This window comes from Nocardioides sp. (assembly GCF_041393715.1).
Taxonomy (GTDB): domain Bacteria; phylum Actinomycetota; class Actinomycetes; order Propionibacteriales; family Nocardioidaceae; genus Nocardioides.
The window spans coordinates 170390-226004 of sequence record NZ_JAWKJQ010000004.1 but is presented as its reverse complement, the minus strand read 5'-3'; the positions used below and the strand labels follow the sequence as shown (position 1 = coordinate 226004).

Sequence of the window (55615 nt, the reverse complement as noted above, 5' to 3'; positions counted from 1 at the left end):
GGAGGACGTCGCGCAGGCGGTGCAGGTGTCGGCTTACTCGCTGACGTCGCTCGCCGTGGCCTGCCGGCCGTTGCTCTCCCGCGGCAGCTCGGTCGTGGGCCTCACCTTCGACGCGACGGTCGCGTGGCCGGCGTACGACTGGATGGGGGTGGCGAAGGCCGGGCTCGAGTCGTGCGCGCGCTATCTGGCCCGAGACCTCGGGCCCGACGGGATCCGGGTCAACCTGGTGTCGGCGGGGCCGCTGAAGACGTTGGCCGCCAAGGCGATCCCGGGCTTCGAGGAGCTGGAGACGATGTGGTCGACCCGGTCCCCGCTGGGTTGGGACGAGAGCGACCAGACGCCGACGGCCCAGGCCGTGGTGGCGCTGCTCTCCGACTTCTTCCCGGCGACGACCGGCGAGATCGTGCACGTGGACGGCGGGTTCCACGCCATGGGCGCCTGACCGGAATGACCCGTTCGGGGCGCTGACACCGGTCTCCCGGGGATGAGACAGTGAGCCCCGTGACCGAGCCCTCGCCACGTCGACTGGTGCTGATGCGCCATGCGCGCGCCGGCTATGCCGACACCACGGACTTCGACCGTCCGCTGGCCGAGTCGGGGACCGCGGACGCCCGCGAGACCGGCCGGTGGCTGGCGGACCTCGGCATCACCCCGCAGGCCGCCCTGGTGTCGGCGGCGGTGCGCGCCGCGCACACCTTCGTGGCGGTCGCCGCGGGGGCAGGCTGGGGCCTGGAGCCGCGGCTCGACCGGGGGCTCTACCTCGCCGACGAGCAGACCGCGCTCGACCTGGTGCGGCTGGCCGAGCCGGGGGTCGCGTCTCTGGTGGTGGTGGGCCACAACCCCACCATCGCCACGCTGGCGCACCTGCTCGACGACGGGGAGGGCGACCCGATGGCCCTGGTGGCGATGGCCGGTGGCTTCTCGCCCTCGTCGGTGGCGGTCTTCGACGTGGGTGTCGGCTGGGCCGAGCTCGACTACGGCGGCGCCCGGCTGACGGCGTACCGCAGCGGGCCGCGCTGAGCGGAGGGACCGACGTCGGACCGTGCGTCAGACGGGGGGAGCGGGCGTGGTGTAGCCCGCCGCCGCGTCGGCCGCCTCGATCTCCTCGCGCGTGATGCCGAGCAGATAGAGGATCGTGTCGAGGTAGGGCACGTTGACGGCGGTGTCGGCGGCGTCCTGCACCACCGGCTTGGCGTTGTAGGCGATGCCGAGACCGGCGGCGTTGAGCATGTCGAGATCGTTGGCGCCGTCGCCGATGGCGACCACCGCCTCGGGTCCCACTCCCACCTTCGTGGCGAACTCACGCAGGGCCGCGGCCTTGCCGGCCCGGTCGACCACCTCGCCGACGATGCGACCGGTGAGCCGGCCGTCGACGATCTCGAGCTCGTTGGCGCGGGAGTAGTGGATGCCCAGGTCGGTGGCCAGGCGCTCGGTGATCTGGCTGAAGCCGCCGGACACCAGCGCGAACCGGTAGCCCAGCCGCCGCAGCGTGCGGACCAGCGTGCGGGCGCCCGGGGTGAGCACGATGGCGTCGTAGACCCGGTCCAGCGCGTCGGCGTCGAGCCCCTCCAGGGCCGCGACCCGCTGGTGCAGGGACTCCTCGAAGTCGACCTCGCCACGCATCGCCCGCGAGGTGACCTCGGCGACCTCCTGCTCCCGGCCCGCCTCGGCCGCGAGCATCTCGATCACCTCACCCTGGATCAGGGTCGAGTCGACGTCCATCACGATCAGCCGCAGCCCGCGGCGCAGCAGTCCGGCCGGCTGGACGGCGATGTCGACGCCCTGGCGTGCGGCCTCGGCGGCCAGCAGCTCGCGGAGGCGCTCGGGCTCGGCCCCCGAGACGTGCAGGTCGATCGCGGTGACCGGGTAGCGAGCCATCCGCTCGATCCGGTCGATGTTGGCCCCGCTGTCCGCGATCCGGCCCGCCACCGCCGAGAACGCCGACGCCTTGAGCGGGGCACCGATCACGGTGACGTGCGCCCGGCCCGCCCGGCGGGACCGGTTGTCGCCGGTGCCGCGCTCGATCTCGACGTGCATGCCGAGTGCCTCGGCGGTGGACGACACCGCGTCGCGCAGCCGCTTCCACTCGCGGGGAGCGGTGACCAGGACGCCGAGGATCAGCCGGCCGCGGAGCACGATCTGCTCGATGTCGAGCACCTGGACCCCGGCGCGGGCGAGGGTGTCGAAGACGGCCGAGGTCACGCCGGGCCGGTCCTGACCGGAGAGGGTGAGCAACAGCGTGCTGGTGTCGGCGGGGGGTCCGGCGGCGTTCATCCCCACCGAGGCTATCCCGGCCGGCCTCCGCGGCGTGACGCCGCCCGCAGGACGGTCGCCGGCGCGCCCGTCGCGGTCGCAAGGTAAAGAAATCCGCGTTCGGCCACGGGCGCGCGGCCGCCGAACGATGCTGGTGACATGGCTCCTCAGCAGGCACGTGTAGTGCTCGTCGCGATCGCTGGCATGCTCGCCTTCGCGGCGCTGTTCGCGTCGCCCCTCTCGGCCAACGCCGAGGGCAACGGCTTCGGCGTCGGCGTCGTCGCCAAGCGCTGACAGCGCGTCGCCCCGCGCCCCCCTCGGGACCCGCCCGGGGCTCGATAGGGTGACTCCATGCCGCCCGTCCTCGAGTTCGCCGACGTCACCGTCCGGCGGGGCGAGGCGACCTTGCTCGACGCCGTCACCTGGACCGTCGAGGAGGACGAACGCTGGGTGGTGCTCGGCCCCAACGGCGCCGGCAAGACCACGCTGCTGCAGGTCGCGGCGGCACAGCTGCACCCCTCCGCGGGTCTGGCCGCGGTCCTCGACGAGGTGCTCGGCACGGTCGACGTCTTCGACCTCCGGCCGCGCATCGGCGTCACCAGCGCGGCGCTCGCCGACCGGCTGCCGCGCCAGGAGAAGGTCCGCGACGTCGTCGTGTCGGCGTCGTACGCCGTCGTCGGGCGCTGGACCGAGGAGTACCACCAGCTCGACCACGACCGGGCGCAGGAGCTGCTCGTGGAGCTGGGCGTGGCCGGCCTCGCGGACCGCACGTTCGGCACGCTCAGCGAAGGGGAGCGCAAGCGGGTCCAGATCGCTCGGGCGCTGATGACCGACCCCGAGCTGCTGCTGCTCGACGAGCCCGCGGCCGGCCTCGACCTGGGTGGCCGCGAGGACCTCGTCTCGACGCTGTCCCGGCTCGCTCTCGACCCCGATGCGCCCGCCACCGTCCTGGTCTCCCACCACGTCGAGGAGATCCCGCCGGGGTTCAGTCATGCGTTGCTGCTCCGTGAGGGGAGGGTGGTGGCCGCCGGGCTCCTCGACCACGTGCTCACGGCCGAGAACCTCTCGGCGACCTTCGGCATGCCGCTGCTCCTCACCCGGGCCGACGGGCGGTGGGCGGCCCGTCGGGAGGTGCGGCACCGTGCCGGCGCCGGGGCCGCCCCCGCGGGCTAGGCTGGCGGCATGGACTGGCTGCGCGACCACACGTGGGAGGCATGGCTGGGCGCGTCGATCCTGCTCGGGGTCGCCGAGATCATCGGCTTCGACCTGATCCTGCTGATGCTCGCGCTCGGGGCGCTGGCCGGCATGGTCGCTGCCCTGGTGGGCCTGCCCGTGGTGGCGCAGGTGCTGGTCGCCTCCGGTGCGTCGGTCGCCGCCCTGGCGCTGGTCCGCCCGTCGATCGTGCGCCGGCTGCACGGGGGTCCCGACCTCAAGGTGGGCCACGTCAAGCTGGTCGGTCAGCAGGGGCTGGTCACCGAGACCGTCAGCTCGATGGCACCCGGCCGGATCAAGCTGTCCGGTGAGGTGTGGAGCGCGGTGCCCTACGACGAGCGGCTGACCATCGAGCCCGGCTCGACCGTCGAGGTGCTGGAGATCCGCGGCGCCACGGCCTACGTCCACCCGGTCGCCGCGCTCGAGCCCTAGAGTCGACCCGAAGCCGCTCACCCCCGGCCCCTGGAAGGAGCCTCTGTCATGCCGCAGCTCGCCGGCCTGATCATCCTCGCTCTGATCGTCCTGTTCGTGATCGTGCTGCTCGGCCGCACCGTGCGCATCGTCCCGCAGGCGCGCGCAGGGATCGTCGAGCGGTTCGGGAAGTACAAGCAGACGCTGCCCGCCGGCCTCAACATCGTGGTGCCGTTCATCGACCGGGTGCGCTACCTCATCGACCTGCGTGAGCAGGTCGTCAGCTTCCCGCCGCAGCCGGTGATCACCGAGGACAACCTGGTGGTCTCGATCGACACGGTCATCTACTTCCAGGTGACCGACCCCGTGGCGGCGACCTACGAGATCGCCAACTACATCCAGGCCGTGGAGCAGCTGACCATGACCACGCTCCGCAACATCGTGGGTGGCATGGACCTCGAGCAGACGCTGACCAGCCGCGAGGAGATCAACAGCGGGCTGCGTGGCGTCCTCGACGAGGCGACCGGCAAGTGGGGCATCCGCGTCAACCGGGTGGAGATCAAGGGCATCGACCCGCCGCCGTCCATCAAGGACGCGATGGAGAAGCAGATGCGCGCCGACCGCGACAAGCGGGCGCTGATCCTGTCGGCGGAGGGCCAGCGCCAGTCGGCGATCCTGACCGCGGAGGGCAACAAGCAGTCCTCCATCCTCAACGCCGAAGGTGAGCGTGAGTCGCAGATCCTGCGTGCCCAGGCCGACCGCGAGGCGGCGATCCTGCGCGCCCAGGGTGAGGGACAGGCGATCCAGACGGTGTTCCAGGCCATCCACGACGGGCAGCCCGACCAGTCGCTGCTGGCCTACCAGTACCTCCAGATGCTGCCGCGGATCGCCGAGGGTGACGCCAACAAGGTGTGGATCGTGCCGTCGGAGATCGGCAAGGCGATGGAGGGCCTCGGCTCGACCCTCACCAGGATGCAGGGGATCCCGCAGGAGAGCGGCGGCCCCCGCGTCCGGGTCGACATGGGCCCGAGCGAGCCGCAGCTGCCGCAGGGCACGTCGTCGGACGACGCCGAGCTGAGCAGCACCCACGCCGACGTGGCGGCGGCGATCGCGGAGGCCCAGAGTGCGGCCAACCCCGGCGCCTCTCGTACGCCGGCTCCGGACACTCCGCAGGCGCCGCCGGCACCCGACACGGCCTGGCCGACCGGGGACCCGCTGAGCGGTCCCTTCCCCGACGGTCCCGCCGACTCCTCCGGGCAGCCTCCGCAGCCGCCCGCCGGCTGACCGCCCGCCCTGAGCCCGACCTGCTGACCCGGTGTCCGTCGTCGAGGCGGCCGCGATCCTGCTGGCCGGTGTCGGTGCCGGGACGATCAACACCGTGGTCGGCTCCGGGACCCTGATCACCTTCCCGACGCTGCTCGCGTTCGGCATCCCGCCCGTCACGGCCAACGTCTCCAACAACGTGGGTCTGGTGCCGGGAGCCCTGTCCGGCACCCTCGCGGGCCGACGGGAGCTGGCCGGCCAGCGACGCCTGGTGCGGGCGTTGGCGCCGGCCTCGCTGGTCGGCGGGGCGCTGGGCGCGGTGCTGTTGCTGGTGCTGCCGGCGTCGGCCTTCGCGGCCATCGTGCCGGCCCTGATCGTCCTCGGCGTGGTGCTGGTGGTCGTCCAGCCCCGGCTCTCCGCCTGGGTGGCCCGACGCCACGAGGCGGTGGGAGGGCTGCCGCCCACCGGCGCGTGGTGGGTGGCGCCGTCGGTGCTGCTGGCGGGCGTCTACGGCGGCTACTTCGGGGCCGCCCAGGGCGTGCTGCTAATGGCGGTCCTCGGCAACGGCGTCGCCGACTCGCTCAACCGGCTCAACGCCACCAAGAACCTGCTGTCCACGGTCGTCAACGGGGTGGCCGCCGCGGTCTTCATCCTGCTCGAGCCGATCGACTGGACCGTGGCCGGGCTGATCGCGGCCGGGTCGGTCGTCGGCGGGCAGGTCGGCGCCCGGATCGGGCGCCGCCTGCCTCAACCGGTCCTGCGCGGCGTCATCGTCGTGGTCGGCACCGTCGCCGTCCTGGCGCTGCTCACGACATGAGCCCGGGAGTGGTGCGGGTCAGCCGACCTTCCAGACCCGGGTCTCGCCGGCGAAGTGGTCGTGCCACGCCTGCCGGTTGACGGTGTCGTTGTTGATGCCGACGGCGATCATGATGACGGCGACCAGGCTCGCCAGGCCGCCGATCAGGCCACCCAGGATCGGGATCACCCCGAGGATCCCGAAGCCCATGAAGATGTTGCGGCGGATCGCCTGCTCCATCGTCGGGTTCTGGCCGTCCGGACCCGTCGTCTTGAGCTTCATCAGCATCTTGCCCACGGTCTGGCCCCGGCTCGACTCCATGTAGCCGAAGTAGCCGAGGTAGATCACGGTGGTGAGCACGGCGGAGACCAGGCCCGCGGCGTAGGACGCCCCGGTGCCGTAGCCACCGAACCCGACGCTGGTGCCCATCAGCACGCCGACGATCAGTGCGCTGACGATGATGCCGTTGACGACAGCCAAGAGCACGCCGTCGATCAGCCGGGCGAGGAACCGGTCGAGAAGCTCACCGGGTCGGGGCACGCCCGGGGCCGGGGGAGGCGGCGGAGGCGGTGCCTGTCCGTAGTCGCTGGGTGGTTGTTCGCTCATGCTCGCTCCTTCACAGTGGCCTGCTCGACGTACGCCGAGAGCCATCGGTCCAGCTCGTCGTAGACGCGCGCCCGGGGCTCGGGGCGGGAGAGCACCACATCGTGGATCGCTCCCTCCACCGAGACCACCGTGACGTGCGCTCCGACCTGCGTCGCCCACCGACGCATCTGGTTCACGTCGAGGACGATATCGGTGGTCCACACCTCGTCGTCCATGGCCTTGGGCCTTCCGGTGCGTCCCGAGGTCAGCACCAGCACCGGGCCCGAGAGCGACAGGCCCCGGTGCAGCCGGCCGTGCGCCCTCCGGATGGCCCGCAGCCAGCCGACATAGATCGGCCAGGACTCCAGGGGCTTCCAGTCGAGGTCGTAGTCCCACTCGCCCTCGAAGGACCGGTGCAGCGCGTGGCCGTACCACGGGTTGACGCTGCGTGGGATCTCCCGGCGCGGCTGGTAGCCACCGAGCTGCCGGACCACGTTGCTGCCCAGCCGCAGCCAGAACGGGCCGTGCATGTCGACCCACGGCGAGTTGAGCACGGTGCCGGCCAGCGGGAGGTCGCGGTCGTCGGCCCACAGCGAGCCGATCAGGCCGCCGGTCGAGTGGGCGCTGAGCATCACCCGGTCGTGTCCGTCGCGGGCGGTGATGGCCTCCCAGGCGAGGTCGAGCTCCTCGAAGTAGGCCGAGACGTCCTCGATGTAGCCGGGTGTCTGGTGGTCGCGCAGGGAGCGGCCGTACTTGCGCAGGTCGAGCGCGTAGAAGTCCCAGCCGCGGTCGGCCCACCACTGCGCGAACTCGGTCTGGAAGAAGTAGTCACAGAAGCCGTGGACGTAGAGCACCGCCCCACCGGTCGGCTCGGTGGCCCGCAGCCGGACCAGGTTGGCCTCGACGGCGCCCTCGTCGTCGGGCCGGAGCACGAACGTCTCGACGGTGTACGGCGGCCCCAGGACGTCGGTCTCCTCCACGGGAACGATTGTCGCAGCCACCGGTGAGCGGTCAGCGGGCGCGCTGGGTGGCGGCCGCGACGAGCCCGTGGAACAGGGCCAGCTCGACGCTCTTCTCGGGGTGCCACTGGACCGCGACGCAGAAGCGGTCGCCCGGTGCCTCCATGGCCTCGACGGTCCCGTCGGCGGCCCGGGCCACCGCCGTGAAGCCGGGGTGGTCGCCGACGGACTGGTGGTGGTGGCACGGCACCGAGACCCGGTCGCCCAGCATCGCGGCGACCCGCGAGCCGCCGTCGACGTGGACGACCGTGTCGCCGAAGACCCCGGGGGCGGGGCTGTGGCCGGTGTGCCCGACGAGGTCGGGGGTGTGCTGGTCCAGGGCCCCACCGGCCTCCACCGCCATCAGCTGCATGCCGCGACAGATGCCGAGCACCGGCAGGCCGCACTCGTCGGCCGCGCCCAGCAGTGCGGCCTCCCAGGCGTCGCGGTCCGGGCGCCAGCCGGTGGTCCGCTCGTGGGCCGGCTGGTCGTAGCGGGCGGGGTCGACGTCGGCGCCGCCCGAGACCACCAGCCCGTCGAGACGGGCGACCACGGCTCGGGCGTGGTCGGCGGAGCTCGTCGCCGGAGGCAGCAGGACGGGCACGCCGCCGGCGGCCACCACGGAGTCGGCGTACTCGTGGTGGAGCAGGTCGGCGCGTTGCGACCAGACGCCCCAGGTGGCCTCCTCGCGGTAGGTGGTCAGCCCGATGACCGGCGGCGCGGACGGCGACGAGAACGGGGGAGCGCTCACAGCGGGGTGACGTAGGCGCCGGAGATGCCGCCGTCGACCAGGAAGGTGCTGGCGGTCATGAAGCTGGACTCGTCGGAGGCCAGGAAGAGCACCGCGTTGGCCATCTCGTCGGGCTCCCCGAAGCGGCCCATCGGCACGTGCACCAGCCGTCGGGCAGCCCGCTCGGCGTCCTTGGCGAACAGCTCCTGGAGCAACGGTGTGTTGACCGGCCCGGGGCACAGGGCATTGACCCGGACGCCCTGCCGGGCGAACTGCACGCCGAGCTCGCGGCTCATCGAGAGCACCCCGCCCTTGGAGGCGGAGTAGGAGATCTGCGACGTCGCGGCGCCCATCACCGCCACGAACGAGGCGGTGTTGATGATCGATCCCGACCCCTGCTCGAGCATGTAGGGCAGGGCCGCCTTGCAGCAGAGATAGACCGAGGTCAGGTTGACCTCCTGCACCATCCGCCAGGCCTCCAGGTCGGTGTCGAGGATCGAGTCGTCCTGCGGTGGGGAGATGCCGGCGTTGTTGAAGGCGATGTCGACCGACCCGTAGACGTCCTTGGCTGTCCGGAAGAGGGTGTCGACCTCGTCGGGCGAGGTCACGTCGACGTGACAGTACGTCGTCCGGTCACCGAGCTCCGCCACGATCTCCGCCCCGCGAGCGTCGTCGATGTCACCCAGCACCACGCGGGCGCCCTCCTCGACGAAGCGGCGGACGGTGGCCAGACCGATGCCGGAGCAGGCCCCGGTGATGACGGCGACCTTGCCGTCGAGACGACCAGCCATGGGGTTCCTTTCAGGGTGTGTGCCCGGGTGGGCGGAGCTCAGTGAGCGATGAACACATTCTTTTCCTCGGTGAACGCCTGCGGGGCGTCGGGGCCGAGCTCCCGGCCCAGGCCGGACTGCTTGTAGCCGCCGAACGGCGTCCAGTAGCGCACCGAGGAGTGGCTGTTGACCGAGAGGTTGCCGGCCTCCACGCCACGCGCGACGCGCAGGCCCCGGGCCAGGTCGTCGGTGAAGATCGACCCGGACAGGCCGTAGTCGGAGTCGTTGGCCAGCGCGATCGCCTCCTCCTCGTCGTCGAACGGCATCACCGCGACGACCGGGCCGAAGACCTCCTCCCGCCAGATCCGCTCGTCGGTGCTGCGCGCCTCGACGACCGTGGGTGGGTGCCAGTAGCCCGGGCCGGTCGGGCAGCTGCCGGTGAAGGCGACGATCGCCTCCTGGACGTATCCCTGCACCGAGGCGCGGTGGTCGAGCGAGATCAGCGGTCCCATCTCGCTGTCCTCCTGCTCGGGGTCGACCACCCGGAAGGCCTTCACGGCCTGCTCGAACCTGCCGAGGAACTCGTCGTAGACCCGCCGCTCCACCAGGATCCGCGACCGGGAGCAGCAGTCCTGGCCGGCGTTGTCGAAGACCCCGCCGGGAGCCTGGGCCGCGGCCCGCTGCACGTCGGTGTCGCCGAAGACGATGTTGGCGCTCTTGCCGCCCAGTTCGAGGGTCACCCGCTTCACCTGGTCGGCGCAGCCGGCCATGATCTGCTTGCCGACCTCGGTGGAGCCGGTGAAGGTCACCTTGCGGACCAGCGGATGGGTGACGAAGCGCTGTCCGACGACCGAGCCCTTCCCGGGGAGCACGGTCAGGACGCCCTCGGGGAGGCCGGCCTCGAGAGCCAGCTCGCCGATACGGATCGCCGTCAGCGGGGTCAGCTCGGCGGGCTTCAGCACCACGGTGTTGCCGGCGGCCAGCGCGGGCGAGAACCCCCACGCGGCGATCGGCATCGGGAAGTTCCAGGGGACGATCACCGACACGACGCCGAGGGGCTCGTGGAACGTCACGTCGAGCCCGCCGGGGACCGGGATCTGCCGCCCGAACAACCGCTCGGGGGCGGCGGAGTAGTAGTTCAGGCAGTCGCGGACGTTGCCGGCCTCCCAGCGGGCGTTCCCGATGGTGTGTCCCGAGTTGGAGACCTCCAGCCGGGCCAGCTCCTCGACGTGGGCGTCGACGACCGCGGCGAAGGCGCGCAGCATCCGGGCCCGCTCGCCCGGCGGCACCGCCCGCCAGCTCGCGAAGGCCTCCTGCGCGCGCTCGATCGCGGCGTCGGTGTCGGCGAGCGAGGTGGAGGGAACCTCGGCGATGGGCAGCTCCGTCACCGGGCTGAGCACGGTGTGGCCGGTCCCCGGGGCTTCGGTCATGTCACATCCTCTCGAAGGACCGGAAGCGCTCCCAGTCGGTCACCGAGGACTCGAACGCCGCCAGCTCGACGTCGGCCATGTTGGTGTAGTGGTCGACCACCTCGTCGCCGAAAGCGGTCCGGGCCACCTCGGACTCGTGGAAGAGGTCGCGTGCCTCGCGCAGCGTCGCCGGCACGTGCGGCTTGTCGGCGTCGTAGGCGTTGCCGACCAGCTCGTCCTCGAGTGCCAGCTCCTGGTCGATGCCGTGCAGCCCGCCGGCGAGCATCGCGGCCAGTGCCAGGTGCGGGTTGACGTCGCCGCCGGGCACCCGGTTCTCCATGCGGGCGCTCGGGCCCTGACCGACGAGCCGGACCGCACACGTGCGGTTGTCGAGGCCCCAGGCCACGGCGGTCGGCGCGAACGACCCGGCCGCGTAGCGCTTGTAGGAGTTGATGTTGGGCGCGTAGAGCAGGGTGAGCTCCCGCATCGTGGCGAGGACGCCGGCGATGAAGTGGTCGTAGAGCGGTGTTCGGGCGCCGTCCTCCCAGAACACCGTTGAGCCATCGGTGCCGCGCAACGACAGATGGATGTGGCAGGAGTTGCCCTCGCGCTCGTTGTACTTGGCCATGAAGGTGATCGCCTTGCCGTGCAGGCTGGCGATCTCCTTGGCGGCGGTCTTGTAGACGCTGTGGTTGTCGGCGGTGGTCAGCGCGTCGGCGTAGAGGAAACCGATCTCGTGCTGCCCCAGGTTGCACTCACCCTTGGCTCCCTCGACGTCCATCCCGGCGGCGTACATGTGGTTGCGGATGTCACGCAGCAGCGGCTCGACGCGAGTGGTGCCGATGATCGAGTAGTCGATGTTGTACTGGTTGGCCGGGGTGAGGTCGTGGTAGCGCTGCCGGTGGGCGTCCTCGTAGGTGGTGTCGAACAGGATGAACTCGAGCTCGGTGCCGGCGAGGGCCTGCCAGCCGCGCTCGTCGAGGCGCTCCAGCTGACGGGTCAGGACGCTGCGCGGCGACTGCAGCACGGGGGCGTGGTCGAGCCAGACCAGGTCGCACTGCACCATGGCGGTGCCGGGGAGATGGGTCAGCCGCCGCAGCGTGTCCCAGTCGGGCACGAACTCCATGTCGCCGTAGCCACGCTCCCACGAGGAGATCGCGTAGCCGCCGACGGTGTTCATGTCGACGTCGACGGCGAGCAGGTAGTTGCAGCCCTCGGTGCCGTGGTCGAGGGCCACGTCGAGGAAGTACGCCCCGTGCAGACGCTTGCCCTGGAGCCGGCCCTGCATGTCGGTGAAGGCCAGCACCACCGTGTCGATCTCGCCCTCGACGATCAGGTCGGTCAGGGCGTCGATCGTGAGGTAGCGCTCGTTGGGTGCCGTCATCGTGGGCCTCTCGTCCGGTGGCGGGGTCGCGTGGGGCTCATCCGAGCAGACCACGCAGCAGGGCAGCGGTGTCGTCGCAATGCTCCTCCATCGCCGCCCGGGCGCGCTCGGCGCGCCCCGCGAGGATGGCCTTGAGCACCGCGAGATGTTGCCGGTCGGAGTGGCTGATGTTGGTCTCCAGGACCGGGATCGCGCTGAGCATCTCGTGCAGACTCGCCTGCACCGAGGTCACCGCGTCGATGGTGCGCGGCGACCGGGTGAGCGCAGCGATGGTCAGGTGGAAGCGCGAGTCTGCCTGCCGGTGGGTCGCGCGGGTGCTGGCCGTGGCCACCGCCTCGTGGGCGGCCTCGAGCTGGTGCCGCTCCGAGGCGGAGAGCTCGCGCTGCGCCGCCAGGTGGGCGGCGCCGGGCTCGACCAGGCCGCGGAACTCCAGGGCGTCGGCCCAGTCGGCGCGCTGCGCGGGCGTGATCCGGGCCGCCCTGCGCGCCGAGGGGGTGCGCGGGCGCATGGTGACGACCGTGCCGCCGCCTCGCCCGCGCCGGGTCTCGACCAGGCCGGCCTCGCGGAGGGCCGCCATGGCCTCGCGGAGCGTGGCTCGCGACACGTGCAGCCGGTCGGCCAGCACCCGCTCGCTCGGCAGGGTGGTGCCGAGCGGGTAGACGCCGAGCCGGATCAGGGTGCCGAGCTGCTCGACGCACGCCTCGAACGCGTGATGCCCGCGCACCGGCCGCAGGACCACCTCGGTGAGGCCCAGGTCGTGAGGGGTGTCGGCAGTCACAGGTGGCAGTCTGGCATGTCGTCCCAGCGTGGCAAAGGTCTGAGTTCAAACCAATTTGTCCAGGACTCTGGACGTGAGATTCCCCACGGGTCTAACCTCCCGACCAACCCGCATCTCGAAGGCTGTTCGGGGCCTTCCGGCGCGGCGTACACCGTCTCGTTGACCGAAGGCACGCACGAGAGGACCACAACCGTGGCCGACAATCCCAACAAGCCGGGGCAGGCCGTGACTGGCGGCGTCACCTACACCCACGCGGGTGCGGACTACTTCGACAAGCGGCAGCTGCAGCGCAGCGCCGGCTTCTGGGGGCTCTGGGGCATCGGTGTCGCCGCGGTCATCAGCGGCGACTTCTCGGGCTGGAACTTCGGCCTCGACCAGGCCGGCTGGGGTGGCCTGCTGGTCGCCACGCTCGTCATCATCGTCATGTACTTCGGCATGCTCTTCTCGATCGGTGAGATGTCCGCCGCGATGCCGCACACGGGAGGCGCCTACTCGTTCGCTCGCGCCTCGATGGGGCCGTGGGGCGGGTTCATCACCGGCCTGGCCGAGACCATCGAGTACGTCTTCACCACCGGCGTGATCGTGCTCTTCTCGGCCGGCTACGCCAACGAGGCCACCAAGCAGCTGATCAGTCTCGACCTCAGCAGCCACATGTGGATCTGGTGGCTGGTGCTGTACGTCGTCTTCGTCGGGCTGAACTCCGCCGGAGCCGAGATCTCGTTCAAGTTCGCCATCGGCGTCGCCGTGATCTCCATCGGGATCCTGGTGCTCTTCGCCCTGCTCGCCTTCGTCAAGGGCGCCGTCGACTTCGGCCAGCTCAACAACCTCTCCGATGGCGACGGGTTCCTGCCGCTGGGGTGGAAGGGCGTGCTCTACGCGCTGCCGTTCGCCATGTGGTTCTTCCTCGGTATCGAGGAGCTGCCGCTCGCCGCGGAGGAGGCCCACGACCCGAGCCGCGACATCCCCCGGGCCGGCATCGTCGGCATGCTCACGCTCGTGGCGTGCGCCGTGCTGGTGCTCTTCCTCAATCCCGCCGTGACGGGGTCGGAGGCGATCCGAACGTCGGGCGAGCCGCTACTCGACGGCTTCCGGGCGTTCCTTCCGGACAACTGGGCGGCGGTCCTCGCGCTGTTCGCACTGATCGGGCTGCTCGCCAGCCTGCAGGGGATCATGTTCGCCTACGGTCGCAACATCTACTCGTTGTCGCGGGCCGGCTACTACCCGAAGGCGCTGTCCATCACCAGCGCGCGCAAGACTCCGCACGTCGCACTCATCGCGGGGGCGGTCTTCGGCTTCATCGTCCTGGTGGTGGTGGACTTCATCGCTCGGCACAGCGAGAGCCTCGCGGCCACGGCCAACGCGATCGTGCTCAACATCGCCGTCTGGGGCGCCGTGCTGGCCTACATCCTGCAGATGGTCTCCTACGTGCTGCTCCGGCAGAAGTTCCCCAGCGCGACGCGCCCCTATGTCAGCCCGTTCGGGACGGCGGGCGCCGCCGTGGCCGGGCTGATCGCCGCGGTCACCTTCGTCGGGCTGTTCATCAACCCCGACTTCCGCAAGGCGATCATCGCCATCGCCGTGGTCTACGCGCTCGCCCTGCTGGCCTTCGCCCTCTTCGGCCGGCACCGGTTGGTGCTGTCCCCCGAAGAGGAGTACGCCATGAGTGGCGGCCTGCACCGCGACCCGACCGTCGAGCACTACGGCAGCTCCGAACTGGAGGGCGAGCTCCCGCCCGAGGACTTCACGACCTGAGTCACGGGGACGCCGCCCGGCCCGGGAGCCGGGCGGGTCCCACTCAGTGCTGGTAGGTCAGTGCTGGTAGGTGCCGTGCAGGATCGCCCGGCCGAGAGTCTTGAACGCCAGGTTGAACGACACCACGGCGGGCGAGGCATCGGAGTCGACCCCCAAGGAGTCCTCGCCGACGGCGTGCACGACGAAGTAGTAGCGGTGCACCATGTCGCCCTCGGGCGGGGCGGCGCCCATGAACGCCTTCGGGCCGCCGTCGTTGCGGCACATGAACGCGGCCCCGGGGAGCGTGGCGCCCTCGGCGCCGGCGCCGGCTGGCAGTGACGTGCAGTCGGCGGGCAGGTCGACCAGCACCCAGTGCCAGAATCCGCTGGGGGTCGGCGCGTCGGGGTCGAAGCAGGTGACGGTGTAGGACCGGGTGCCCTCGGGCGCGCCGGACCAGGACAGCTGCGGCGAGGTGTTGCCGGCGGCGGCGACCTGGTCGTCGTTGAGCGGCTGGCCCTCCGCCACGTCGGTGCTGGTGATCGAGAAGGACTCGGTGGCAGGCAGCAGGTCATAGGGGTTCGGGGCCACGGGGCGTTCGATGCTCATGCCTCGGACGATAGTCCGGGCGACCCACGCCGACCACCCGCGATGATGGGGCGCGTGGCAGAGCTGATCCCCGTCGATGACCCCGCGGACCCACGGCTGGTCGACTATCGCGACCTGCGCGACGTGGCGTTGCGCCGCCACCTCGAGGCCGAGCACGGGTTGTTCCTCGCCGAGGGGGAGAAGGTCGTCCGCAGGGCGGTGGAGGCGGGCTACCGCCCTCGGTCGTTCCTGATGGCGCCGCGGTGGCTCGACGGGCTGGCCGACGTGCTGGAGCCCTCAACGGCGCCGTGCTACGTCGTGTCCGAGGCGTTGGCCGAGCAGGTCACCGGCTTCCACGTCCACCGCGGTGCGCTCGCGTCGCTGGAGCGACGGCCGCTTCCGTCGGTCGGCGAGGTGCTCTCCGGCGCCCGGACGGTGCTCGTGCTCGAGGACGTGGTCGACCACACCAACGTGGGCGCGATCATCCGTTCCGGTGCGGCACTCGGGGTCGACGCCGTGCTGCTCTCACCGCGCTGCGCGGACCCGCTGTATCGCCGCGCCGTGAAGGTCGCGATGGGCGCGGTGTTCGCGGTGCCGTGGACCCGCCTCGACGACTGGTACGACGCCCTGCCGGCGTTGTCGTCGCGGGGGTTCACCACCGTGGCGCTGACGCTCGCCGAGGACGCCGTACCGCTGGAGGAGGGGGTGGCCGGCCTCGACCGGATCGCCCTGGTGCTCGGCACGGAGGGGCACGGCCTCTCGAGCCGCTGGCAGGCGTCCGCCGACCGTCGCGCGATGATCCCGATGCAGCAGGGCGTGGACTCCCTCAACGTGGCCGCCGCCTGCGCCGTGGCCTGCTACGTCGCCCAGCGCCGCTGACCACCACATGGTCCCGCGAGATGCGTGAAATGGTCCCGCGACATGCGTGAAATGGTCCCGCGAGATGTCGCGGACGGCCGTTCCGCGCCAGCCGGCCCCCTGGCGCGCACTTTCGCGGAGCCATTTCCGGCATGTCGGGAGGCCATTTCCGGCATGTCGGGTGGCCATTTCCGGCATGTCGCGGTCAGGCGGGCCAGCCAGGGGGGTAGTCGTCGGCGGCCTTGTCGTGGGCCTTGCGGAGCTTCTTGCGGGCCTTGTCGCCGATCCGGTCGCCGAAGACGGTGCCGAGGGTGTGGTCGGTCTCGTGCTGCAGGGCGCGGGCGAGCAGGCCGTCGCCGGCGTAGCTGACCGGCTCGCCGTCGAGACCGGTGCCGGTGACGCTGGCGACGTCGGGCCGGGCGCAGTCGACGAAGGCCCCGGGGTAGGACAGGCAGCCCTCCTCCGCCTCGTCGAGGTGACGCTCCCTGCCCTCCGGCAGGGTGACCACCGGGTTGCAGACCACGCCCGCGACATAGGTGCCCGACTCGTCGGGGCAGTCGAAGACGAACACGGCCCGGTCGACCCCGATCTGACAGGCGGCGAGGCCGACGCCGTCGGCGGCGTACATGGTGGCCGTCATGTCGGCCACCAGCTGCCTCAGCTCCTCGTCGTACGACGTCACGGGCTGCTGCGGACGGTGCATCACGTCGGCCCCCCACCGGGTGATGGGGCGCACCGTGCCGCCCTCGGGGAGGACGGCACGCGCAGCGGGGGACGGCGTGGCCATGACGCGAGATCCTAGGACACGGCAACGGGGCCCTCGACCGGGTGGTCAGGGCCCCGTCACGGAAGGGGAGCCGGTCAGACCTGCGGCTGGAACGGGTCGTGCTCCGAGAGCAGCTTGTCCAGGCGGGCGCGGTCCAGGCGGGCCATCACGTAGGTCTCCTCCTGTGCGTCGCGCACCACCTTGGCCAGGGTGAACGAGGAGGTGACGAGGAAGACGGTGCCCAGGGCGAGGAAGGCCCTGATCCACACGTCTCCGTCCATCAAATAGATCGCGAGGATCATGGCGAACAGGGCGGTCACGAACGCGATCCCAGCCTGCAGCGCGAAGCCGTTGGTGTTGCGAGGGGTGGTCGGAGTGCTCATGTCGCAGAGCATGTCCGGGGCGGGTGCCGCGCGGCGTCGGGGCGGCTACCCGGTCCAGATGAGTAGCGGGGCTCAGCACCGCCGGGCCGGCCCCGACGGGTCAGCGCGCAGCAGCCGAGGGGTGGCGTGCCCGGCCGCCGTCACGCCCCGGACGACGGTCTCGGCGACGACCTCGAACCGACCGGCGGGGACCAGCGCCACCGCGGAGCCTCCGAAGCCACCGCCGGTCATCCGGGCACCCAGGGCACCGGCCTCCTCGGCCAGCCGCACGGCCTCATCGAGCTCGGCACAGGACACCTCGTAGTCGTCGCGGAGCGAGGCGTGGGACTCGCTGAACAGCCGACCCACCCCCTCCCAGTCTCCACTCCCCACCGCCGCCACCGTGGACTCGACCCGGGCGATCTCCGTGACCACGTGCCGGGCCCGACGACGCAGCCGGTCGTCGGTCAAGGACCCGACGGCGGCGAGGTCGGCGTGCCGCAACGACGAGAGGCCGAGCAGCGCCGCGGCCTGCTCGCAGTCGGCCCGGCGGGCGGCGTATCCGCCGTCGACGAGGGCGTGCCGGACGGTGCTGTCGATGACGAGCAGGGCCAGGTCGTGCTCCGCGAGCGGCAGTGGGACGGTGCGCCGGGAGTGGTCGTCGAAGTCGAGGAGCAGCGCCGCCTGCTCCTCGGCGAACACCGAGATGGTCTGGTCGAGGCCTCCGGTGGGCGCCCCCGCCACCTCCGTCTCGGCCCGCACGCAGGCGCGCACCACGCGCTCGCGCACCTCCGCGTCGAGGGGGACGCCGAGCAGCTCGAGGACGCCGACGGCGACGGCGCACTCCAGCGCCGCGGAGCTGCTGAGGCCGGCGCCGACCGGCACGGTGCTGTCGACGACCACGTCCAGGCCAGACAGTGCGGGGACCAGCCCGTCCTCGGCGAGGGCCCACAGCACCCCCACGACGTACGCCGGCCACCCGGCGACCCGCCCCGGCCCGAGCTCGTCCGGCCCGCCCTCCCATGCGTCGGCGACCTGAGCGCTGCGCACCGTGACCCGGTCGTCGTCGCGACGTCCGAGCGCTGCGTAGGTGGCGTGGGGGAGTGCCACCGGGAGGCACAGTCCGGCGTTGTAGTCGGTGTGCTCGCCGATCAGGTTGACCCGCCCCGGAGCCATCGCCACCCGGTCCGGGTCGCGCCCGAGCGCCGCCGCGAACGCGCCCGCCACCCGGTCGCACCTCTCGCGGGGCGTGGAGGGCTCGAGCAGCTGCACGGCGGCAGCCTAGTGAAGCGACCGACCGCGCCGGGCAGACCGGGGCAGGCCGACCGGGGCCGGCTGACCGGGGCAGGCCTCAGCCGCGCGAGGAGCGCGCGGTCCGGCCCTTCACCACGCCCACGAGACGCTGCAGCTGCTCGTCGTCGCGCTCCACGAGCCAGGCCAGGCCGACGCCGGTGGGCTCGAGACCGTCGACCGGCCGGTAGGTCACGTCCCGTCGGTGCAGCAGCCGGGCGACCGACATCGGCAGCACCGCGACACCGGCACCCGAGGCGACCACCTCGACCGCCTCCCGCTGCGTCATCGCCGGGAAGTCGAGCTGGGGCTCGCGCAGCGTGAGCGCGGCCGGTGCGGGCAGGACGTGCTGCTCGTCGGCGAGGTCGGCCGGGTCCACCCGCTCGAAGGCGGTGAGCACGTGGTCGGCCGGCACCACGACGACCGGCTGCTCGTCGTAGAGGTGCACCAGGTGCAGGCCGGCCCGGTGCACCGGCTCACGGACCAAGGCGGCGTCGAGGTCGCCCTGACGCAGCAGCGTCTCCTGCTCCGCCTCGGTGACCGGCACCAGCTCCAGGGGCTCCGCGGGGTAGCGCTCCCGCCAGCGGGCCGCCCACCGGTCGGGGGTGGCGCCGGTGACGAACCCCAGGCGGAGGCCGGCGGCCGGGGGGCCGGAGAACCCTTGCGAGCGCTGCTGCACGCGTCGAGCCTAGGCCACGTCCCCGCGGGTGCCCGGCGCGCCGAGCAGACCGTGTACTGGGGCGGCTGGGTCGCCTGAGGTTGGTGGGATGACGCCCCGGTGACACCCTCGTGACGCCGGGCTGACCGGGCGCCGCGACACGCGCCGGGTCGCCTTGACCGGGGCCCGGACCGGCGGGTTGGATGGCCGGGCTAGACCACGCCGGGCTCGGGCCGGTACCACGGGCGAGGACTGGACATGGGGACAACTGGATGAACACCTACACCTGCGCCACCTGCGCGACGGCCGTGCCTCGACACGAGGCGGCGCTCCGCTCGGTGGCCTTCCGCCAGGTCGCCTACTGCCGGCCCTGCTTCGAGGAGCTGATGGCGGTGGTGGTGCCGTCGCCCCGGGTGGCCGCCGACGACCTGATCCACCCCGAGGCGGTCTAGGGCGGCTCGGCAACCGGGTGGTCTATACCTCCCCCTCGCGTCCTTGACCGGTTCTCCGGACGGACGTTGACTGAATGCGGGTCTGTGCAACTACTCGGGTCGCCTGTCCGCAGGCGGAAACACCATTCATGGGGGATGGTCGAGATGCGTATGTATGAGTGCACCAACTGTGGTGAGACGGTCGCCAGCAACGAGGCGACGCTGCGATCGGTGGCGTTCCGACAGGTGGCCTACTGCCGCACCTGCCGGGACGAGGTCTTCGGCACGGTGGAGGTGCCCGCGCCGCGCGACGCCGCCGACCAGCTGATTCCCACCTGGCACTGAGCCTCGGCTCGGTCCGCCGGTGGTCGCCCCTCCCCGGGGCGGCCACCGGCCCGACCGCGCGCTCCGTCGCCTCGGTACGCCGGCACGCCGGGCAGCCCGGTCCCGCGCCGAGCGCATTGAACCCTGCGCCACCTGCCATCGTTGACCCGGATGGGAGGTGACATGAAGCCGCAGTCCGACCAGCTGCTGCGCGAGCTCCACGCCGAGCACGCCGACGCGCTGTGGCGCTTCTGCCTCAAGCTGACGGCCTACGACCGCAGCCGCGCCGAGGACCTGGTGCAGGAGACGATGCTCCGCGCGGTGCGTCACGTCGAGGCGCTCGAGGGCGGCCCCGGCGCGGTGCGGGCCTGGCTGTTCACCGTCGCCCGCAACCTGACCATCGACGAGTGGCGGTCGCGCCGTCACCACCGCGAGACGCCCACCGCAGAGGTCCCCGAGCAGGGCGAGCCTGACCGCACCGACCAGCTCCTCACCTCCTGGCTGGTCGCCGATGCCCTCACCCAGCTGTCCGCGGAGCACCAGGCGGTGCTGCGGGAGTGCCATCTGCGCGGCCGCTCCGTCGCCGAGGCGGCCCGCCAGCTCGGCATCCCGGAGGGCACGGTGAAGTCCCGGACCCACTACGCCATGCGCGCGCTGCGGCTGGCCCTCGAGGAACGGGGGGTGACCGCATGAGCTGTCCGATGTCCCACCTCGACGGCGCCTACGTCCTGGGGGCGCTCTCGTCGGCGGAGCGGCTGGAGTTCGAACGCCATCTCGCCGGGTGTGCCGCCTGCGCCGACGCGGTCCGCGAGCTGGCCGGGCTGTCCGGTCTCCTGGCCAAGGTGGAGGCCGATGTCTGGGACGGGTCCGACCAGCAGGAGCGGATGCCCGAGGGCAGCCTCGCGGCGATCACCCACGACCTGCGCCGTCGCCGCGGCCGCCGGTGGGTGGCGGGCGTGGCCGCGGCGGCGGCCCTGGTGACCGGCGGCGCCGTCGCCGGGGCGTCGTTCGCGAGCCGGGAGCAGCCCCCGCCGACGACCGGTTCCCGCGTCGCCGCCGACCCGCTGCGGCCCGAGTCCGGGGTGCGGATGCGGGCGGAGGTCGCGCTCACCTCGGTCGGCTGGGGCACGAAGGTCGAGCTGACCTGTCACTACGACGATGACGACGAGACGTGGCACGACACCCCTCCCGTCTATCACCTGGTCCTGGAGACACCCGACGGGCCGCAGCAGGTCGCCACCTGGAAGGAGGTGGCCGCCCCGACCATGCAGCTGTCCGCCGCCACCGCGGTGACCGCCGACGACATCACCGAGGTGATGGTCACCGACGACTCGGGCGCGCTGCTGCTGCACCTGGACCGCTGAGACCGACCGCTGAGGCCGACCGCTGAGCCCGACCCGGCCGAGGCCGCCGGCGGTCACTCAAACGCGTCGAAGAAGGCGTCGCGGAACCGGTCCATCCGCCACACCGGTGCGTCCGGCGTCGGACGCAGTCCCGGGTCCCAATCCCACGCCTCGATCCGCCGGATCACCCCCGGGTCACGGGCGATGACCGACACCGGCACGTCATGGCCGGGGTCCGGCCCGGTGACATAGCTGTGCGGCTGGTGGTCACCCAGCACCACGACCACGAGGTCCGGGTCGGCGTCCTCGCGCAGGAAGGACACCAGCGACTCCCAGGAGTAGACCAGCGAGGCGGCGTACTGCCGGCGGACGCGTTCGGGGTCGGCGAAGACCTCCTCGGGCGTCGGTCCCGCCTCGGGCATCCCGTCGAAGATGGAGCCGTCGCCGACCTGGTCCTCGGGCACGAGCTGCGGCAGCGGGGTCCACGGATGGTGGCTGGAGACCAGGTCGATCTCGGCCATCACGCGCGGCCGCGGACCCTCGGTCAGCTCCAGCCGGCGGAAGGCCGACAAGGTGTACTGGTCGGGCATGGTGGCATAGCTGAACGCCGGCCCGCGGTAGCCCACGTCGCTGGCGTCGTAGAGGCGGTCGTAGTGGTAGAACCCCTCGCCCTGCGGCCACGCCTCGGTCACGGCGGGCAGGTCGAAGACGGTGCGCCACCCGGCCCGCCGGAACGCGTCGGACAGGGTCACCCGAGGCTCCAGCAGGAGCTGGTTGTAGCGCTGCTGGCTGTCGACCCACAGGCCGGACTGGAGGGTGGAGTGCGCGAGCCAGCTGGCGGCACCGAAGGTCGGGGAGGTGAAGTAGGCGCTGCGCATGTCGTAGCCGGCCGAGGCCAGCTCCTCGGTGCCGTCGTCCAGGACCGCCTCGACACCCGGCGAGAGCTCCGGGTCGGTGAGGGCGACGCGACCGTAGCTCTCCACGAACACCAGCAGCACGTCGTGGCCACGGAGCCCCGCCAGCAGGGCGTCGTCGGGTGCACCGGCGAAGCGGTCGTCGCGGATCTCGGCCGCGAACCGCTCGCGGTCGCGCAGGTCGGCCCGGAGGTGACCGACCTGGTCGACCGCCAGGTCGGCGGAGCTGGTCGACGCGACCGGCACCCGCGGGTCCAGGCGTACGTCGGCCGCCCGAGCAGCCGACCAGCCGAGGCCGAGCACCAGGATCGCTGCCCCCGCGACCGCCCGGTGACCGCGCGCGACACGCTGGACCCGCGCCAGCCCCAGGGGGAGCAGGACCAGCACCGCGAGGGTGCCGGCGAGGCCCAGAAGCAGCCAGACGACCGCTCGGGTGGTCCCCACCGAGTCCTCCAGGACGCCGATCGCCGGGCCGACGTAGAAGCGGTCGTTGAGGGGGTCGAAGGGCCGGTCGAGGACGGCGGTGAAGCCGAGGTTGGCGGCCTTGAGGAACACCACCACTCCGAGCAGCACGCCGGTGACCCACGCCCAGGCCCGCGCCCCGCGGCCGGGCAGCACCAGCGCGACCCCGACCGCGACCAACGCCTCCACCGGGATCCGCAGCAGTGCCTCGGGGACCAGCTGGGTCGCCCGTGCGGGCACCGACAGCACCACCCAGACCAGGGTCAGGGCGAGCGCCGTGGCACCGGCCGCGGCGGCCGGCAGCGCTCCCGCCGGTGCCGTCGACCGGTGCCGGCGCAGCCACCAGACCTGCCGCCCGAACGACTCCGCGAGCAGCGCCAGGCAGCCGGCCAGCGCCAGCCGCGACACCGCGTCGGGGAGCAGCCCCGACACCGCCACCGTGAGGCAGACCCCGACCGTCGCGGCGACCGTCTTGGCCCACCTCCGCGGCGGCGAGGGCGCACGGAGCCACCCCACGAAACCGGTCGCCGCCCACAGCAGGTAGCGCGCCGCGCCCAGGAGCAGGACCCACCACCCGAGGTCATGCGCGGCGGTCACGCTGAGGGCCAGGATCAGCAGCGCGTCGACCTCCATGTCGAAGCGCGCGCCGAGCGCGGTCGCCGACCCCGTGCGCCGCGCGACCCAGCCGTCGAGGCCGTCGAGGAGCAGCGCCACCGCGGCGAACGCCGTGAGCGTGGCACGCGCGCCGGTGCCGCCGGCCAGCTCCTCGACCGTCAGGGCCACGACGCCGCTGGTCAGCAGCGCCCGAGCCAGTGTGACGGCGTTCGGCGGTCCCACGCTCGTGGCGCCGCTGCGGCCGAGGCCGACCGCGAAGAGGCCGACGACCGCGGCCCCGGTGAGCGCCCCGGCGGTGACGCCGACCGGACCCACGGCGCCGCCGAGCCCGAGCGCGGCGAGCAACAGGGACAGCCCCGCGGCCGGTCCCGCGACCGATTGAACCTCTCGCACCTGGCCTCCGTAGTACTCCGTACCAGACAGACGACGTGCGGCGTCGTTCCCCGGTTCAACCCGCCTGGCCGACGCGGGCGCCCCGGACCGGGGGCCGGCCGGCACCGGCAGCACGACGGGAGGGTGGGATGGCCGGACGCGCGCGTGCCTACTGGCTGCGCCGCCCCGGTGAGGGCGAGATCCGGGAGACCGAGCTGCCCGCCCCCGGCGCCGACGAGGTGCTGGTCCGGACCCTGCACTCGGGCGTCAGCCGGGGGAGCGAGCTGCTCGTGTTCCGCGGCCGGGTCCCCGAGGACCAGTACGCCGTGATGCGGGCGCCGTTCCAGGAGGGCGGCTTCCCGGGACCGGTGAAGTACGGCTACCTCAACGTCGGTCGGGTCGAGCAGGGGCCGGACCGGCTGCTGGGGCAGACGGTGTTCTGCCTCTACCCCCACCAGACCGCCTACGTCGTGTCGGCCGACAGCGTGGTGCCGGTGCCGCCCGGCGTGCCGGCGGCGCGAGCGGTGCTGGCCGGGACCGTCGAGACCGCCGTCAACGCCCTGTGGGATGCCGCCCCCCTCGTCGGCGACCGGGTGGCGGTCGTCGGCGCCGGGATGGTCGGCCTCTGCGCGGCACTGCTGCTCGCCCGCGTCCCCGGGGTCGAGGTGACCCTCGTCGACGTGGACCGATCCCGGGCCGGGGCGGCCGCGGCGGCGGGGGTCGGCTTCGCGCACCCCGACGAGGCGCCCCACGACCTGGACCTGGTGGTGCACGCCAGCGCCACGGGGTCGGGCCTCCAACGGTCGCTGGAGCTGCTGCGGCCGGAGGGCACGGTCGTCGACGTCAGCTGGTACGGCGACTCCGAGGTGCGGCTGCGGCTCGGCAGCGACTTCCACTCCCGACGGCTCACGGTGCGGTCGAGCCAGGTGGGCGCCGTGTCGCCGGCCCGCCGCGACAGCCGGTCGACGGCCGACCGGCTCGCCCTGGCACTGCGACTGCTCGCCGACCCCGCGTTCGACGCCCTGCTCGCCGGGCCGACCCCTTCGCCGAGCTCCCCGAGACCATGGCGGCGCTGGCGGCCACCGGTTCCTCGGGGCGCTGCCAGCTGGTGTCCTACGACCAGGAGGCGCCGTGTTCGGAGTGACCGTCAGCGACCACCTGATGGTCGCCCACAGCCTGCGCGGCGAGGTCTTCGGACCGGCCCAGCGCCTGCACGGCGCGACCTACGTGGTGGAGGCCACCTTCCGCGCCGCCGGTCTCGACGACGACGGCATCGTCGTCGACCTGGGCGCGGCCGCCCGGCTGCTCGCGGAGGTGCTCGACCCGCTGCGCTACCGCAACCTCGACGAGGAGCCCGGCCTGGCCGGCCGCAACACCACCACCGAGGTGCTGGCCCGGGAGGTCGCCGACCGGCTGGCGGCCGGGGTGGCCGAGGGTGCGCTGGGGCCGACCGCCCCGACCCGGCTGACCGCGATCGGCGTGACGCTGCGCGAGACGCCCCAGGCCTGGGCCAGCTACGAACGGTCGGTGACGCCTTCGTGAGGGCGGTCCACGCGGTCGTCCCCGCGGGCGTCGACGACCCGCGGCGTCCCAGCGGCGGCAACAGCTACGACCGTCAGGTCCTCCGCGGGCTGGCCGCGCGCGGCTGGGAGGTCCACGAGCGCTCGGTGACCGGGCCCTGGCCGGAGGCGGACCCGGCCGCCCAGGGGCGCCTCGCCGGTGTCCTGGACGACATCGGCGACGGGGCGGTCGTCCTGGTCGACGGCCTGGTGGCCTCGCTGTCCGACCGGGCGCTGGTGGCCGCGGCGCGACGCCTGCGAGTGGTCCCGCTGGTGCACCTCCCCGTGGGCCCGGACCCGCGGGAGGGGCGGGTGCTCGACGCGGCCGCCGTGGTCGTCGCCACGAGCCGGCACACCCGCGAGTGGCTGCTGGAGCACTACGCCCTGGAGCCGCACCGGGTGGGGTCGCCGCGCCCGGCACGGGGGCGGCCCCGCTGGGGAGCGGCTCCGTGGGTGGCGGCTCCGTGGGTGGCGGGCGGCTGCTCTCGGTCGGGGCCGTGACCCCGGTCAAGGGGCACGACGTGCTGGTGGAGGCACTGGCCCTGCTCGGCGAGGTGAGCTGGACCTGCCGGATCGTCGGCTCGCTGGAGGTCGACCCCGCGCACGCGGCGACCGTGACCGCGGCCTACGTGCAGCAGGGCATGGCCCCCCGCTTCACCTGGACCGGCGCCCTGCCCCGGCGCGCGATGACGGGGGAGTACGCCGCGGCCGACCTGGTCGTCGTACCGTCGCGACACGAGAGCTACGGCATGGTCGCCGCGGAGGCGCTCGCCGCGGGAGTGCCGGTGGTCGCCAGCGACGTCGGCGGCCTGCGCGAGGCACTCAGCACCGGGCCCGACGCCTGCCTGTTCGTGCCGCCGGACGAGCCCGAGGCACTCGCCGCGGCTCTGTGCGCCTGGCTCACCGACCCCCGCTCCGGCAGCGGATGCGCGTGGCCGCCCGGGCGGCCCGGGTGAAGCGACGCGACTGGGGGCGGACGGTCGCCGACCTGGAAGAGCTCCTGCTGGCCGCCGGGGGCCGGTCATGAGCCGCCGTGGGCTGGTGCAGGCCGGGGCGGCACTGGTGATCCTGGGCGCCCTGCTGGTGCGGCTCGGACCCGAGCCGTTCGTCGCGGCGGTGCGGTCCGTGGGACCGGGGGCGCTGCTGCTGGCCACCGTCGTCACCGCCGGGACCACCGTCTGTGCGGCCTGGCGCTGGCGCGTGGTCTCCACGGCGCTGGGGCTGCCGCTGACCCTCGGTGCCGCGGTCGGCCGGTCGTGGCGCGCGCAGTTCCTCAACGTGGCGCTGCCCGGCGCGTGCTGGGCGACGTCCACCGAGGCGTCAGCCACGGACGCGACGGGGGAGCCCCGGCCGCCGGCGTGCGGGCCGTCGTCTGGGAGCGGTCCCTCGGCCAGCTGGTGGCCGTCGGGCTCACGGTGCTCGCGCTGACCGCCGGACGGGCCTTCGCGCTGGTGGGGGTCACGGTGATCGCCGGGGTCGCGGTTGTGGCGGCCCTCGTGCTCCTGCTCCGGGTCGTCCCGGAGCGGTGGCGTGCCGTCCTGCTCGACGACCTGCGCCGGCTATGGGTCGGTCGCCGGCTCGTGCCGGTCGTCGTCACGTCGACGCTGGCCGCGCTCGGCCATGCCGCGGTGTTCCTGCTGGCCGTCCGGCTGACCAGTCCCGAGCTCCCGCTGCTGCCGCTGCTGCCGGTGGCCCTGCTGGTGCTGGTGGCGGCCGCGCTGCCGGTCAACCTGGCGGGCTGGGGGCCGCGGGAGGGCGCGGCCGCCTGGGCGTTCGCGGCCGCCGGCCTCCCCGCGGCGGCCGGGCTCGAGGCCTCCGTCGCCTTCGGCGTGCTGTCGCTGGTCGCCACCTGGCCCGGCGCGGTGCTGCTGCTCGCCGGGCGGCGTACGCCGGCTACCCGGGGCAGCGCGTCGGTCCCACCCATCCCGTCGAGCCCGGAGGAGATGTCCCGTGCCTGACCGTCCCTATGTGCTGCTGTCCTGCGCGATCTCCCTCGATGGCTACCTCGACGACGCCCGACCCCGCCGCCTGCGACTCTCGGGGCCGGCCGACCTCGACCGCGTCGACGAGGTCCGGGCGACCTGCGACGCGATCCTGGTGGGGGCCGGCACCGTGCGCAAGGACAACCCTCGGCTGCTGGTCCGCAGCCCCGGCCGCCGGCAGGCGCGGCGCGAGCGCGGCCTGCCGTCGTCGCCGCTCAAGGTGACCCTCACCGGACGCGCCGGACTCGACCCCTGCTCGCGGTTCTTCGCCCTCGGCGACGTCGACAAGCTGGTCTACTGCCCGGCGACCCGGGCCGAAGAGACCCGCCGGCGCCTGGGCGGGGTCGCGACCGTCGTCGACGCCGGCGAGCCGCTGTCGCTCGAGACGTTGCTCGACGACCTCGGTCGGCGCGGTGTGCGACGGCTGCTGGTCGAGGGCGGCGGCACCACACACACCCAGTTCCTCAGCCAGGGCCTCGCCGACGAGCTGCACCTCGCGGTGGCCCCGATCTTCGTGGGCGACTCGCGCGGACGGCGGTGGGTCGACGACGGCCCGCTGCCGTGGCGCGACAGCGCCCGCGGCACCCTGCTCGACACCCGTCCGGTGGGCGATGTCGTGCTGCTGCGCTACGCCCTCAGCGCCCGAGCGGCGGGGCTGTCCGGGCTGCGCGCGGTCGGCCGCGGAGAGGAGTCGGCATGAGCGTCTCCCGTCCCGTCGAGGAGCGGGTCTGCCCACCTCCCGCCGCGGTGCGCTCCGTGGTCGGCGTACCGCTGGAGCTCCGCGACGGCACCACGGTCTCGGCCCGGTTGACGACGTTCGACGGGCTCCACGACGGTCGCGAGCACCTGGCGATCAGCCTGGGCGACCCGGGTCCGGTGCCGCTGGTGCGGCTGCACAGCGAGTGCCTGACGGGAGACGTGCTCGGCAGTGCCCGCTGCGACTGCGGGCCGCAGCTCCAGGAGGCGCTGGAGCGCATCCATGCCGAGGGCGGGACGCTGCTCTACCTCCGTCAGGAGGGCCGTGGCATCGGGCTCTACGCCAAGCTCGACGCCTACCTGCTGCAGGACGCCGGCCTGGACACCTACGACGCCAACCGGGCGCTGGGGTTCGGCGACGACGAGCGCGACTACACCGCGGCCGCGCAGATGCTGCTCGCCCTGGGACACGAGTCGGTCGCCCTGCTGAGCAACAACCCCGACAAGGCCGGGCAGCTGGAGGAGCTCGGGGTGCGGGTGGCCCGGAGGGTCCGCACCGGCGTGCATCTCACCTCGACCAACGAGCGCTATCTCGCCGCGAAGGCCAGCCGGGCGGCGCACACGCTCGCCCTGCCGTCCCTGTGTGTGGTGTCCGAGGGGGGACTTGAACCCCCACGCCCGATAAAGGGCACTAGCACCTCAAGCTAGCGCGTCTGCCAATTCCGCCACCCGGACGAGTGCGCAGGAGACTGTAGCAAAGCAGCGGGGTGAACCTCGCATCGGCGGGTGGCCCCGCCGCCCGGCCGGCGAGGCCGTGTCAGGATGGCCGACATGACCTCCCAGAGCCCCGACAGCGCTCCGCCGGGAGCGACGTACGACCCCGCTGCCGAGGTGGTCTCGCTGACCAGCGAGCTGATCCGGATCGACACCTCCAACTACGGCGACGACAGCGGCCCGGGTGAGCGGAAGGCCGCGGAGTACGTCGCCGGGCTGCTCGACGAGGTCGGCATCGAGTGCCAGGTCCTCGAGGACCATCCGGGGCGCACCCAGCTGGTCGCCCGCTGGGGTGGCGACGGCTCACGTGACGACGCGCTGCTGGTCCACGGCCACCTCGACGTGGTGCCGGCGGAGGCCTCCGACTGGCAGGTCGACCCGTTCTCCGGTGAGGTCCGCGACGGCTATGTGTGGGGCCGCGGCGCCGTCGACATGAAGGACTTCGACGCGATGCTGCTCTCCGTCGTCCGGGCGCGCGCCGCCGCGGGAGCGACGCCGAGCCGACCGATGGTGCTGTGCTTCACCGCCGACGAGGAGGCCGGCGGCTCGAAGGGGGCGCTGCCGCTGTTCCGCGACCACGCGGACCTGTTCGAGGGCTGCACCGAGGCCGTCGGCGAGGTCGGTGGCTTCTCCGTGACGGTGCGCGGGCGTCGGCTCTATCTGCTCGAGAGCGCCGAGAAGGGGATGGCCTGGATGCGGCTGACCGCCCGCGGCCGGGCCGGGCACGGCTCCATGCTCAACGACGACAACGCCGTCACGGCCCTCGCCGAGGCGGTCGGGCGGATCGGCCGGCACGAGTGGCCGGTGCGGCTCACCCCCACCATGGAGGTGCTGCTGGCGACCGTCGCCGAGCTCGCCGGCACCGAGGCCACCCCGGACAACGCCGAGGCCCTGGTGGCCGAGTTCGGCGGCGCCGCGCGGATGCTGGGCGCGGTGCTACGCAACACCATCAACCCGACGATGCTCGGCGCCGGCTACAAGGTCAACGTGATCCCGAGCGAGGCCACCGCCCACATCGACGGTCGCTTCCTGCCCGGTCACGAGGAGGAGTTCTACGCCACCCTGGCCGAGCTCTGCGGGGACCGGGTCGACTACGACTTCGTGACCAGCGAGCCCGCCTGGGAGATGCCCTACGCCGGGCGCGTCGTCGACGCCGCCACCCGGTCGGTGCTGGCGGAGGACCCCGACGCGCTGGTGGCGCCCTACCTGATGAGCGGCGGCACGGACGCGAAGTACTTCAGCCGGCTCGGCATCCGCACCTACGGGTTCACCCCGCTGCGGCTCCCCGAGGACCTCGACTTCACCGCGCTCTTCCACGGCGTGGACGAGCGGGTGCCGACCGACGCGCTGGAGTTCGGGGCACGGGTCTTCGACCGGTTCCTCGGTGAGGTCTGACCGAGCCGGACCGGCCCCTCAGACCCGGGGCTGGAGCCCCAGCGGTGCCCGGAACCGGATGATCTTGCGGCGGAGCACCACCCGCCGGGTGCCGTCGGGGGCGATCCGCACCCGGTCCAGCTCCCAGCCTCCGTGCTCGGCCCGCTCGACCAGCAGTCGGGTCACGAAGCCGCGGGAGAAGTCGCGCGGGATGGTGAGCCGCTCGAACTCCCACTCGACCCCGCGCGACGGGGCTCGCCGGTCCGCGCGGGGGGCCATCTCAGGACCCCGACACGTCGTCGAGGGCGGCCACCAGCTCCTCGGGCAGGCTCAGCTCCTCGACCTCCAGCGCGGTCCTGAGCTGGGCCGCCGTGCGCGCGCCGACCAGCGGCGCGGTGACCCCGTCGCGGTCGCGCACCCACACCAGGGCGACCTGGAGCGGACTCCAGCCGAGCCCGTCGGCGGCCTTGGAGACCGCCTCCACGATCCGGGAGCCGCGCTCGTCGAGGTAGGCGCCGACGAAGCCCTCGAACACCGGTGAGGCGGCCCGCGAGTCGGCCGGCGTGCCCGAGCGGTACTTGCCGGTCAGCACCCCGCGACCGAGCGGCGACCAGGGCAGCACGCCCAGCCCGAGCGCTCGAGCCGCCGGCAGCACCTCGGCCTCCACCCGCCGGTTGACCAGGGAGTACTCCACCTGGGTCGAGGCCAGCGGCGCTCGCCCGGGGACCGCCCGCTGCCAGGTCGCCGCCTGGGCGGTCTGCCAGCCGGTGTAGTTCGAGATGCCGGCGTACGCCGTCCGGCCGGAGGAGACCGCCGTGTCGAGGGCGGCCAGCGTCTCCTCGAGCGGCGTGTCATCGGTCCACACGTGCACCTGCCACAGGTCGACGTGGTCGACGCCGAGCCGGCGCAGCGACGCGTCCAGGGTGCGCAGCAGCGTGCCGCGCGAGGTGTCGGTGCGACGCTCACCGCTGCGGCGGGACACGCCGGCCTTGGTGGCGAGCACCACGTCGTCGCGGGCCACGACGTCGCCCAGCAGCGACCCGATCAGCGTCTCGGAGGCGCCGTCGCCGTAGCCGGCCGCGGTGTCGACGAGCGTCCCACCGGCCTCGGCGAAGGCCACCAGCTGGTCGCGCGCCTCGTGCTCGTCGGTGTCGCGCCCCCAGGTCATCGTCCCGAGGCCGAGTCGCGAGACCTTCAGGCCGGTGCGGCCGACGGGGCGCGTCTGCATGGAGTGCAGAGTAGCCACAGTCCGGGGGCTGCGGGCGCAGGGGCACGCGCCGCGGAACTGAGAGGCCGCTGAGCGCGCGGGGCCGGCATCGGGGCGGGTGGGCTTCGGAGCCGGGCGTCCGCTGTCTACGCTGGACCCGCCGACCGGGCAGTGGGCTCGGCGCACCGTCCGGCGAAGGGGACCCCGCGTGAGCTATCTCGAGGCCGTCATCCTCGGCATCGTGGAGGGACTCACCGAGTTCCTGCCCGTGTCGAGCACCGGCCACCTGACCATCACGGAGAAGATCCTCGGGATGCCGCTGGACGACCCCGGCGTGACGGCGTACACCGCCGTGATCCAGGTGGGCGCGATCGCCGCGGTCCTGATCTACTTCTTCAGCGACATCGTCACGCTGGCCACCGCGTGGTTCAAGGGACTGGTCAAGCCGGAGTACCGCGGCACCTTCGACCACCGGATGGGCTGGTTCGTCATCATCGGCTCGATCCCGATCGGCATCGTCGGGCTGCTCGCGAAGGACCTGATCACCGGCCCACTGCGGTCGTTGTGGTGGGTCGGCGGCGCCCTGATCGCGTGGAGCGCGGTGATGTGGTGGGCCGAGCGGCAGGCGACCCAGGAGCGCGGGGAGCGTGAGCTGACGCTGCGCGACGCGATCATCGTGGGGCTGGCGCAGTGCATCGCGCTGGTGCCCGGCGTGTCCCGGTCGGGCGCCACGATCTCGGTGGGCCTGCTGCGTGGTCTGGACCGGGTGACCGCCACCCGGCTCAGCTTCTTCCTGTCGATCCCCGCCCTCACCGCGGCCGGTCTCTACGAGCTCAAGGACGTCGTGGGCAGCGGCATCGGCATCGGCCCGACCGTGGTCGGCACGCTGGTGAGCTTCGTGGTGGCCTACATCTCGGTCGCGTGGCTGCTGCGGTTCGTGGCGCACCACTCGATCGCCTGGTTCGTGCCCTACCGCGTGGTGCTGGGCGGGGCGCTGCTGGTGCTGCTGTCGGCGGGCGTCATCACCGCGACCTGACCCGGGTCGGGAGTCGGAACCTCACAGCCAGCCGGAGCGCTTGAAGACGATCCACAGCCCGATGGACGTCGCCGCCATCATGCCCAGGGCCATCGGGTAGCCGAGGGCCCAGTGCAGCTCGGGCATGTGCGTGAAGTTCATGCCGTAGATGCCGGCGATCAGGGTCGGTACGACGACCAGGGCGGCGCCCGCCGAGATCTTGCGCATGTCCTCGTTCTGCTGCACGGAGATCGACGCGAGGTGGGCGTCGAACGCCGCGGACAGCAGGTTGTCGAGGGCGTCGATGGACTCCGCGACCCGGAGCAGGTGGTCGGCGACGTCACGGAAGAACGGCGCCGCCTCCACCGCCACGCCCGGGACGCTGCCCGCCACGAACCGACGCAGCGGGTCGCGCAGCGGCAGCACCGCCCGGCGCACCTCGGCGATCTCACGCTTGAGGGTGTAGATCCGCGCACTGTCGCGGGTGCGCTGCTCGGAGAACACCGAGGTCTCGACCTCGTCGACGTCGATCTCGAGCGCGGCCGCGACCGACTCGTAGCCGTCGACGACCAGGTCGCAGACGGCGTAGACGACGGCCGAGGGGCCGTGGCTGAGCACCTGCTGCTTGGACTCGAGGTAGGCGCGCGACGCGTGCAGCGCGCCGCCCTGTCCGTGCCGGACGGTCACCACGAAGTCGTCACCCATGAAGACGTTGATCTCGCCGGTCTCGACGGCGTCCTGCTCGTCGACGTACCACAGCGTCTTGACGGTCAGGAAGAGCGAGTCCTGGTAGAGCTCGAGCTTGGGGCGTTGGTGCGCGTTGACGGCGTCCTCGACGGCCAACGGGTGCAGTCCGAACGCCACGGCGACGTCGCCGAGCTCCTGGGCGGTCGGCTCGTGGAGGCCGATCCAGACGAAGTCGTCGCCGGTGAGCAGCGACCGGAGCCGGGTGAAGTCGGACGTGTCGCAGTCGACAGGGACCCGGGTGCCGCGGCGGTAGAGCGCGCTGTCGACGATCACGAGTCGCAGGCTACGACGCACACGGGTCGGGGGGAACCGGCTCGCCGCTCGGCCGCCGCGGATCGAGGCTAGGGTCGGCGCATGGCAACCGTGCTGCTTGTCCGCCATGGCCGGTCGACGGCCAACACCGCCGGGGTGCTGGCCGGGCGCGCCCAGGGAGTCCACCTGGACGAGCGCGGGCTCGAGCAGGCCCGGCGGGCGGCCGAGCGGCTGGCAGAGGTCCGGCTGGTCGCGGTGGTGAGCAGTCCACTCGAGCGCTGCCGCGAGACCGCCAAGGCCCTGGTGGCGCGCCGCGCCGACCCGCCGCCGATCCGCACCGACCGCGGCCTGACCGAGTGCGACTACGGCGAGTGGCAGGGTCGGCCGCTCAAGGAGCTCGCCCGCGAGAGGCTCTGGAAGACCGTGCAGAGCCAGCCCGCGGCCGCCGGCTTCCCCGGCGGCGAGACGCTGGCCGCGATGCAGGCCCGAGCCGTCGCGACCGTCCGCCGGCACGACGCGGCCGTCGAGGCCGAGCACGGCCCGGGCGCGGTCTGGGTGGCGGTCAGCCACGGCGACCTGATCAAGGCGGTGCTGGCCGACGCCCTGGGCTCCCATCTCGACCACTTCCAGCGCATCCACGTCGACCCGGCGTCGATCTCCGTGGTGCGCTACACCGACAGCCGTCCCTACGTCCTGGGCACCAACACCCACGAGGGCTCGCTGGCCTGGCTGACCCCGCCGTCGCGGTCGCCGCGGCGGTCTCGAGCCGGCAGCACCGGTCGCCGGCGCGGCTCCGATGCGGAGGTCGGCGGCGGCGCCGGCCCGGGCTGATCCGACGTGCGATCTCCCACGACCTCGGCTGGTGGCGTCGCCTAGGGTGGAGGGCATGCCTGTGGTGCACCGCTTCGACCCGCCCGAGCGCTTCGTCGCGGGCACGGTCGGGGAGCCCGGGGCGCGCACCTTCTTCCTCCAGGCGCGCGAGGGTGCCCGGATGGTCTCGGTGGCGCTGGAGAAGCAGCAGGTCGAGGCGCTGGCCGAGCGCATGGACGAGCTGCTCGACGAGCTGATGAACGACAGCCGGGTGCGCGCGGTGATCCCCGCCGTGGCGCCGTTGGCGTCCGAGGACGGCGCCCCGCTCGAGCAGCCGATCGAGGAGGAGTTCCGGGCCGGCACGATGACGCTCTCCTGGGACCCCGACGACGAGCGGATCGTGGTGGAGGTCTTCCCCTACACCGAGGCCGCCGTGGTCGACCCCGCCCAGGTGGGTGAGGACCTCACCGAGCCGGAGCCCGAGGAGGTCTTCCTGGTGCGCCTGTCCGCGTCGGCCGCCCGGGCCTTCGTCAAGCGCGCGGAGCTGGTGATCGGCGCCGGGCGGCCGAGCTGTCCGTTCTGCGGGCACCCGATCGACCCCGACGGCCACCTCTGCGTGCGGGCCAACGGCTTCCGCCGCCGGTCGGCCTGACGCCCTGCCGTGGCCGAGACCGACCCGACGCTGCTCACCGGCGAGCTGGAGCTGCACGGCCGGATCATGCCCGCGTCCAACGCGACCTTCCTGGGGGAGATCGCCGGCACCCGGGTGGTCTACAAGCCGGAGGCGGGGGAGCGCCCCCTCTGGGACTTCCCCGACGGGACCCTCGCGCGGCGGGAGCGCGCGGCCTACCTGGTGGCGGAGACGCTCGGCTGGGACGTCGTACCCCTGACCTTCCTGCGCGACGGCCCGCACGGGCCGGGGATGGTCCAGGTCTGGCAGGACGTCGACGACAGCCAGTCGGCGGTCGACATCGTGCGCGCCGGCGCCGTCCCCGACGGGTGGCTGCACGTGTTCGACGGGCTCGACGACCACGACCGCGAGGTGTCGCTGGTCCACGAGGACACCGCCGCCTTGCGCCGGATGGCGGTCTTCGACGTCATCGTCAACAACGCCGACCGCAAGGGCGGCCACGTCCTGGCGATGCCCGGTGGCCACCGCTACGGCGTCGACCACGGCGTGACCTTCCACGTGGAGCCCAAGCTGCGCACGGTCCTCTGGGGCTGGTGCGGTGAGCCACTCGACGACGACGAGCTCGAGGGGGTGCTCCGGGTCCGGGAGGCGCTGGACGGCGAGCTGGGTGCGGCGCTGACCGGGTTGGTGGCCGCCGACGAGGCAGCGATGACCGCACGCCGCTGCGACCGGCTGGTCGCGACCGGGGTGCTCCCGATGCCCTCGGGTGGCTGGCCGTCCATCCCCTGGCCGCCGTTCTGACCTCGGTGCCGACCCGAGGCGGCACCGACCTGAGGCGGCGCGGACCCGAGGCGGGGCCGGCCGGGTGGGGACGCCCGGGCGGCGGGCTAGGCTTCCCGCCATGCGCACCTGGCCAGCCCCCTCGCTTCCCGGGCTCCCGCTGACGGGGCCGCCGGTGCGGGTCTTCGACACCGCGACGCGGCAGGTCGTCGAGACTCGGCCGGAGGGGCCGGCTCGGCTCTACGTCTGCGGCATCACGCCCTACGACGCGACCCATCTCGGGCACGCCGCGACCTACGTCGCCTTCGACCTGCTGCACCGGGCCTGGCACAACGCCGGCCACGAGGTCGTCTACGTCCAGAACGTCACCGATGTCGACGACCCCCTGCTGGAGCGGGCCGCGCGCGACGGCGTCGACTGGCGGGAGCTGGCCGAGCGGGAGACCGAGCTGTTCCGCCAGGACATGACCGCGCTCCGCACCCTCCCGCCCCACCACTACGTCGGGGTGGTCGAGGCGATCCCGCTGGTCGTGGAGGAGATCCAGCTGCTGGAGCAGGCCGGGGCGACCTACCGCCTCGACGGCGACGTCTACTACTCGGTGACGGCCGACGCGGGGTTCGGCGAGGTCTCGTCCATGCTGCGCGACGAGATGGAGCACCTGTTCCCGCAGCGAGGGGGCGACCCCGAGCGCGCCGGCAAGAAGGACCCGCTCGACGCGCTGCTCTGGCGCGCGGAACGAGAGGGCGAGCCGTCGTGGCCCTCGCCGTTCGGGGCCGGCCGGCCGGGGTGGCACATCGAGTGCAGCGCGATCGCGATGGCCCATCTCGGCCCGGGCTACGACGTGCAGGGGGGCGGTAGCGACCTGATCTTCCCGCACCACGAGATGAGCGCCGGCCACACCCAGGCGACCCGGCCCGGGTGCGCGTTCGCGAAGGCCTACGTGCACACGGGGATGGTCGGCTACGACGGCGAGAAGATGTCGAAGTCGCTGGGCAACCTGGTCCTGGTCTCGCGGCTGCGCGAGTCCGGCGTCGACCCGATGGCGATCCGGTTGGCGCTGCTGCGCGGCCACTACCGCGAGGATCGGGAGTGGACCGACGACCAGGTGACCGCCGCTGCCGACACCCTGGCCCAGTGGCGCGAGGTGCTGACCGGCCTCACCGCGGCGCCGGCGACGCCGACGGCCGAGCGGGTGCTGGCCGCCCTCGCCGACGACCTCGACTCGCCCGCCGCACTCGCCGCCGTACAGGAGTGGGTCGACGCGACGCTGGCCGACCCCGCCGAGGCGACCGACCCCACCGCCCCCGCGCTGATGCGCGACCTCCTCGACGCGGCGCTGGGGCTGGCGGTCTGAAGCACCAACCCGTCAGACCTCGTCCTCCTTGCGCTTGAGGTAGCGCTCGAACTCCCGGGCGATCGCCTCACCGGAGGCCTCGGGGAGCTCGGTGGTGTCGCGGGTCTCCTCGAGGGCCTTGACGTACTCCGCGATCTCGTCGTCCTCGCGTGCCAGCTCGTCGACGCCGCGCTCCCAGGCCTTGGCGTCCTCGACGAGGTCGGCCAGGGGGAGACTCGTCTCGAGCAGGTCCTCGAGGCAGCCGAGCAGGGCCAGCGTGGCCTTGGGGCAGGGCGGCTGGGCGACGTAGTGCGGGACGGCGGCCCAGTAGGACACCGCCGGCACGTCGAGGCGCTGGCAGGCGTCCTGGACGACGCCGACGATCCCCGTCGGCCCCTCGTACGTCGACGGCTCCAGGCGCAGCCGGTCGACCAGGTCGGGCTCGGTCGCCGATCCGGTCACCGGGATCGGCCGGGTGTGCGGGGTGTCCGCGAGCAGCGCGCCCAGGGTGATCACCAGCTCGGCGCCCAGGTCGTCGCAGGCGGCGAGCAGCTCGGCGGTGAACTGCCGCCAGCGCATGTTGGGCTCGATCCCGCGGACCAGGATCACGTCGCGGTCGAGGTCGGGGGGCGAGGCCACCGAGATCTGGGTGGAGGGCCAGGTGATGCGCCGGTGCCCCCGGTCGTCGCTGCCGACGTGCGGGCGGTTGACCTGGAAGTCGTAGAAGTCCTCGGGGTCCATCGCGCCGACGGTGGTCGCGCCCCACTCCCGGATCAGGTGGTCCACCACGGACGAGGCGGCGTCGGCGGCGTCGTTCCAGCCCTCGAAGGCGGCGATCACGACGGGGTTCACCAGGTCCGGCAGGTCGTCGATCTCGATCACCCGCCCAGCCTAGTCCGCGGGGATTTCGGCGCACCCCCGGCGGGGTGTCACGATGTGGGAACGATGTCCACCTGCTGGACCCCTCCGTAGGCTGGACAGCCACTGCCACCCGCGACGGGAGACCCCGTGCCCGACCACCGACCGGACGCCACCGCACTGCTCGAGGAGCTGCTGCGTGACCGCATCCTGGTGATCGACGGCGCCTGGGGCACCCTGATCCAAGGTCACGGGCTGGCCGAGGCCGACTACCGGGGCGAGCGGTTCGCCGACCACGACCACGAGCTCAAGGGTGACACCGACGTCCTGTGCCTGACCCGGCCCGACATCGTGGCCGCGATCCATCGCGACTACCTCGATGCCGGAGTGGACCTGACGACGACCAACACCTTCACCGCGACCCGGATCGCGCAGGCCGACTATGGCCTGCAGGACCACTGCTACGACCTCAACGTCGCCGCCGCCCGGACCGCCCGCCAGGTCTGCGACGAGGTCACCGCGCTCACGCCCGACCGGCCTCGCTTCGTGGTCGGCGCGCTCGGCCCGACCAACCGCACCGCCTCGATCAGTCCCGACGTCAACGACCCCGGCGCCCGCAACGTCGAGTTCGACGAGCTGGTCGCGTCCTACCTCGAGCAGGCCCGCGGCCTGGTCGACGGTGGCGCCGACCTGCTGATGGTCGAGACGATCTTCGACACGCTCAACGCCAAGGCCGCGATCTTCGCGCTGGAGTCCCTCTTCGAGGAGCACGGACGCCGGTGGCCGGTGATCATCTCCGGCACCATCACCGATGCCTCCGGGCGCACGCTGTCCGGGCAGGAGACCGAGGCGTTCTGGAACTCCGTGCGTCATGTGCGGCCCCTCGCGATCGGGCTCAACTGCGCGCTCGGCGCGGCCGAGATCCGCCCCTACGTCGCCGAGCTGGCCCGGGTGGCCGACTGCCACGTCTCGACCCACCCCAACAACGGCCTGCCCAACGCGTTCGGCGAGTACGACGACACTCCCGACGAGTTCGCCGAGATGCTCGGCGAGTTCGCCGGCAGCGGCCTGGTCAACCTCGTCGGCGGCTGCTGCGGCACCACTCCGGCCCACATCGAGGCGCTGGTCCAGGCGACCAAGGGCGCGGCACCGCGCGAGCTGCACGGCGTCCGACCGGCGATGCGGCTGTCGGGCCTGGAGCCGCTCAACATCACCGACGAGAGCCTGTTCGTCAACGTCGGCGAGCGCACCAACATCACCGGCTCCGCCCGGTTCAAGAAGCTCATCAAGGACGGCGACTACGACACCGCCCTCACCGTCGCGGCGCAACAGGTCGAGAACGGCGCCCAGGTGATCGACGTCAACATGGACGAGGGGATGCTCGACGGCGTCGCCGCGATGGACCGCTTCCTCAAGCTGGTCGCCGCGGAGCCCGACATCTCCCGGGTGCCGGTGATGGTCGACTCCTCCAAGTGGGAGGTGATCGAGGCCGGTCTCAAGTGCCTGCAGGGCAAGGCGATCGTCAACTCGATCTCACTCAAGGAGGGCGAGGAGGCGTTCCTCGACCACGCCCGGCTGTGTCGCAAGCACGGTGCCGCCGTGGTGGTGATGGCCTTCGACGAGGACGGTCAGGCCGACTCCCTCGACCGGCGTACGGCGGTGTGCGAGCGCGCCTATCGGCTGCTGGTCGACGAGGTCGGCCTCCCACCCGAGGACATCATCTTCGACCCCAACGTCTTCGCCGTCGCGACCGGCATCGAGGAGCACGCGTCCTACGGCCGCGACTTCATCGAGGCCACCCGCTGGATCAAGGAGCACCTGCCCGGGGCCCTGGTCTCCGGCGGCATCTCCAACGTCAGCTTCTCCTTCCGCGGCAACAACCCGGTGCGCGAGGCGATCCACGCGGTGTTCCTGTTCCACGCCATCGAGGCGGGCCTCGACATGGGCATCGTCAACGCGGGCGCGCTCGCGGTCTACGACGAGGTCGACGAAGAGCTGCGGGAGCGGATCGAGGACGTCGTGCTCGACCGGCGGCCCGACGCGGCCGAGCGGCTCCTCGAGATCGCCGAGACCTACAACGTCGCGGGTGACGCCGAGGAGGCGTCCGAGGAGGAGTGGCGGTCGCTGCCGCTGGGCGAGCGGATCACCCACGCCCTGGTCAAGGGGCTGGACGCGCACATCGAGGACGACACGGAGCTGCTGCGCGCCGAGATCGAGGAGCGGGGTGGCCGGCCGATCGAGGTGATCGAGGGGCCGCTGATGGACGGCATGAACGTCGTCGGCGACCTCTTCGGCGCCGGCAAGATGTTCCTGCCCCAGGTCGTGAAGTCGGCCCGGGTGATGAAGAAGGCCGTCGCCTACCTCGTGCCCTTCGTCGAGGCCGACACCGCGGCCCACCCCGACGCCGCCGTCACGCGCAGCACGCAGGGCACCATCGTGATGGCCACGGTCAAGGGCGACGTCCACGACATCGGCAAGAACATCGTCGGCGTGGTGCTCCAGTGCAACAACTACGAGGTGATCGACCTCGGAGTGATGGTGCCGCCGCAGAAGATCCTCGACACCGCTCGCGAGCGCGGGGCCGACCTGATCGGCCTCTCGGGCCTGATCACCCCCTCGCTCGACGAGATGGTCACCGTGGCCACCGAGATGCAGCGTCAGGGCTTCGAGATCCCGCTGCTGGTCGGCGGGGCGACCACCAGCCGCGCCCACACCGCGGTCAAGGTCGACCCGCGCTACGACGCTCCGGTGGTCTGGGTCAAGGACGCCTCCCGGTCGGTCCCGGTCGCGGCCGCGCTGCTCGGCGGCCCGCAGCGCGCGAAGCTGCTCGCCGACGTCAAGGACGACTACGACGCCCTCCGCACCCGGCACGCCGGTCGCCACGACCGCCCACTGCTGCCGATCGCCGAGGCCAGGGCCCGGCGTACTCCCGTGGACTGGTCGGCGGGCGTGGCGCCCGCGCCCGCGCGTCCGGGCGTGCATGTCTTCGAGGACTACGACCTCGCCGAGCTGCGCGACTACATCGACTGGCAGCCGTTCTTCAACGCGTGGGAGCTGAAGGGCAGCTATCCCGCGATCCTCGACGACGAGGTCGTCGGTGACGCCGCCCGCAAGCTCTACGACGATGCCCAGGCACTGCTCGACCGGATCGTCGACGAGCGGCTGCTGCGGGCGCGCGGCGTGGTCGGCTTCTTCCCCGCCGCGAGCGTCGGCGACGACCTCGTCGTCTATGCCGACGACGAGCGCTCGGAGGTGCGCACCGTCATCCACCAGCTCCGCCAGCAGGGCGAGCACCGCGACGGCATCGCCAACAAGTCGCTGGCCGACTTCGTGGCGCCGCGCGAGACCGGCCTGCCCGACCACCTGGGCGCCTTCGCGGTCACGGTCGGCCTGGGGATGCAGGAGCAGGTGGCGGCGTTCCAGGCCGCCCACGACGACTACTCCGCGATCCTCCTCGAGGCGCTGGGCGACCGGCTCGCCGAGGCGTTCGCGGAGCGCCTGCACCAGCTGGTCCGCACCGACCTGTGGGGATACGCGCCCGACGAGGTCGCCAGCGGCGAGGACCTCCTGAAGGAGCGCTACGTCGGCATCCGTCCCGCGCCGGGCTACCCGGCCTGCCCCGACCACACGGGCAAGGTCGACCTCTGGGCGATGCTCGACGTCGCGGGAGCCACCGGCATCGAGCTGACCGAGAGCATGGCCATGTGGCCGGGGGCGAGCGTCTCGGGCTGGTACTTCACGCACCCCGACGCGCAGTACTTCGTCGTCGGCCGGGTCGGACGCGACCAGGTCGAGGACTACGCCGCCCGCAAGGGCTGGACCGTCCCCGAGACCGAGCGGTGGTTGTCGGCCACGCTCGGCTATGACCCCGAGGACTGACGTGACCGAGTTCTCGACGCGGGCCTGGCCCGCGGCGGTGCTGTGGGACATGGACGGCACCCTGGTGGACACCGAGCCCTACTGGATCGAGGCCGAGCACCAGCTTGCCGCGGACCACGGGGGCACCTGGAGCCACGACCTGGCGCTGGAGCTCGTGGGCAAGGACCTGATGGACTCCGGGCGCTTCATCGTCGAGCACATGGGCGTCCCACTGGAGCCCGCGGAGATCGTGGAGTACCTCCTGGACCGGGTGACCGAGCGTCTCGGGGAGGAGATCCCGTGGCGGCCGGGAGCACGGGAGCTGGTGAGCGACCTGCACGACCACGGCATCCCGCTGGCGCTGGTCACCATGTCCTACCTCCGGTTCGTGGAGCCGGTGCTGGCCGCGCTGCCTCCCGACACGTTCGCCGAGGTCGTCACCGGCGACGCCGTGTCGCGGGGCAAGCCGGACCCCGAGCCCTACCTGAAGGCGGCACGCGGGCTGGGGGTGCACCCGTCCAGCTGTCTGGCCGTCGAGGACTCCGGCACCGGCGCCCGGAGCGCCGAGTCGGCCGGCTGCACGGTCCTGGTGGTGCCCAACCACGTGGCGGTCCCGGCGGGGGAGCGACGGGTGTTCCGGGAGTCGCTGGTCGGCCTGGACGCAGGGTCGCTCCCCGAGCCCTGGCACGCCGGCTGACCGGCGGCTCAGGCCGACGTACGCCGGAAGGCCGCGACCACGGGGGCGGCCGAGCCGGGCAGGGCCTCCGCGCCCGCCGCGGGCGGGATGAGCCGGCCGGTGACGCCGTCCAGCAGGCGGTAGGGGTGACCGCTGACCACCGGCCCCAGGGTCCGCCGCAGCCGGGACACCTCGGCCCGCACCGTGACGGTGCGGCTCGGGTCTGCGAACAGGTCGTCGGCCAGCTCCGCGGCCGACCGTCCACCGGGAGACTGGAGAAGCGCGAGAAGGATCTCGGCGTGCCGCGTCGACAGTGCGTGCTCCCAGGGCCCGGCCGGTGTGAGCAGCCGCGCGACGGGCCGGGCTCCGGACAGGTCGAGGCACACCTCGAGCGGGTCGTCGTCGGCCTCCTCGTCGAGCAGTCGCAGCAACCAGCCGCCCGGCAGCGGCTCGGCGTACGCCGGCCCGAGCGAGGGCAGATGCACCGGCCCGCCGGCCAGGTCCGCGGGCAGCACCACGCGGGCGGGGGACGCGAACCCGCGCGCGGCGGCCAGGTGGCCGAACAGGTCGACGGCGACGGCCTGCCCGGTCTGGGCGGCCAGCAGCGGGGCGGCGTGTGCCCGCAGCCGGGCCAGCCGCTCGTGGTGGGCGGCCTGGATCTCCAGCTCCGCCGTGCGGGCGGCCAGGGTCACCATCGACAGCACCGTCGGGTGCATGCCGGCCGCGACGCCGCTCACGTCGACCACCCCGAGGGTCTCGCCGGTCCAGGCGTCGTGCAGCGGGGCGGCGGCGCAGGACCACACCGTGTGCGACTCCACGTAGTGCTCCGAGCCGCGGATCAGCACCGGCCGCCCGAGCACCAGGCTGGTGCCGATCGCGTTGGTCCCGACGTTGTACTCGGTCCAGGCCGAGCCACCGACGAAGCCCAGCCGGTCGGCCTGGCGGGTGACCTTGTCCTCACCGGTGCGCCACAGCACCCGTCCCTCGGTGTCGGTGACCACCACGAGCAGCCCCACGTCTACGACCGGCTGCAGGGCCGCGCGGAGGTGGGGGAGCAGGTCGGCCAGCGGGCTGACGGCCCGTCGACCTTCGAGCTCGGCCTCGGCCAGCGGCGGGATGGCGGGGTTGTCGCCGGGGCCGAGACCGTTGCCCTGCACGCGACGCCACGAGGCCTGGATCTCGGGCCGGACGGCCACCGCGCCACCCGTGGGAGCGCCCGCGGCCAGGTCGTCGAGGGCACGCTCGCGAGCGCGGGCGCGGTCCCGAGCGTCAGTCGCCATGTCGCCCTCGTGTCCTGCGGGCGGCTGCGATGCAACCCCCCGCAACCCTGTCGCTCCCCGTCGGGGAAGCGGTGTGCTGCTCGCAAGCCAGTGTAGTGACCGTCACACAGGAGGTCTCCCATGACGCAGACGCTCGAACCCCAGGCGGAGCCGGACGCGACCACGCCGGACGCCCGCGCTCAGGCGTGGTTCGCGGCCTTCGAGAGTGCGCTCGCCGCCGCGGACGGTGCCGCGGTCGCCGATCTCTGCGCCCGGGAGTGCTACTGGCGCGACCTGGTGTCGTTCAGCTGGAACCTGACCACCGTCGAGGGCCACGCCGGGGTGGCCGACCTGGTGACCGAGAACGCCGCCCGGGTGGCCGCTCACGGGTTCGCGCTGACCGAGCCCGCCGACGAGGCCGACGGTGTGGTGACCGCGTGGTTCGGGTTCGAGACCTCCGTGGGTCGGGGGACCGGGCTGGCCCGGTTCGTCGAGGAGGACGGTGGCCTGCGCGCCTGGACCTTCCTCACCACCCTCGACGAGATCAAGGGCCACGAGGAGCCGCGCGGGACGCGGCGCCCGAAGGGAGTCGCCCACGGCGCGTTCAAGGACCGGGTCACCTGGAAGGAGGCCCGCGAGCAGGAGGCGGCGGACCTCGGCGTCACCGAGCAGCCCTACGTGCTGATCATCGGCGGCGGCCAGGGAGGCATCGCCCTGGGGTCCCGGCTGCGGCAGCACGGCGTACCGGCCCTGACGATCGACAAGCACGACCGGCCGGGCGACCAGTGGCGACGCCGCTACAAGTCCCTGTGCTTGCACGACCCGGTGTGGTACGACCACCTTCCCTACCTGAAGTTCCCCGACAACTGGCCGGTCTTCGCGCCCAAGGACAAGATCGGCGACTGGCTGGAGTTCTACACCCGGGTGATGGAGGTGCCCTACTGGTCCAAGACGGTGGCCACCAGCGCCTCCTACGACGAGGAGCGGGGGGAGTGGACCGTCGAGGTCGAGCGCGACGGCCAGCCGCTGACGCTCCACCCGACGCAGCTCGTGCTGGCGACGGGCATGAGCGGCAAGGCCAACGTCCCCCGGCTGCCCGGCCAGGACGTCTTCCGCGGCGAGCAGCACCACTCCTCGCAGCATCCCGGCCCCGACGCGTACGCCGGCAAGAAGTGCGTCGTCATCGGCAGCAACAACTCCGCCTTCGACATCTGCGGCGCGCTGTGGGAGGTCGGCGCGGACGTCACCATGGTGCAGCGCTCGTCGACCCACATCGTCAAGTCCGACACCTTGATGGACATCGGGCTCGGCGCGCTCTACTCCGAGGAGGCCGTCGCCGGCGGCGTCACCACCGAGAAGGCGGACCTGATCTTCGCCTCGCTGCCCTACCGGATCCTGCACACGTTCCAGATCCCGCTCTATGACCAGATGCGCGAGAAGGACAAGGACTTCTACGACCGGATGGAGAAGGCCGGCTTCTGGCTCGACTGGGGACCGGACGGCTCGGGTCTGTTCATGAAGTACCTCCGGCGCGGCTCGGGCTACTACATCGACGTGGGCGCCGCCGAGCTCGTCGCCGACGGCGAGGTGAAGCTGGTGCGCGGGCAGGTCGACCACCTCACCGAGTCGGCCGTCGTGCTGGAGGACGGCACCGAGCTCGACGCCGACCTCGTCGTCTACGCCACGGGCTACGGCTCGATGAACGGCTGGGCCGCAGACCTGATCAGCCAGGAGGTCGCGGACCGCGTGGGGAAGGTCTGGGGCCTCGGCTCGGACACCCCCAAGGACCCCGGACCGTGGGAGGGCGAGCAGCGCAACATGTGGAAGCCGACCCAGCAGCCGGGTCTGTGGTTCCACGGCGGCAACCTGCACCAGTCCCGCCACTACTCGCAGTTCCTCGCGCTCCAGCTCAAGGCGCGCTACCTCGGGCTGGACACGCCGGTCTACCGCCTCCAGGAGGTGCACCACCTCGGCTGACCCGGTGCCGCGGGCCGGTGGTGCTAGTACCACCGGCCAATGGCGACCGCGACTCCTTCTCACCCACGCTGGTGGACATCCCGAAGCGGGCACAACCCGAGGCCCACCAGACACACTCCCGGAGGAGTCATGAACACCACCCCCACCCTGCGCCGCTCGCTCGCCGCTCTGGTCGTCGCGGGCGCCGCGTCCACCCTGCTGGTGGCGTCGCCGGCCCAGGCGGGCTCCGAGGTCCGCCGCTCGGGCAGCTGCTCGGCCTCCGCCGACTGGAAGATGAAGGCAAAGATCCGAGACGGACGGATCGAGCTGGAGTCGGAGGTCGACAGCAACAAGAACGGGCAGGTCTGGCGCTGGCGGATCAAGCACAACGGCTCCCTGTCGGCCTCCGGCCGGTCGACCACCAAGGCGCCCAGCGGGTCGTTCTCGGTCACCCGCAAGATGGTCAACCTGTCCGGCACGGACCGTTTCGTGTTCCGGGCCGTGCACAAGCCGTCCGGCCAGGTGTGCCGCGGCACCCTGTCGTTCTAGGGTGAGCCGCCAGCACAGGGAGGTCGCGTGATGAGGTTCGCCAGGAGTCCGGTGGTGCAGTTCCTCGCCATCGGGCTCCTGCTGTTCCTCGGGATCGTGATGGCCACCACGGTGCTCGCCGACCGCGCGGCGAACCGCGAGGCGCTCGCCGACGCGCGGTTCAACACCCTGGTGCTCGCCCACTCGGTCGCCGAGCTCGAGGTGCGCCCTGTTCGGTCTCGGGGCGGCCGGCGCGGCTGACGCGTTCGACCGCGACGTGGCGGGCCGGCTGCTGGTCGGTGACGTGGTCCGGATCAAGATCTGGACCGCGGACGGCACCATCGTCTACTCCGATCGCAGCGAGCTGATCGGGACGACGTACGACCTGGGCGAGGAGGAGAAGGAGATCGTCCGCGAGGGCGGGATCGAGGCCGAGGTCAGCGACCTCAGCAAGCCGGAGAACCGGTTCGAGCGGGACAGCGGCGGCCTGGTCGAGGTCTACACCCAGATCCACTCGCCCGAGGGTGAGCCGCTGCTCTTCGAGGCCTACTACTCCGCGGAGAAGATCGACCAGCGCCGGCAGGAGGTGTTCCTGCCGTTCCGGCGGATCACCATCGGCGCGCTGCTGGCGATGCTGGCCGTCGCCACCCCGATGATCTGGGCGCTCACCCAGCGACTCACCGGCGCGGCCCGCGAACGCGAACAGCTGCTGCAGGCAGCCATCGACGCCTCCGACGCCGAGCGTCGCCGGATCGCCCGGGACCTGCACGACGGAGTGGTCCAGGACCTCGTGGGGACCACGTTCTCCCTCTCGGCGCTGGCTCGGGACGAGCGCCTGGAGCAGGACGACCGGCAGACGCTCTGCGGGTTACCACGTCGCTGCGCTCCAGCCTGCGCTCACTCCGCTCGCTGCTGGTGGAGATCCACCCGCCCGACCTGCGCGCCGACGGGCTCGCGCCGCGCTGGCCGACCTCACGGCGCCGGCCACCTCCGCCGGCGTCGAGACCGAGGTGAGCGTCGAGGTGACGACGCCCGACACGGCCGTGGCGCCGGTCTGGCGGGTCGCCCAGGCGGTCCGGCAACGCGATCCGGCATGCCGAGGCGGCGCATCTCTCCGTGCGGGTCGCAAGCACCGGCGGGCGGCTGCTGCCGACGGTCGAGGACGACGGCCGGGGGTTCACCCCCGAGGAGGTCACCGATCCGGCACACTACGGGCTGCGTGGGCTCACCGGACTGGCGGCCGAGGCCGGCGGCACGCTCGAGGTGCTCTCGGCACCCGGCGCCGGCACCACGGTGCACCTGGAGGTGGACAAGCGATGACCGTCAGAACGATCCGGGTCGTGGTGGTCGACGACCATGCGGTCGTGCGCGCCGGCCTCGAGCAGCTGCTGGCCGCGGTCGACGACATCGAGGTGGTGGCCCAGGGGAGCGACGGAGGAGAGGCCGTCGAGCTGGCCCGCGAGCACCGTCCCGACCTGGTGCTGATGGATCTGCAGATGCCCGGCGTCGACGGCGTCTCGGCGACGCGGAGCATCGTCGCCGACGAGCTGTCGCAGGTGCTGGTGCTGACGTCGTACTCGGACGGTGAGCGGATCGTCGCGGCCCTCGACGCCGGCGCCATGGGCTACCTGCTCAAGGACGCGGACCCCGACGACATCCTGGCCGGGATCCGCGCGGTGAGCCGCGGGGAGTCCCCGATCGACCCGAAGGCCGCCCGCCAGCTGCTCAGCGCACGTGCCGCCGCACCGGTGACCCCGGACCTCACCCGGCGCGAGGCCGAGGTCCTGGCGCTGGTGCGGGAGGGGCTGGCCAACAAGCAGATCGCGCGGCGGCTGGGCATCAGCGAGCGGACCGTCAAGGCCCACCTGACCTCGGTGTTCGCCTCGATCGGGGTGACCGACCGGACCCAGGCGGCGCTCTGGGCGGAGCGGCACGGGCTCTGAGCGCACCGGCGCGCGTCAGGGCAGGCCGGTGAGTCCCTCGTCGGTGTCGAGGTCGCCCGAGGGGTCGGTGGCCGCCGCGGACCCTCGAGGCTCCGGCAGCGGCGGGGGCGTGCCGCCGTAGGCCGGGCAGAGCGCCTGGTGGGCACACCAGTCGCACATCCGGCTCGGGCTGGGACGCCAGTCGCCGGTCTCCTCGGCGTGCCGGATCGCCCGCCACACCGCCTCCACCTTGCGCTCGGTGGCCCGCAGGTCGTGCTCGTCGGGGACGTAGCGCAGGATCTCGGCGTTGCCGAGGTAGACCAGCTGCAGCATCGAGGGCACCACGCCGCGGGTGCGCCACAGGACCAGCGCGTAGAACTTCATCTGGAACAGCGCCTTGGCCTCGAACCCCGGCCCCGGCGACCGCCCGGTCTTGTAGTCGACGACCCGGATCCGCCCGTCGGGGCTGACGTCGACGCGGTCGACGAAGCCGCGCAGCAGCAGCCGGGAGTCCAGCAGCGTCTCGACGTAGAGCTCACGCTCGGCCGGCTCCAGCCGGCGCGGGTCCTCGAGGGTGAAGTAGCGATCGAGCACCTGGCGGCACGAGGTGAGCCAGCCGGCGACGTCGGGGCCCTCGGGGCCGAACATCTCCGCCAGCAGCGGCTCGGAGCCGAGCAGCGCGTCCCAGGTGGGGACCAGCATGTCGCGGGCGCGCTCGGGGGTGCGCGCCGCGGCCGGCAGGTCGAACAGGTCCTCCAGGACCTTGTGCACCAGGGTGCCGCGCACGGCGTCGGGGGAGAACGGTTCGGGCAGCCTGTCGAGGGTCCGGAAACGATAGAGCAGCGGGCAGGCCATGAAGTCGCCGGCCCGGCTCGGCGAGAGCGCGCCGAGCACGTCGACCCCGTCGACGGGCGTGGACACCCGCGTCGCCGGCGAGGTCGCCTCGACCGGGTCGGCGTCGGGGGCCGGGTCCTGGGCGAGCGCCGGGGCGAGGGTCGGGCCCTCCGCCTCGCTGGTGCTCATGCCGGCCACCCTAGGCGAGCGCGCCGACACGCAACCGCTGCTCGCGCGGTGGGTCGGATAATCTCGACGACGTGTCCGGAGCCGATCACCCCGACGACGAGCCCGCCTCGGCGGCTCCGAGGCCGCCCGGGACCCTGCGGATCGGCTCCCTCGCCGGCGCCGACGTGCTGGTCTCGTCCTCCTGGTTCCTGGTCGCCGGACTCCTCGCCGTGCTGCTGGCGCCGCGGGTCGAGGCCGTGCAGCCCGGGCTGGGGTTCTGGAAGTACGTCGCCGGGCTGGCGTTCGCGGTGCTGCTCTACCTGTCCGTGCTCCTGCACGAGGCCTCCCATGCGGCGATGGCCCGGCACTACGGGCATCCCGTCAGCTCGATCACCCTGCACTTCCTGGGTGGGATGACGGCCGTCGAGGGGGAGGCCCGCAGCCCGCGGCAGGAGTTCTGGATCGCGGTCGTCGGCCCGCTGACCTCGCTGGCCGTCGGCCTCGGCTCCCTGGCCCTGTGGCTCGTCCTGCCCGGTGGTCTGCTCAAGCTCGGCGTCGAGGCGTTGGTGTGGGCCAACCTCCTCGTCGGCGTGCTCAACCTGGTGCCCGGGCTGCCGCTCGACGGCGGGCGGGTGCTGAAGTCGCTGGTCTGGGGGCTCACCGGCAACATGCACCGAGGCACGCTGGTGGCGGGCTGGGGCGGCCGGGTGGCCGCCGTCCTGGTGCTGCTCTGGCCGCTCGCGCAGCAGCGGCTGCTCGGCACTCCGGCCACGGTGATCGACCTGGTGCTCTCGATCGTCGTCGCAGGCTTCCTGTGGACGGGAGCCACGGCGGCGATGTCGTCCGCGCGGCTGCGGCGCAAGCTGCCGAGCCTGGTCGGGCGCTCCCTGGCGCGGCGCACGCTCGCCGTTCCCGACGACCTACCGCTTGCGGAGGCGGTCAGGCGGGCGCAGGAGTCCGAGGCCGGCAGCATCGTCACCCTGACCTCTTCCGGCCAGCCGGTGGGCGTGGTCAGCGAGGCGGCCGTCCTGGCCACCCCGGAGGACCGGCGCCCGTGGGTGTCGGTGTCCGCGGTGGCCCGCACCCTCGACGCCGGGCTGTCGCTGCCCGCCGACATCGCGGGGGAGGAGCTGATCCTCGCGATCAGCCGGCGGCCTGCCGACGAGTACCTCCTGGTCGAGCCCGACGGGTCGATCTACGGCGTGCTGGCGACCTCCGACGTCGACCGCGCGTTCCGCGCCACCCGCTGACTAGGGTGCGGGCCATGACCGGACCCGAGGATGCTGCCGCCGACGTGCCGACCGAGGCCTGGTCGGGTGTACACCGAGGCCCACTCCGGGCCGGCGAGTGGGTGCGGCTGGTCGACCAGAAGGGACGACGGCACAACGTCGCGCTCGAGCCCGGGAAGCGGTTCTTCTCCAGCCGCGGCCACCTCGACCACGACGACCTGATCGGCCGCGAGGAGGGGTTCACCGTCGTCTCCTCGGCCGGTGGGGAGTACCTCGTGTTCCGGCCGCTGCTGACCGAGTTCGTGGTGTCGATGCCGCGCGGGGCCGCCGTGGTCTACCCGAAGGATGCCGCCCAGATCGTCGCCTTCACCGACATCTTCCCCGGCGCCCGGGTGGTCGAGGCGGGGGTCGGCTCGGGGGCGTTGACCTGCTCCCTGCTGCGGGCGGTGGGGCCCCAGGGCCGGGTGTCGTCGTACGAACGGCGCGAGGAGTTCGCCGACGTGGCCCGCCGCAACGTCACCCGCTTCTTCGGCGGCGAGCATCCCGCCTGGACGCTCTCGCTGGGCGACCTGAGCGAGGCGCTGCCGGCGTCCGGTGAGCGGGCCGACCGAGTGATCCTCGACATGCTGGCGCCCTGGGAGTGCGTCGATGCCGTGGCGGAGGCGCTGGTGCCCGGCGGCCTGGTCTGCGTCTACGTCGCCACCACCACCCAGCTGTCCCGGGTGGTCGAGACGATCCGCGCCCACGGGGCGTTCACCGAGCCGCACGCGTGGGAGTCCCTGGTCCGCGACTGGCACGTCGAGGGGCTGGCCGTGCGCCCCGGTCACTCGATGACCGGGCACACGGCGTTCCTCGTGACGGCACGCCGACTGGCGCCCGGCCAACGGGCACCGCTGAAGAAGCGCCGCCCGGCCCCCGGCGCGTACGGCCCCGACTACACCGGGCCACGGCCGCCCTGGCTCCCGCCTCAGGCCGACGCCGGCCAGGGCGACGGGTGAGGCCGGCGCGCGCCCGAGCGCGCGTTGGCCCGGCCCGGTAGTTCAAATCGTGACCAACTCGGGCGGGGAACGCCTTCCCTTCGGCGGTCACGCGGGTAATGTCCAGACACAGGGGTCACATCAGCGTGGTCCCGGAGCCGAGTCCAGACCTGGGGAGGCGAGCACATGTCGACGCCGGACGAGCGCGGACAGGCCGAGCACGAGGCCCAGGTGCGCTTCCTCGAGAACGAGGTCGAGGACCTCCGCCGGCGGCTCAGCGAGTCGCCCGCCAGCAGCCGGGGGCTGGAGATGCGGCTGGCCGACACCCAGCGCTCGCTCGCCGCGGTCACCCATCAGAACGAGAAGCTCGCGACCACGCTCCGCGAGGCGCGCGAGCAGATCACCAAGCTCAAGGAGGAGGTCGACCGGCTCGCCCAGCCGCCGGCCGGGTTCGGCACCTTCCTCGCTCGCAACGACGACGACTCCATCGACATCTTCACCGGCGGCCGCAAGCTGCGCGTCAGCGTCAGCCCCTCGGTCGACCTCGACAGCCTCCGCCGTGGCCAGGAGGTGATGCTCAACGAGGCGCTCAACGTGGTGGCGGCCTTCGACTTCGAGGAGGTCGGTGAGGTCGTCATGTTCAAGGAGCTCCTTGCCGACGGCGACCGGGCCCTGGTCATCGCCAACGCCGACGAGGAGCGCGTGGTCCGGCTGGCCGAGCCGCTGCGCGCGGAGACCCTGCGGGCCGGCGACTCCCTGCTGCTGGACTCCCGCGCGGGCTACGTCTACGAGCGGGTGCCCAAGTCCGAGGTCGAGGAGCTCGTGCTCGAAGAGGTCCCCGACATCGAGTACGACTCGATCGGTGGGCTCGCCGGCCAGATCGACCAGATCCGCGACGCGGTCGAGCTGCCCTACCTCTACCCCGAGCTGTTCGAGGAGCACCGGCTCAAGCCCCCGAAGGGGGTGCTGCTCTACGGCCCGCCCGGCTGCGGCAAGACCCTGATCGCCAAGGCCGTCGCCAACTCGCTGGCCAAGAAGGTCGCCGCCAAGACCGGCCAGGAGGGGAAGTCCTACTTCCTCAACATCAAGGGCCCCGAGCTCCTCAACAAGTACGTCGGCGAGACCGAGCGGCACATCCGCCTGGTGTTCCAGCGGGCCCGCGAGAAGGCCAGCCACGGCACGCCGGTGATCGTGTTCTTCGACGAGATGGACTCCCTGTTCCGCACCCGCGGCTCCGGGGTGTCCTCCGACGTCGAGAACACCATCGTGCCCCAGCTGCTGAGCGAGATCGACGGCGTCGAGACGCTGGAGAACGTGCTGGTGATCGGCGCCTCCAACCGCGAGGACATGATCGACCCGGCCATCCTGCGCCCCGGTCGTCTCGACGTGAAGATCAAGATCGAGCGTCCCGACGCCGAGTCCGCGCGCGACATCTTCAGCAAGTACCTCGTCACCGACCTGCCGCTGCACGCCGACGACCTGCGTGAGTTCTCCGGTGACGCCCAGGCCTGCGTCGAGGGCATGATCCAGGCCACCGTCGAGCGGATGTACACCGAGTCGGAGGAGAACCGCTTCCTCGAGGTGACCTACGCCAACGGCGACAAGGAGGTCCTCTACTTCAAGGACTTCAACTCCGGCGCGATGATCCAGAACATCGTCGACCGCGCCAAGAAGATGGCGATCAAGGACTTCCTCGACCACGACCAGAAGGGGCTGCGCGTGCAGCACCTGCTGGCCGCCTGCGTCGACGAGTTCAAGGAGAACGAGGACCTCCCCAACACCACCAACCCCGACGACTGGGCGCGGATCTCCGGCAAGAAGGGCGAGCGGATCGTCTTCATCCGCACCCTCATCACCGGCAAGCAGGGCACCGAGCCGGGCCGGTCGATCGACACGGTGTCCAACACCGGTCAGTACCTCTGAGCGGCTCCCTCACAGCTCGACCGAGCCGCCCAGCGGCAGGTCCAGCAGCCGTACGCCGGGGCACGCGGCGGCCAGCCGCCGTCTGAACAGCCGCCCGGGCCGGGTCATCCAGTCCAGGTTGCCCAGCTCCATCCCGCGGGCGTGGAACGTGCCGTAGTGGATCGGCAGCACGGCTCGCGGTCGGACCCGGCGGCACGCCTCGACCGCCTCCTCCGGGCCCATGTGGCCGGCCGACAGCCGAGGCCCCCAGCCACCGATCGGCAGCAGCGCGAGGTCGACGGTGCCGCCGGCCAGCTCGGGCAGCTCCGACATGTCGTCGTAGAGGCTGGTGTCGCCGGCGAACCACACGCTGCCCTCGGGGCTGCGCAGCAGATGGCCGTGGGCCTCGTTGGGCCGGTGCGGCATCGGACGGGAGTGGTGGTCGGCGCGCACCAGGCGGACCGTCACCCCGTCGTCGGGGTCCCCGGCCTCGTGGGTGGGCGCGGCCAGCCCCTCCGGGGTCATCCGGACCCAGTCGTCGTCGGCGGCACCCACGACGCGCGCGCCGACCCGCGAGGCCAGCCACCGTTCGTTGCGGGCGGCGCTGAGCATCGGCACTCCGGGCAGCATCCGCAACGAGGCGACCGATGCGTGGTCGGAGTGCAGGTGGGACACCAGCACCAGGTCGGAGCCGGTCCAGGCGGCGGGGTCCGGCGCCGGGCCGACGCGGCGCAGCGGCCCGGCATGCCGCCGCAGCAGCGGGTCGGTGAGGACCCGCACCCCGGCCAGGTCGAGGACGACCGTGGCGTGCCCGACCCAGGTTACCCGCACGGTGCACCTCCGGGCCTGCTCATGCGGTGGCCCGCCCGAGGTACATCCAGCCCCAGGGACGGCCGGTGCCGGCGAGTGGCTGCTCGGTGACCGACTCGACGTGGAGACCGGCCTCCACGAGGAGGGTCGGCACGTGCCGGGTGAGGTGGCAGCCGCCCGCGAGGCGCCGCTGCCACGGCTCCAGGCGGCGCTGCCAGCGGACCACCTCCGGCTGCGGGGCCAGGCCGTGCTCGAGGAAGTGCACCGCGCCGCCGGGCCGCAGCACCCGGCGTACCTCCGCCAGCGCGGCGGCCACGTCGGGGATCGGGCACAGCGTGAACGTGGTGAGCACCGCGTCGTAGGCGTCCGAGTCGGCGTCGAGGCGCTGCCCGTCGAGCCCGGTGCGCCGCACCGGCACGTCGGACCGATCCCGGCGACGCTCGGACAGCGCCCACGACACGTCCGCCGGCTCGACCGCATCGACGCAGGCCACCTGGTCGGGATAGAAGCGCACGTTCAGGCCGCTGCCGAAGCCGATCTCGAGCACCCGGCCGTGGAGGCCCGCGCAGGCGTCGGCCCGCAGCCGGCCCACCTCGTGACCGCGCAGCGAGCGGTCGGCCAGGCGGGGCAGGGCATGGTCGTTCCAGAGCCGCCCCAGGCCCATGCTCATGCCCCGACCTCCACCGCGCCAGGCTACGCGCGGCCGGGTGCCCGGACAGCGTCCGGGGCGCCCGCGTAGGCTCCACCCATGAGCGTGCGCCGGGTGATGGGCACCGAGGTGGAGTACGGCATCTCGGTGCAGGGCCAGCCGCTGGCCAACCCGATGCTGGCCTCCTCCCAGGTCGTCAACGCCTATGCCTCGGCCACCGCGCGGGCCCGACGGGCGCGCTGGGACTTCGAGGAGGAGTCGCCGCTGCGCGACGCCCGCGGCTTCGACATGTCGCGTCAGGTGGCCGACCCCAGCCAGCTCACCGACGAGGACCTCGGGCTGGCCAACGTGATCCTGACCAACGGCGCCCGCCTCTACGTCGACCACGCCCATCCGGAGTACTCCACGCCCGAGGTGACCACCCCGCTCGACATCGTCCGATGGGACAAGGCGGGGGAGCGGGTGATGCTGGACGCGGCGCGGCTGGCCGGACAGGTGCCGGGTGCCACGCCGATCGTGCTCTACAAGAACAACACCGACAACAAGGGCGCGTCCTACGGCGCCCACGAGAACTACCTGATGCGGCGCTCCACCCCGTTCGCCGACATCGTGCGCCACCTGACCCCGTTCTTCGTGACCCGTCAGGTGGTGGCCGGCGCGGGTCGGGTCGGGATCGGCCAGGACGGCCGCGACCACGGCTTCCAGATCAGTCAGCGTGCCGACTTCTTCGAGGTCGAGGTCGGCCTGGAGACCACGCTCAAGCGGCCGATCATCAACACCCGCGACGAGCCGCACGCGGACCCGGAGAAGTACCGCCGGCTCCACGTGATCCTCGGGGACGCCAACCTCGCCGAGGTGTCGACGTACCTCAAGATCGGGACCACCGCGCTGGTGCTGGCGATGATCGAGGACGGCTTCCTCGGCGACGAGCTCGCCCTGCAGACCCCGGTCGCCTCGCTGCGGGCGGTCTCCCACGACGCGACCCTGACCCACCAGGTGGCCCTGATCGACGGCCGCCGACTGACCGCGCTGCAGATCCAGCAGGACTACCTCGACCAGGCGCGGAAGTTCGTCGAGGACAGGTTCGGCAGCGACGCGGACCCGCAGACGCTGGACGTGCTGGCCCGTTGGGAGTCGGTGCTCGAGCGGCTGGCGCGTGACCCGATGGAGTGTGCCGGCGAGCTCGACTGGGTGGCCAAGCTCAAGCTGCTGACGCAGTACCGCGACCGCGACGGGCTCGACTGGGACGACGCCAAGCTGGCGCTGATCGACCTGCAGTACGCCGACCTGCGGCCCGAGAAGGGTCTCTACCACCGGCTCGCGGCCTCGGGACGGATCGAGCGGCTGCTCAGCGACGAGGACGTCGCGGCGGCGGTCAGCAGCCCGCCGGAGGACACCCGGGCCTACTTCCGTGGTCGTTGTCTGGACAAGTACGCCGACAACATCGCGGCGGCCTCGTGGGACTCGGTGATCTTCGACCTCCCTGGGCGGGAGTCGCTGCAACGCATCCCGACCATCGACCCGCTGCG

At 72.7% G+C, this 55615-nt stretch carries 57 protein-coding genes, 1 tRNA gene and 3 pseudogenes (2 of these 61 cut by a window edge); 38 read left to right on the top strand and 23 right to left on the bottom strand.

Annotated features, from left to right (window positions below; all coding sequences use genetic code 11):
- Positions 1 to 442: the 3' portion of an enoyl-ACP reductase FabI gene (gene fabI, locus R2740_RS08235; protein WP_371302201.1), read on the top strand. The gene continues 329 nt to the left of window position 1, outside the view; 442 of the gene's 771 nt are visible here — the last part of the coding sequence; its start codon lies beyond the left edge, outside the window; its stop codon occupies positions 440 to 442.
- A gap of 59 nt (positions 443 to 501) precedes the next feature.
- A complete protein-coding gene (locus tag R2740_RS08230; protein WP_371302200.1) occupies positions 502 to 1020 on the top strand; it encodes a histidine phosphatase family protein in 519 nt (172 codons plus the stop codon).
- A gap of 27 nt (positions 1021 to 1047) precedes the next feature.
- On the opposite strand, the gene serB is transcribed toward R2740_RS08230, so the two are convergent.
- Positions 1048 to 2274 carry a phosphoserine phosphatase SerB gene (gene serB / locus R2740_RS08225; RefSeq protein ID WP_371302199.1) on the bottom strand — a complete coding sequence of 409 codons (1227 nt, stop codon included), beginning with the start codon at positions 2272 to 2274 and terminating at the stop codon, positions 1048 to 1050.
- Positions 2275 to 2412: 138 nt separating this feature from the next.
- On the opposite strand from serB, the gene R2740_RS08220 reads away from it, so the two are divergent.
- From R2740_RS08220 to R2740_RS08200, 5 genes are read left to right on the top strand one after another with little or no spacing between them, the layout of a single operon-like run.
- The gene (locus R2740_RS08220) at positions 2413 to 2547 is read left to right on the top strand and encodes a hypothetical protein (protein WP_371302198.1); all 135 of its coding nucleotides are present in this window, start codon (positions 2413 to 2415) and stop codon (positions 2545 to 2547) included.
- Between the two features lie 57 nt (positions 2548 to 2604).
- Positions 2605 to 3426 (top strand): ABC transporter ATP-binding protein, encoded by an 822-nt coding sequence (locus R2740_RS08215; protein WP_371302197.1) that lies wholly within the window; start codon positions 2605 to 2607, stop codon positions 3424 to 3426.
- 9 nt (positions 3427 to 3435) lie between these two features.
- A complete protein-coding gene (locus R2740_RS08210; protein ID WP_371302196.1) occupies positions 3436 to 3897 on the top strand; it encodes an NfeD family protein in 462 nt (153 codons plus the stop codon).
- Between the two features lie 48 nt (positions 3898 to 3945).
- A complete protein-coding gene (locus R2740_RS08205; protein ID WP_371302195.1) occupies positions 3946 to 5160 on the top strand; it encodes an SPFH domain-containing protein in 1215 nt (404 codons plus the stop codon).
- A gap of 31 nt (positions 5161 to 5191) precedes the next feature.
- Positions 5192 to 5956, top strand: a complete 765-nt coding sequence (locus R2740_RS08200; RefSeq protein ID WP_371302194.1) for a sulfite exporter TauE/SafE family protein — start codon at positions 5192 to 5194, stop codon at positions 5954 to 5956.
- Positions 5957 to 5974: 18 nt separating this feature from the next.
- On the opposite strand, the gene R2740_RS08195 is transcribed toward R2740_RS08200, so the two are convergent.
- The 7 genes from R2740_RS08195 to R2740_RS08165 are packed head-to-tail and all read right to left on the bottom strand — an operon-like array spanning position 5975 to position 12589.
- The gene (locus R2740_RS08195; protein WP_371302193.1) at positions 5975 to 6541 is read right to left on the bottom strand and encodes an RDD family protein; all 567 of its coding nucleotides are present in this window, start codon (positions 6539 to 6541) and stop codon (positions 5975 to 5977) included.
- Positions 6538 to 7500, bottom strand: coding sequence for an alpha/beta hydrolase (locus R2740_RS08190; RefSeq protein WP_371302192.1), 963 nt, complete (start codon positions 7498 to 7500; stop codon positions 6538 to 6540). The genes R2740_RS08195 and R2740_RS08190 overlap by 4 nt, the downstream gene beginning before the upstream one ends.
- A 31-nt stretch (positions 7501 to 7531) precedes the next feature.
- The gene (locus tag R2740_RS08185) at positions 7532 to 8269 is read right to left on the bottom strand and encodes a gamma-glutamyl-gamma-aminobutyrate hydrolase family protein (protein ID WP_371302191.1); all 738 of its coding nucleotides are present in this window, start codon (positions 8267 to 8269) and stop codon (positions 7532 to 7534) included.
- Positions 8266 to 9039 (bottom strand): 3-oxoacyl-ACP reductase, encoded by a 774-nt coding sequence (locus R2740_RS08180; RefSeq protein WP_371302190.1) that lies wholly within the window; start codon positions 9037 to 9039, stop codon positions 8266 to 8268. The genes R2740_RS08185 and R2740_RS08180 overlap by 4 nt, the downstream gene beginning before the upstream one ends.
- Positions 9040 to 9077: 38 nt before the next feature.
- Positions 9078 to 10448, bottom strand: coding sequence for an aldehyde dehydrogenase (locus tag R2740_RS08175; protein ID WP_371302189.1), 1371 nt, complete (start codon positions 10446 to 10448; stop codon positions 9078 to 9080).
- A 1-nt stretch (position 10449) separates the two neighbouring features.
- The gene (locus tag R2740_RS08170; RefSeq protein WP_371302188.1) at positions 10450 to 11811 is read right to left on the bottom strand and encodes a glutamine synthetase family protein; all 1362 of its coding nucleotides are present in this window, start codon (positions 11809 to 11811) and stop codon (positions 10450 to 10452) included.
- Positions 11812 to 11848: 37 nt separating this feature from the next.
- A complete protein-coding gene (locus R2740_RS08165; RefSeq protein ID WP_371302187.1) occupies positions 11849 to 12589 on the bottom strand; it encodes a FadR/GntR family transcriptional regulator in 741 nt (246 codons plus the stop codon).
- A 192-nt stretch (positions 12590 to 12781) separates the two neighbouring features.
- Here R2740_RS08165 and R2740_RS08160 point away from each other — a divergent pair, with 192 nt between their 5' ends.
- Entirely contained in the window at positions 12782 to 14341 is a 1560-nt protein-coding gene (locus R2740_RS08160; RefSeq protein WP_371302186.1) for an amino acid permease, read from the top strand.
- A 57-nt stretch (positions 14342 to 14398) separates the two neighbouring features.
- On the opposite strand, the gene R2740_RS08155 is transcribed toward R2740_RS08160, so the two are convergent.
- Positions 14399 to 14926, bottom strand: a complete 528-nt coding sequence (locus R2740_RS08155; protein ID WP_371302185.1) for a YbhB/YbcL family Raf kinase inhibitor-like protein — start codon at positions 14924 to 14926, stop codon at positions 14399 to 14401.
- Between the two features lie 54 nt (positions 14927 to 14980).
- Between R2740_RS08155 and R2740_RS08150 the strand changes: the two genes are divergently transcribed.
- Complete coding sequence (locus R2740_RS08150) at positions 14981 to 15784, top strand: TrmH family RNA methyltransferase (RefSeq protein ID WP_371302184.1); 804 nt, start codon at positions 14981 to 14983, stop codon at positions 15782 to 15784.
- Positions 15785 to 15968: 184 nt separating this feature from the next.
- Here R2740_RS08150 and def read toward each other — a convergent pair whose 3' ends face one another.
- The 4 genes from def to R2740_RS08130 all read right to left on the bottom strand — a co-directional run bounded on the left by def (position 15969) and on the right by R2740_RS08130 (position 18860).
- Positions 15969 to 16550 (bottom strand): peptide deformylase, encoded by a 582-nt coding sequence (gene def / locus R2740_RS08145; protein WP_371302183.1) that lies wholly within the window; start codon positions 16548 to 16550, stop codon positions 15969 to 15971.
- Between the two features lie 74 nt (positions 16551 to 16624).
- Positions 16625 to 16912, bottom strand: coding sequence for a YiaA/YiaB family inner membrane protein (locus tag R2740_RS08140; protein ID WP_371302182.1), 288 nt, complete (start codon positions 16910 to 16912; stop codon positions 16625 to 16627).
- 72 nt (positions 16913 to 16984) lie between these two features.
- Positions 16985 to 18163, bottom strand: a complete 1179-nt coding sequence (galK, locus tag R2740_RS08135) for a galactokinase (protein ID WP_371302181.1) — start codon at positions 18161 to 18163, stop codon at positions 16985 to 16987.
- A gap of 79 nt (positions 18164 to 18242) precedes the next feature.
- Positions 18243 to 18860, bottom strand: coding sequence for a LysR family substrate-binding domain-containing protein (locus tag R2740_RS08130; RefSeq protein ID WP_371302180.1), 618 nt, complete (start codon positions 18858 to 18860; stop codon positions 18243 to 18245).
- Positions 18861 to 19111: 251 nt separating this feature from the next.
- On the opposite strand from R2740_RS08130, the gene R2740_RS08125 reads away from it, so the two are divergent.
- The 4 genes from R2740_RS08125 (at position 19112) to R2740_RS08110 (ending at position 20958) form a co-directional block, all read left to right on the top strand.
- Positions 19112 to 19291, top strand: coding sequence for a hypothetical protein (locus R2740_RS08125; protein ID WP_371302179.1), 180 nt, complete (start codon positions 19112 to 19114; stop codon positions 19289 to 19291).
- Between the two features lie 135 nt (positions 19292 to 19426).
- Positions 19427 to 19615 (top strand): hypothetical protein, encoded by a 189-nt coding sequence (locus R2740_RS08120; RefSeq protein ID WP_371302178.1) that lies wholly within the window; start codon positions 19427 to 19429, stop codon positions 19613 to 19615.
- 162 nt (positions 19616 to 19777) lie between these two features.
- Positions 19778 to 20287 carry a sigma-70 family RNA polymerase sigma factor gene (locus R2740_RS08115; RefSeq protein ID WP_371302177.1) on the top strand — a complete coding sequence of 170 codons (510 nt, stop codon included), beginning with the start codon at positions 19778 to 19780 and terminating at the stop codon, positions 20285 to 20287.
- Entirely contained in the window at positions 20284 to 20958 is a 675-nt protein-coding gene (locus R2740_RS08110; protein ID WP_371302176.1) for a zf-HC2 domain-containing protein, read from the top strand. The genes R2740_RS08115 and R2740_RS08110 overlap by 4 nt, the downstream gene beginning before the upstream one ends.
- 53 nt (positions 20959 to 21011) lie before the next feature.
- On the opposite strand, the gene R2740_RS08105 is transcribed toward R2740_RS08110, so the two are convergent.
- Complete coding sequence (locus R2740_RS08105) at positions 21012 to 23321, bottom strand: CDP-alcohol phosphatidyltransferase family protein (RefSeq protein WP_371302175.1); 2310 nt, start codon at positions 23319 to 23321, stop codon at positions 21012 to 21014.
- Between the two features lie 128 nt (positions 23322 to 23449).
- Between R2740_RS08105 and R2740_RS08100 the strand changes: the two are divergent.
- From R2740_RS08100 to ribA, 7 genes and pseudogenes are all read left to right on the top strand, one after another.
- Positions 23450 to 24025, top strand: a pseudogene (locus R2740_RS08100) (dehydrogenase); the annotation flags it as partial.
- Positions 24026 to 24431: 406 nt separating this feature from the next.
- Positions 24432 to 24842, top strand: coding sequence for a 6-pyruvoyl tetrahydropterin synthase family protein (locus R2740_RS08095; RefSeq protein ID WP_371302174.1), 411 nt, complete (start codon positions 24432 to 24434; stop codon positions 24840 to 24842).
- A complete protein-coding gene (locus R2740_RS08090) occupies positions 24839 to 25360 on the top strand; it encodes a hypothetical protein (protein ID WP_371302329.1) in 522 nt (173 codons plus the stop codon). The genes R2740_RS08095 and R2740_RS08090 overlap by 4 nt, the downstream gene beginning before the upstream one ends.
- Complete coding sequence (locus tag R2740_RS08085) at positions 25357 to 25815, top strand: glycosyltransferase family 4 protein (RefSeq protein ID WP_371302318.1); 459 nt, start codon at positions 25357 to 25359, stop codon at positions 25813 to 25815. The genes R2740_RS08090 and R2740_RS08085 overlap by 4 nt, the downstream gene beginning before the upstream one ends.
- 300 nt (positions 25816 to 26115) lie before the next feature.
- Entirely contained in the window at positions 26116 to 26817 is a 702-nt protein-coding gene (locus R2740_RS08080) for a lysylphosphatidylglycerol synthase domain-containing protein (protein WP_371302173.1), read from the top strand.
- Entirely contained in the window at positions 26810 to 27541 is a 732-nt protein-coding gene (locus R2740_RS08075; RefSeq protein WP_371302172.1) for a RibD family protein, read from the top strand. The genes R2740_RS08080 and R2740_RS08075 overlap by 8 nt, the downstream gene beginning before the upstream one ends.
- A pseudogene (ribA, locus tag R2740_RS08070) lies at positions 27538 to 28155 on the top strand (GTP cyclohydrolase II); the annotation flags it as partial. The gene R2740_RS08075 and the pseudogene ribA, both read left to right, overlap by 4 nt.
- Before the next feature lie 28 nt (positions 28156 to 28183).
- On the opposite strand, the gene R2740_RS08065 reads toward ribA, so the two are convergent.
- Positions 28184 to 28272, bottom strand: a tRNA-Leu gene (locus tag R2740_RS08065).
- A 96-nt stretch (positions 28273 to 28368) separates the two neighbouring features.
- Here R2740_RS08065 and R2740_RS08060 point away from each other — a divergent pair.
- Entirely contained in the window at positions 28369 to 29706 is a 1338-nt protein-coding gene (locus R2740_RS08060) for a M20/M25/M40 family metallo-hydrolase (protein WP_371302171.1), read from the top strand.
- An 18-nt stretch (positions 29707 to 29724) separates the two neighbouring features.
- Here the strand turns inward: R2740_RS08060 and R2740_RS08055 are convergent, their stop codons facing one another.
- The gene (locus R2740_RS08055) at positions 29725 to 29964 is read right to left on the bottom strand and encodes a DUF5703 family protein (RefSeq protein ID WP_371302170.1); all 240 of its coding nucleotides are present in this window, start codon (positions 29962 to 29964) and stop codon (positions 29725 to 29727) included.
- Between the two features lies 1 nt (position 29965).
- Positions 29966 to 30913 carry an aldo/keto reductase gene (locus tag R2740_RS08050; RefSeq protein WP_371302169.1) on the bottom strand — a complete coding sequence of 316 codons (948 nt, stop codon included), beginning with the start codon at positions 30911 to 30913 and terminating at the stop codon, positions 29966 to 29968.
- Between the two features lie 187 nt (positions 30914 to 31100).
- Here R2740_RS08050 and R2740_RS08045 point away from each other — a divergent pair, with 187 nt between their 5' ends.
- Positions 31101 to 31928 carry an undecaprenyl-diphosphate phosphatase gene (locus tag R2740_RS08045; protein WP_371302168.1) on the top strand — a complete coding sequence of 276 codons (828 nt, stop codon included), beginning with the start codon at positions 31101 to 31103 and terminating at the stop codon, positions 31926 to 31928.
- Between the two features lie 21 nt (positions 31929 to 31949).
- Here the strand turns inward: R2740_RS08045 and corA are convergent, their stop codons facing one another.
- On the bottom strand, positions 31950 to 32927 hold the full coding sequence (corA, locus tag R2740_RS08040) for a magnesium/cobalt transporter CorA (protein WP_371302167.1): 978 nt from the start codon (positions 32925 to 32927) through the stop codon (positions 31950 to 31952).
- Between the two features lie 81 nt (positions 32928 to 33008).
- On the opposite strand from corA, the gene R2740_RS08035 reads away from it, so the two are divergent.
- The 4 genes from R2740_RS08035 to mshC all read left to right on the top strand — a co-directional run bounded on the left by R2740_RS08035 (position 33009) and on the right by mshC (position 36481).
- Entirely contained in the window at positions 33009 to 33737 is a 729-nt protein-coding gene (locus R2740_RS08035; protein ID WP_371302166.1) for a histidine phosphatase family protein, read from the top strand.
- Between the two features lie 55 nt (positions 33738 to 33792).
- Positions 33793 to 34368, top strand: a complete 576-nt coding sequence (locus R2740_RS08030) for a DUF3090 domain-containing protein (protein WP_371302165.1) — start codon at positions 33793 to 33795, stop codon at positions 34366 to 34368.
- A gap of 9 nt (positions 34369 to 34377) precedes the next feature.
- Positions 34378 to 35148 carry an SCO1664 family protein gene (locus tag R2740_RS08025; protein WP_371302164.1) on the top strand — a complete coding sequence of 257 codons (771 nt, stop codon included), beginning with the start codon at positions 34378 to 34380 and terminating at the stop codon, positions 35146 to 35148.
- Positions 35149 to 35248: 100 nt separating this feature from the next.
- A complete protein-coding gene (gene mshC / locus R2740_RS08020; RefSeq protein ID WP_371302163.1) occupies positions 35249 to 36481 on the top strand; it encodes a cysteine--1-D-myo-inosityl 2-amino-2-deoxy-alpha-D-glucopyranoside ligase in 1233 nt (410 codons plus the stop codon).
- A gap of 12 nt (positions 36482 to 36493) precedes the next feature.
- On the opposite strand, the gene R2740_RS08015 is transcribed toward mshC, so the two are convergent.
- Positions 36494 to 37342 (bottom strand): PAC2 family protein, encoded by an 849-nt coding sequence (locus R2740_RS08015; RefSeq protein ID WP_371302162.1) that lies wholly within the window; start codon positions 37340 to 37342, stop codon positions 36494 to 36496.
- A gap of 126 nt (positions 37343 to 37468) precedes the next feature.
- On the opposite strand from R2740_RS08015, the gene metH reads away from it, so the two are divergent.
- Positions 37469 to 41197 carry a methionine synthase gene (metH, locus tag R2740_RS08010; protein WP_371302161.1) on the top strand — a complete coding sequence of 1243 codons (3729 nt, stop codon included), beginning with the start codon at positions 37469 to 37471 and terminating at the stop codon, positions 41195 to 41197.
- 1 nt (position 41198) lies between these two features.
- Positions 41199 to 41873, top strand: coding sequence for an HAD family hydrolase (locus tag R2740_RS08005; RefSeq protein WP_371302160.1), 675 nt, complete (start codon positions 41199 to 41201; stop codon positions 41871 to 41873).
- An 8-nt stretch (positions 41874 to 41881) separates the two neighbouring features.
- On the opposite strand, the gene R2740_RS08000 is transcribed toward R2740_RS08005, so the two are convergent.
- The gene (locus R2740_RS08000) at positions 41882 to 43132 is read right to left on the bottom strand and encodes a GAF domain-containing protein (protein ID WP_371302159.1); all 1251 of its coding nucleotides are present in this window, start codon (positions 43130 to 43132) and stop codon (positions 41882 to 41884) included.
- A 120-nt stretch (positions 43133 to 43252) separates the two neighbouring features.
- Here R2740_RS08000 and R2740_RS07995 point away from each other — a divergent pair, with 120 nt between their 5' ends.
- The 6 genes and pseudogenes from R2740_RS07995 (at position 43253) to R2740_RS07970 (ending at position 47538) form a co-directional block, all read left to right on the top strand.
- A complete protein-coding gene (locus R2740_RS07995; protein ID WP_371302158.1) occupies positions 43253 to 45088 on the top strand; it encodes a flavin-containing monooxygenase in 1836 nt (611 codons plus the stop codon).
- Positions 45089 to 45217: 129 nt separating this feature from the next.
- Positions 45218 to 45616, top strand: coding sequence for a hypothetical protein (locus tag R2740_RS07990; protein ID WP_371302157.1), 399 nt, complete (start codon positions 45218 to 45220; stop codon positions 45614 to 45616).
- A 54-nt stretch (positions 45617 to 45670) separates the two neighbouring features.
- Positions 45671 to 45856 carry a hypothetical protein gene (locus R2740_RS07985; RefSeq protein ID WP_371302156.1) on the top strand — a complete coding sequence of 62 codons (186 nt, stop codon included), beginning with the start codon at positions 45671 to 45673 and terminating at the stop codon, positions 45854 to 45856.
- Positions 45857 to 46226: 370 nt separating this feature from the next.
- Positions 46227 to 46415: pseudogene (locus tag R2740_RS07980) on the top strand (histidine kinase); the annotation flags it as partial.
- A 266-nt stretch (positions 46416 to 46681) separates the two neighbouring features.
- Positions 46682 to 46915 (top strand): ATP-binding protein, encoded by a 234-nt coding sequence (locus R2740_RS07975; RefSeq protein WP_371302317.1) that lies wholly within the window; start codon positions 46682 to 46684, stop codon positions 46913 to 46915.
- Positions 46912 to 47538, top strand: a complete 627-nt coding sequence (locus R2740_RS07970; RefSeq protein ID WP_371302155.1) for a response regulator — start codon at positions 46912 to 46914, stop codon at positions 47536 to 47538. Before R2740_RS07975 ends, R2740_RS07970 begins: the two co-directional genes overlap by 4 nt.
- 15 nt (positions 47539 to 47553) lie before the next feature.
- Here R2740_RS07970 and R2740_RS07965 read toward each other — a convergent pair whose 3' ends face one another.
- Positions 47554 to 48540: a RecB family exonuclease gene (locus R2740_RS07965; RefSeq protein ID WP_371302154.1), complete on the bottom strand. Its 987-nt coding sequence runs from the start codon at positions 48538 to 48540 to the stop codon at positions 47554 to 47556.
- Between the two features lie 71 nt (positions 48541 to 48611).
- On the opposite strand from R2740_RS07965, the gene R2740_RS07960 reads away from it, so the two are divergent.
- The 3 genes from R2740_RS07960 (at position 48612) to arc (ending at position 52648) form a co-directional block, all read left to right on the top strand.
- On the top strand, positions 48612 to 49769 hold the full coding sequence (locus R2740_RS07960; protein ID WP_371302153.1) for a site-2 protease family protein: 1158 nt from the start codon (positions 48612 to 48614) through the stop codon (positions 49767 to 49769).
- Positions 49770 to 49783: 14 nt separating this feature from the next.
- Positions 49784 to 50746, top strand: a complete 963-nt coding sequence (locus R2740_RS07955) for a tRNA (adenine-N1)-methyltransferase (protein WP_371302152.1) — start codon at positions 49784 to 49786, stop codon at positions 50744 to 50746.
- A 165-nt stretch (positions 50747 to 50911) separates the two neighbouring features.
- A complete protein-coding gene (gene arc / locus R2740_RS07950) occupies positions 50912 to 52648 on the top strand; it encodes a proteasome ATPase (protein ID WP_371302151.1) in 1737 nt (578 codons plus the stop codon).
- 9 nt (positions 52649 to 52657) lie between these two features.
- Here arc and R2740_RS07945 read toward each other — a convergent pair whose 3' ends face one another.
- Both R2740_RS07945 and R2740_RS07940 read right to left on the bottom strand, forming a co-directional pair.
- The gene (locus R2740_RS07945) at positions 52658 to 53458 is read right to left on the bottom strand and encodes an MBL fold metallo-hydrolase (protein ID WP_371302150.1); all 801 of its coding nucleotides are present in this window, start codon (positions 53456 to 53458) and stop codon (positions 52658 to 52660) included.
- A 19-nt stretch (positions 53459 to 53477) separates the two neighbouring features.
- A complete protein-coding gene (locus tag R2740_RS07940) occupies positions 53478 to 54107 on the bottom strand; it encodes a class I SAM-dependent methyltransferase (RefSeq protein ID WP_371302149.1) in 630 nt (209 codons plus the stop codon).
- A gap of 78 nt (positions 54108 to 54185) precedes the next feature.
- Here R2740_RS07940 and dop point away from each other — a divergent pair, with 78 nt between their 5' ends.
- Positions 54186 to 55615, top strand: the 5' portion of a protein-coding gene (gene dop / locus R2740_RS07935) for a depupylase/deamidase Dop (protein ID WP_371302148.1). The gene runs 88 nt beyond the window's last position; 1430 of the gene's 1518 nt are visible here — the first part of the coding sequence; it begins with the start codon at positions 54186 to 54188; its stop codon lies beyond the right edge, outside the window.

Bases quoted from the DNA above. Each gene is read 5' to 3' on its own strand.
- serB (WP_371302199.1), bottom strand. From the start codon at position 2,274: ATGAACGCCGCCGGACCCCCCGCCGACACCAGCACGCTGTTGCTCACC.
- R2740_RS08220 (WP_371302198.1), top strand. From the start codon at position 2,413: ATGGCTCCTCAGCAGGCACGTGTAGTGCTCGTCGCGATCGCTGGCATG.
- R2740_RS08215 (WP_371302197.1), top strand. From the start codon at position 2,605: ATGCCGCCCGTCCTCGAGTTCGCCGACGTCACCGTCCGGCGGGGCGAG.
- R2740_RS08210 (WP_371302196.1), top strand. From the start codon at position 3,436: ATGGACTGGCTGCGCGACCACACGTGGGAGGCATGGCTGGGCGCGTCG.
- R2740_RS08205 (WP_371302195.1), top strand. From the start codon at position 3,946: ATGCCGCAGCTCGCCGGCCTGATCATCCTCGCTCTGATCGTCCTGTTC.
- R2740_RS08195 (WP_371302193.1), bottom strand. From the start codon at position 6,541: ATGAGCGAACAACCACCCAGCGACTACGGACAGGCACCGCCTCCGCCG.
- R2740_RS08180 (WP_371302190.1), bottom strand. From the start codon at position 9,039: ATGGCTGGTCGTCTCGACGGCAAGGTCGCCGTCATCACCGGGGCCTGC.
- R2740_RS08175 (WP_371302189.1), bottom strand. From the start codon at position 10,448: ATGACCGAAGCCCCGGGGACCGGCCACACCGTGCTCAGCCCGGTGACG.
- R2740_RS08170 (WP_371302188.1), bottom strand. From the start codon at position 11,811: ATGACGGCACCCAACGAGCGCTACCTCACGATCGACGCCCTGACCGAC.
- R2740_RS08155 (WP_371302185.1), bottom strand. From the start codon at position 14,926: ATGAGCATCGAACGCCCCGTGGCCCCGAACCCCTATGACCTGCTGCCT.
- def (WP_371302183.1), bottom strand. From the start codon at position 16,550: ATGGCCACGCCGTCCCCCGCTGCGCGTGCCGTCCTCCCCGAGGGCGGC.
- R2740_RS08140 (WP_371302182.1), bottom strand. From the start codon at position 16,912: ATGAGCACTCCGACCACCCCTCGCAACACCAACGGCTTCGCGCTGCAG.
- R2740_RS08125 (WP_371302179.1), top strand. From the start codon at position 19,112: ATGAACACCTACACCTGCGCCACCTGCGCGACGGCCGTGCCTCGACAC.
- R2740_RS08120 (WP_371302178.1), top strand. From the start codon at position 19,427: ATGGTCGAGATGCGTATGTATGAGTGCACCAACTGTGGTGAGACGGTC.
- R2740_RS08115 (WP_371302177.1), top strand. From the start codon at position 19,778: ATGAAGCCGCAGTCCGACCAGCTGCTGCGCGAGCTCCACGCCGAGCAC.
- R2740_RS08110 (WP_371302176.1), top strand. From the start codon at position 20,284: ATGAGCTGTCCGATGTCCCACCTCGACGGCGCCTACGTCCTGGGGGCG.
- R2740_RS08060 (WP_371302171.1), top strand. From the start codon at position 28,369: ATGACCTCCCAGAGCCCCGACAGCGCTCCGCCGGGAGCGACGTACGAC.
- R2740_RS08055 (WP_371302170.1), bottom strand. From the start codon at position 29,964: ATGGCCCCCCGCGCGGACCGGCGAGCCCCGTCGCGCGGGGTCGAGTGG.
- R2740_RS08050 (WP_371302169.1), bottom strand. From the start codon at position 30,913: ATGCAGACGCGCCCCGTCGGCCGCACCGGCCTGAAGGTCTCGCGACTC.
- R2740_RS08035 (WP_371302166.1), top strand. From the start codon at position 33,009: ATGGCAACCGTGCTGCTTGTCCGCCATGGCCGGTCGACGGCCAACACC.
- R2740_RS08030 (WP_371302165.1), top strand. From the start codon at position 33,793: ATGCCTGTGGTGCACCGCTTCGACCCGCCCGAGCGCTTCGTCGCGGGC.
- mshC (WP_371302163.1), top strand. From the start codon at position 35,249: ATGCGCACCTGGCCAGCCCCCTCGCTTCCCGGGCTCCCGCTGACGGGG.
- R2740_RS08000 (WP_371302159.1), bottom strand. From the start codon at position 43,132: ATGGCGACTGACGCTCGGGACCGCGCCCGCGCTCGCGAGCGTGCCCTC.
- R2740_RS07995 (WP_371302158.1), top strand. From the start codon at position 43,253: ATGACGCAGACGCTCGAACCCCAGGCGGAGCCGGACGCGACCACGCCG.
- R2740_RS07990 (WP_371302157.1), top strand. From the start codon at position 45,218: ATGAACACCACCCCCACCCTGCGCCGCTCGCTCGCCGCTCTGGTCGTC.
- R2740_RS07970 (WP_371302155.1), top strand. From the start codon at position 46,912: ATGACCGTCAGAACGATCCGGGTCGTGGTGGTCGACGACCATGCGGTC.
- R2740_RS07965 (WP_371302154.1), bottom strand. From the start codon at position 48,540: ATGAGCACCAGCGAGGCGGAGGGCCCGACCCTCGCCCCGGCGCTCGCC.
- R2740_RS07955 (WP_371302152.1), top strand. From the start codon at position 49,784: ATGACCGGACCCGAGGATGCTGCCGCCGACGTGCCGACCGAGGCCTGG.
- arc (WP_371302151.1), top strand. From the start codon at position 50,912: ATGTCGACGCCGGACGAGCGCGGACAGGCCGAGCACGAGGCCCAGGTG.
- R2740_RS07940 (WP_371302149.1), bottom strand. From the start codon at position 54,107: ATGAGCATGGGCCTGGGGCGGCTCTGGAACGACCATGCCCTGCCCCGC.